56 protein-coding genes and 1 pseudogene (2 of these 57 only partly in view) are annotated in these 54,807 nt (G+C 65.1%); 26 read left to right on the forward strand and 31 right to left on the reverse strand.

Features of this window, described 5'->3' with window-relative positions:
• From ACFVWT_RS16530 to ACFVWT_RS16565, 8 genes are all read right to left on the reverse strand, one after another.
• Positions 1 to 85, reverse strand: partial view of an ABC transporter substrate-binding protein gene (locus tag ACFVWT_RS16530; protein WP_390249674.1) — the start only. It extends 1,526 nt beyond the left edge of the window; 85 of the gene's 1,611 nt are visible here — the first part of the coding sequence; the start codon lies at positions 83 to 85; the stop codon falls past the left edge of the window.
• A 95-nt stretch (positions 86 to 180) separates the two neighbouring features.
• Positions 181 to 1,143 carry a carbohydrate ABC transporter permease gene (locus ACFVWT_RS16535; RefSeq protein WP_390249676.1) on the reverse strand — a complete coding sequence of 321 codons (963 nt, stop codon included), beginning with the start codon at positions 1,141 to 1,143 and terminating at the stop codon, positions 181 to 183.
• Between the two features lie 7 nt (positions 1,144 to 1,150).
• Positions 1,151 to 2,131 (reverse strand): ABC transporter permease, encoded by a 981-nt coding sequence (locus ACFVWT_RS16540; protein WP_390249678.1) that lies wholly within the window; start codon positions 2,129 to 2,131, stop codon positions 1,151 to 1,153.
• Positions 2,128 to 3,171 (reverse strand): LacI family DNA-binding transcriptional regulator, encoded by a 1,044-nt coding sequence (locus tag ACFVWT_RS16545; RefSeq protein ID WP_390249680.1) that lies wholly within the window; start codon positions 3,169 to 3,171, stop codon positions 2,128 to 2,130. The genes ACFVWT_RS16540 and ACFVWT_RS16545 overlap by 4 nt, the downstream gene beginning before the upstream one ends.
• Before the next feature lie 121 nt (positions 3,172 to 3,292).
• Positions 3,293 to 3,925, reverse strand: coding sequence for a class I SAM-dependent methyltransferase (locus ACFVWT_RS16550; RefSeq protein WP_390249682.1), 633 nt, complete (start codon positions 3,923 to 3,925; stop codon positions 3,293 to 3,295).
• A gap of 141 nt (positions 3,926 to 4,066) precedes the next feature.
• Positions 4,067 to 4,495: a DUF1761 domain-containing protein gene (locus ACFVWT_RS16555; protein WP_390249684.1), complete on the reverse strand. Its 429-nt coding sequence runs from the start codon at positions 4,493 to 4,495 to the stop codon at positions 4,067 to 4,069.
• A 10-nt stretch (positions 4,496 to 4,505) separates the two neighbouring features.
• The gene (locus ACFVWT_RS16560) at positions 4,506 to 5,012 is read right to left on the reverse strand and encodes a MarR family winged helix-turn-helix transcriptional regulator (protein WP_390249686.1); all 507 of its coding nucleotides are present in this window, start codon (positions 5,010 to 5,012) and stop codon (positions 4,506 to 4,508) included.
• Positions 5,013 to 5,041: 29 nt separating this feature from the next.
• A complete protein-coding gene (locus tag ACFVWT_RS16565) occupies positions 5,042 to 6,781 on the reverse strand; it encodes an AMP-binding protein (RefSeq protein WP_390249688.1) in 1,740 nt (579 codons plus the stop codon).
• Between the two features lie 160 nt (positions 6,782 to 6,941).
• Here ACFVWT_RS16565 and ACFVWT_RS16570 point away from each other — a divergent pair, with 160 nt between their 5' ends.
• Entirely contained in the window at positions 6,942 to 8,075 is a 1,134-nt protein-coding gene (locus ACFVWT_RS16570; protein ID WP_390249830.1) for an acyl-CoA dehydrogenase family protein, read from the forward strand.
• A gap of 9 nt (positions 8,076 to 8,084) precedes the next feature.
• On the opposite strand, the gene ACFVWT_RS16575 is transcribed toward ACFVWT_RS16570, so the two are convergent.
• The gene (locus ACFVWT_RS16575; protein WP_390249690.1) at positions 8,085 to 8,657 is read right to left on the reverse strand and encodes a dihydrofolate reductase family protein; all 573 of its coding nucleotides are present in this window, start codon (positions 8,655 to 8,657) and stop codon (positions 8,085 to 8,087) included.
• Positions 8,658 to 8,718: 61 nt separating this feature from the next.
• Positions 8,719 to 9,261 (reverse strand): GNAT family N-acetyltransferase, encoded by a 543-nt coding sequence (locus ACFVWT_RS16580; RefSeq protein WP_390249692.1) that lies wholly within the window; start codon positions 9,259 to 9,261, stop codon positions 8,719 to 8,721.
• Positions 9,262 to 9,416: 155 nt separating this feature from the next.
• On the opposite strand from ACFVWT_RS16580, the gene ACFVWT_RS16585 reads away from it, so the two are divergent.
• The 4 genes from ACFVWT_RS16585 (at position 9,417) to ACFVWT_RS16600 (ending at position 11,935) form a co-directional block, all read left to right on the forward strand.
• Entirely contained in the window at positions 9,417 to 9,818 is a 402-nt protein-coding gene (locus tag ACFVWT_RS16585; protein WP_390249694.1) for a cytochrome c oxidase subunit 4, read from the forward strand.
• Positions 9,819 to 10,167: 349 nt separating this feature from the next.
• On the forward strand, positions 10,168 to 10,470 hold the full coding sequence (locus ACFVWT_RS16590) for a hypothetical protein (RefSeq protein WP_390249696.1): 303 nt from the start codon (positions 10,168 to 10,170) through the stop codon (positions 10,468 to 10,470).
• 155 nt (positions 10,471 to 10,625) lie between these two features.
• A complete protein-coding gene (locus tag ACFVWT_RS16595) occupies positions 10,626 to 11,345 on the forward strand; it encodes a TetR/AcrR family transcriptional regulator (protein WP_390249698.1) in 720 nt (239 codons plus the stop codon).
• Between the two features lie 323 nt (positions 11,346 to 11,668).
• Positions 11,669 to 11,935 carry a hypothetical protein gene (locus ACFVWT_RS16600; RefSeq protein ID WP_390249700.1) on the forward strand — a complete coding sequence of 89 codons (267 nt, stop codon included), beginning with the start codon at positions 11,669 to 11,671 and terminating at the stop codon, positions 11,933 to 11,935.
• Positions 11,936 to 11,963: 28 nt separating this feature from the next.
• Here the strand turns inward: ACFVWT_RS16600 and ACFVWT_RS16605 are convergent, their stop codons facing one another.
• Positions 11,964 to 13,001 (reverse strand): helix-turn-helix transcriptional regulator, encoded by a 1,038-nt coding sequence (locus ACFVWT_RS16605; protein WP_390249702.1) that lies wholly within the window; start codon positions 12,999 to 13,001, stop codon positions 11,964 to 11,966.
• Positions 13,002 to 13,122: 121 nt separating this feature from the next.
• Between ACFVWT_RS16605 and ACFVWT_RS16610 the strand changes: the two genes are divergently transcribed.
• From ACFVWT_RS16610 to ACFVWT_RS16630, 5 genes are all read left to right on the forward strand, one after another.
• Positions 13,123 to 13,521 carry a DUF1304 domain-containing protein gene (locus ACFVWT_RS16610; RefSeq protein WP_390249704.1) on the forward strand — a complete coding sequence of 133 codons (399 nt, stop codon included), beginning with the start codon at positions 13,123 to 13,125 and terminating at the stop codon, positions 13,519 to 13,521.
• Between the two features lie 205 nt (positions 13,522 to 13,726).
• Positions 13,727 to 15,493 (forward strand): alpha/beta fold hydrolase, encoded by a 1,767-nt coding sequence (locus ACFVWT_RS16615; RefSeq protein ID WP_390249706.1) that lies wholly within the window; start codon positions 13,727 to 13,729, stop codon positions 15,491 to 15,493.
• Positions 15,494 to 15,709: 216 nt separating this feature from the next.
• Entirely contained in the window at positions 15,710 to 17,902 is a 2,193-nt protein-coding gene (helR, locus tag ACFVWT_RS16620) for an RNA polymerase recycling motor ATPase HelR (protein WP_390249709.1), read from the forward strand.
• 116 nt (positions 17,903 to 18,018) lie between these two features.
• Complete coding sequence (locus ACFVWT_RS16625; protein WP_390249711.1) at positions 18,019 to 18,627, forward strand: hypothetical protein; 609 nt, start codon at positions 18,019 to 18,021, stop codon at positions 18,625 to 18,627.
• Between the two features lie 160 nt (positions 18,628 to 18,787).
• A complete protein-coding gene (locus tag ACFVWT_RS16630; RefSeq protein WP_390249713.1) occupies positions 18,788 to 19,198 on the forward strand; it encodes a cupin domain-containing protein in 411 nt (136 codons plus the stop codon).
• A gap of 90 nt (positions 19,199 to 19,288) precedes the next feature.
• On the opposite strand, the gene ACFVWT_RS16635 is transcribed toward ACFVWT_RS16630, so the two are convergent.
• The 3 genes from ACFVWT_RS16635 to ACFVWT_RS16645 all read right to left on the reverse strand — a co-directional run bounded on the left by ACFVWT_RS16635 (position 19,289) and on the right by ACFVWT_RS16645 (position 21,427).
• Positions 19,289 to 20,221, reverse strand: coding sequence for a patatin-like phospholipase family protein (locus ACFVWT_RS16635; protein ID WP_390249715.1), 933 nt, complete (start codon positions 20,219 to 20,221; stop codon positions 19,289 to 19,291).
• A 207-nt stretch (positions 20,222 to 20,428) separates the two neighbouring features.
• On the reverse strand, positions 20,429 to 20,767 hold the full coding sequence (locus ACFVWT_RS16640) for a YciI family protein (RefSeq protein WP_390249717.1): 339 nt from the start codon (positions 20,765 to 20,767) through the stop codon (positions 20,429 to 20,431).
• Positions 20,768 to 20,989: 222 nt separating this feature from the next.
• On the reverse strand, positions 20,990 to 21,427 hold the full coding sequence (locus tag ACFVWT_RS16645) for a VOC family protein (protein WP_390249719.1): 438 nt from the start codon (positions 21,425 to 21,427) through the stop codon (positions 20,990 to 20,992).
• A gap of 357 nt (positions 21,428 to 21,784) precedes the next feature.
• On the opposite strand from ACFVWT_RS16645, the gene arr reads away from it, so the two are divergent.
• The gene (arr, locus tag ACFVWT_RS16650) at positions 21,785 to 22,204 is read left to right on the forward strand and encodes an NAD(+)--rifampin ADP-ribosyltransferase (RefSeq protein WP_390249721.1); all 420 of its coding nucleotides are present in this window, start codon (positions 21,785 to 21,787) and stop codon (positions 22,202 to 22,204) included.
• 950 nt (positions 22,205 to 23,154) lie between these two features.
• Here the strand turns inward: arr and ACFVWT_RS16655 are convergent.
• Both ACFVWT_RS16655 and ACFVWT_RS16660 read right to left on the reverse strand, forming a co-directional pair.
• Positions 23,155 to 23,574 (reverse strand): SRPBCC domain-containing protein, encoded by a 420-nt coding sequence (locus ACFVWT_RS16655; RefSeq protein ID WP_390249723.1) that lies wholly within the window; start codon positions 23,572 to 23,574, stop codon positions 23,155 to 23,157.
• Positions 23,575 to 23,805: 231 nt separating this feature from the next.
• Positions 23,806 to 24,369 carry a dihydrofolate reductase family protein gene (locus ACFVWT_RS16660; RefSeq protein WP_390249832.1) on the reverse strand — a complete coding sequence of 188 codons (564 nt, stop codon included), beginning with the start codon at positions 24,367 to 24,369 and terminating at the stop codon, positions 23,806 to 23,808.
• Positions 24,370 to 24,714: 345 nt separating this feature from the next.
• Between ACFVWT_RS16660 and ACFVWT_RS16665 the strand changes: the two genes are divergently transcribed.
• Positions 24,715 to 25,005 carry a hypothetical protein gene (locus ACFVWT_RS16665; RefSeq protein WP_390249725.1) on the forward strand — a complete coding sequence of 97 codons (291 nt, stop codon included), beginning with the start codon at positions 24,715 to 24,717 and terminating at the stop codon, positions 25,003 to 25,005.
• A gap of 100 nt (positions 25,006 to 25,105) precedes the next feature.
• On the opposite strand, the gene ACFVWT_RS16670 is transcribed toward ACFVWT_RS16665, so the two are convergent.
• Together ACFVWT_RS16670 and ACFVWT_RS16675 are read right to left on the reverse strand one after the other, a co-directional pair.
• Entirely contained in the window at positions 25,106 to 25,297 is a 192-nt protein-coding gene (locus ACFVWT_RS16670; RefSeq protein ID WP_309978965.1) for a hypothetical protein, read from the reverse strand.
• Positions 25,298 to 25,481: 184 nt separating this feature from the next.
• Positions 25,482 to 25,754, reverse strand: a complete 273-nt coding sequence (locus ACFVWT_RS16675) for a DNA gyrase subunit A (RefSeq protein ID WP_390249727.1) — start codon at positions 25,752 to 25,754, stop codon at positions 25,482 to 25,484.
• A gap of 754 nt (positions 25,755 to 26,508) precedes the next feature.
• On the opposite strand from ACFVWT_RS16675, the pseudogene ACFVWT_RS16680 reads away from it, so the two are divergent.
• Positions 26,509 to 27,101: pseudogene (locus ACFVWT_RS16680) on the forward strand (recombinase family protein).
• Between the two features lie 104 nt (positions 27,102 to 27,205).
• Here ACFVWT_RS16680 and ACFVWT_RS16685 read toward each other — a convergent pair.
• The 8 genes from ACFVWT_RS16685 to ACFVWT_RS16720 form a co-directional block, all read right to left on the reverse strand.
• Complete coding sequence (locus ACFVWT_RS16685) at positions 27,206 to 27,409, reverse strand: cold-shock protein (protein WP_009357211.1); 204 nt, start codon at positions 27,407 to 27,409, stop codon at positions 27,206 to 27,208.
• 144 nt (positions 27,410 to 27,553) lie between these two features.
• Positions 27,554 to 28,432 (reverse strand): alpha/beta fold hydrolase, encoded by an 879-nt coding sequence (locus ACFVWT_RS16690; RefSeq protein ID WP_390249834.1) that lies wholly within the window; start codon positions 28,430 to 28,432, stop codon positions 27,554 to 27,556.
• Entirely contained in the window at positions 28,432 to 31,116 is a 2,685-nt protein-coding gene (locus ACFVWT_RS16695) for a PEP/pyruvate-binding domain-containing protein (protein WP_390249729.1), read from the reverse strand. Before ACFVWT_RS16695 ends, ACFVWT_RS16690 begins: the two co-directional genes overlap by 1 nt.
• Before the next feature lie 9 nt (positions 31,117 to 31,125).
• Positions 31,126 to 31,482, reverse strand: a complete 357-nt coding sequence (locus ACFVWT_RS16700; protein ID WP_390249731.1) for a hypothetical protein — start codon at positions 31,480 to 31,482, stop codon at positions 31,126 to 31,128.
• Between the two features lie 69 nt (positions 31,483 to 31,551).
• Positions 31,552 to 32,703, reverse strand: a complete 1,152-nt coding sequence (locus tag ACFVWT_RS16705; RefSeq protein ID WP_390249733.1) for a GGDEF domain-containing protein — start codon at positions 32,701 to 32,703, stop codon at positions 31,552 to 31,554.
• Positions 32,704 to 32,800: 97 nt separating this feature from the next.
• Positions 32,801 to 33,856, reverse strand: a complete 1,056-nt coding sequence (locus tag ACFVWT_RS16710; protein WP_390249735.1) for a zinc-dependent alcohol dehydrogenase family protein — start codon at positions 33,854 to 33,856, stop codon at positions 32,801 to 32,803.
• A 70-nt stretch (positions 33,857 to 33,926) separates the two neighbouring features.
• A complete protein-coding gene (locus ACFVWT_RS16715; protein ID WP_390249737.1) occupies positions 33,927 to 34,553 on the reverse strand; it encodes a response regulator in 627 nt (208 codons plus the stop codon).
• Positions 34,550 to 35,704, reverse strand: coding sequence for a sensor histidine kinase (locus ACFVWT_RS16720; RefSeq protein ID WP_390249739.1), 1,155 nt, complete (start codon positions 35,702 to 35,704; stop codon positions 34,550 to 34,552). The genes ACFVWT_RS16715 and ACFVWT_RS16720 overlap by 4 nt, the downstream gene beginning before the upstream one ends.
• 214 nt (positions 35,705 to 35,918) lie before the next feature.
• On the opposite strand from ACFVWT_RS16720, the gene ACFVWT_RS16725 reads away from it, so the two are divergent.
• Both ACFVWT_RS16725 and ACFVWT_RS16730 read left to right on the forward strand, forming a co-directional pair.
• Positions 35,919 to 36,503 (forward strand): heme-binding protein, encoded by a 585-nt coding sequence (locus ACFVWT_RS16725; RefSeq protein WP_390249741.1) that lies wholly within the window; start codon positions 35,919 to 35,921, stop codon positions 36,501 to 36,503.
• Between the two features lie 10 nt (positions 36,504 to 36,513).
• Positions 36,514 to 37,203 (forward strand): ankyrin repeat domain-containing protein, encoded by a 690-nt coding sequence (locus tag ACFVWT_RS16730; protein WP_390249743.1) that lies wholly within the window; start codon positions 36,514 to 36,516, stop codon positions 37,201 to 37,203.
• 140 nt (positions 37,204 to 37,343) lie between these two features.
• Here the strand turns inward: ACFVWT_RS16730 and ACFVWT_RS16735 are convergent, their stop codons facing one another.
• The 3 genes from ACFVWT_RS16735 to ACFVWT_RS16745 all read right to left on the reverse strand — a co-directional run bounded on the left by ACFVWT_RS16735 (position 37,344) and on the right by ACFVWT_RS16745 (position 40,021).
• A complete protein-coding gene (locus ACFVWT_RS16735) occupies positions 37,344 to 38,528 on the reverse strand; it encodes an acetyl-CoA acetyltransferase (protein WP_390249745.1) in 1,185 nt (394 codons plus the stop codon).
• Complete coding sequence (locus ACFVWT_RS16740; protein ID WP_390249747.1) at positions 38,525 to 39,229, reverse strand: CoA transferase subunit B; 705 nt, start codon at positions 39,227 to 39,229, stop codon at positions 38,525 to 38,527. Before ACFVWT_RS16740 ends, ACFVWT_RS16735 begins: the two co-directional genes overlap by 4 nt.
• Before the next feature lie 72 nt (positions 39,230 to 39,301).
• Entirely contained in the window at positions 39,302 to 40,021 is a 720-nt protein-coding gene (locus ACFVWT_RS16745) for a CoA transferase subunit A (protein ID WP_390249749.1), read from the reverse strand.
• Between the two features lie 218 nt (positions 40,022 to 40,239).
• Here ACFVWT_RS16745 and ACFVWT_RS16750 point away from each other — a divergent pair, with 218 nt between their 5' ends.
• Together ACFVWT_RS16750 and ACFVWT_RS16755 are read left to right on the forward strand one after the other, a co-directional pair.
• Entirely contained in the window at positions 40,240 to 41,025 is a 786-nt protein-coding gene (locus ACFVWT_RS16750; protein WP_390249751.1) for an IclR family transcriptional regulator, read from the forward strand.
• Positions 41,026 to 41,489: 464 nt separating this feature from the next.
• On the forward strand, positions 41,490 to 42,455 hold the full coding sequence (locus ACFVWT_RS16755; protein ID WP_390249753.1) for a plastocyanin/azurin family copper-binding protein: 966 nt from the start codon (positions 41,490 to 41,492) through the stop codon (positions 42,453 to 42,455).
• Positions 42,456 to 42,697: 242 nt separating this feature from the next.
• Here ACFVWT_RS16755 and nadE read toward each other — a convergent pair whose 3' ends face one another.
• Positions 42,698 to 43,519, reverse strand: coding sequence for an ammonia-dependent NAD(+) synthetase (gene nadE, locus ACFVWT_RS16760; protein WP_390249755.1), 822 nt, complete (start codon positions 43,517 to 43,519; stop codon positions 42,698 to 42,700).
• A 65-nt stretch (positions 43,520 to 43,584) separates the two neighbouring features.
• Entirely contained in the window at positions 43,585 to 44,649 is a 1,065-nt protein-coding gene (locus ACFVWT_RS16765) for a LacI family DNA-binding transcriptional regulator (RefSeq protein ID WP_390249757.1), read from the reverse strand.
• Between the two features lie 213 nt (positions 44,650 to 44,862).
• On the opposite strand from ACFVWT_RS16765, the gene ACFVWT_RS16770 reads away from it, so the two are divergent.
• The 9 genes in view from ACFVWT_RS16770 to manD are tightly spaced (at most 6 nt apart) and all read left to right on the forward strand, a layout consistent with a single transcriptional unit that may run on beyond the window.
• A complete protein-coding gene (locus ACFVWT_RS16770) occupies positions 44,863 to 46,224 on the forward strand; it encodes an ABC transporter substrate-binding protein (protein WP_390249759.1) in 1,362 nt (453 codons plus the stop codon).
• A gap of 6 nt (positions 46,225 to 46,230) precedes the next feature.
• Positions 46,231 to 47,244: a carbohydrate ABC transporter permease gene (locus ACFVWT_RS16775; RefSeq protein WP_390249761.1), complete on the forward strand. Its 1,014-nt coding sequence runs from the start codon at positions 46,231 to 46,233 to the stop codon at positions 47,242 to 47,244.
• The gene (locus ACFVWT_RS16780; protein ID WP_390249763.1) at positions 47,241 to 48,173 is read left to right on the forward strand and encodes a carbohydrate ABC transporter permease; all 933 of its coding nucleotides are present in this window, start codon (positions 47,241 to 47,243) and stop codon (positions 48,171 to 48,173) included. The genes ACFVWT_RS16775 and ACFVWT_RS16780 overlap by 4 nt, the downstream gene beginning before the upstream one ends.
• A 2-nt stretch (positions 48,174 to 48,175) precedes the next feature.
• The gene (locus tag ACFVWT_RS16785; protein WP_390249765.1) at positions 48,176 to 49,024 is read left to right on the forward strand and encodes a sugar phosphate isomerase/epimerase family protein; all 849 of its coding nucleotides are present in this window, start codon (positions 48,176 to 48,178) and stop codon (positions 49,022 to 49,024) included.
• Positions 49,021 to 50,187, forward strand: a complete 1,167-nt coding sequence (locus tag ACFVWT_RS16790) for a Gfo/Idh/MocA family protein (RefSeq protein WP_390249767.1) — start codon at positions 49,021 to 49,023, stop codon at positions 50,185 to 50,187. The genes ACFVWT_RS16785 and ACFVWT_RS16790 overlap by 4 nt, the downstream gene beginning before the upstream one ends.
• 4 nt (positions 50,188 to 50,191) lie before the next feature.
• Entirely contained in the window at positions 50,192 to 51,097 is a 906-nt protein-coding gene (locus ACFVWT_RS16795; RefSeq protein WP_390249769.1) for a sugar phosphate isomerase/epimerase family protein, read from the forward strand.
• A 4-nt stretch (positions 51,098 to 51,101) separates the two neighbouring features.
• Complete coding sequence (uxaC, locus tag ACFVWT_RS16800) at positions 51,102 to 52,505, forward strand: glucuronate isomerase (protein ID WP_390249771.1); 1,404 nt, start codon at positions 51,102 to 51,104, stop codon at positions 52,503 to 52,505.
• Positions 52,502 to 53,941 carry a mannitol dehydrogenase family protein gene (locus tag ACFVWT_RS16805; protein ID WP_390249772.1) on the forward strand — a complete coding sequence of 480 codons (1,440 nt, stop codon included), beginning with the start codon at positions 52,502 to 52,504 and terminating at the stop codon, positions 53,939 to 53,941. The genes uxaC and ACFVWT_RS16805 overlap by 4 nt, the downstream gene beginning before the upstream one ends.
• 5 nt (positions 53,942 to 53,946) lie before the next feature.
• On the forward strand, positions 53,947 to 54,807 hold the 5' portion of the coding sequence (gene manD / locus ACFVWT_RS16810; protein WP_209747638.1) for a D-mannonate dehydratase ManD. It continues 369 nt past the right edge of the window; the window shows 861 of its 1,230 coding nt (coding positions 1–861); it begins with the start codon at positions 53,947 to 53,949; its stop codon lies beyond the right edge, outside the window.

The raw sequence follows: 54,807 nt of genomic DNA on the forward strand, positions 1-54,807 counted from the left end.
TGTTGGAGCTGCCCGAGCAGGCGGTGAACAGCATCGTTCCTGCCATGAGGGCGCCAAGGACGGCTAGTTTGCGGCTGGTAGCCATGGGTCGTTCCTTTTCTGGGTGGAGGAGGAGGAGGAGATGTGGTGACGGCGAAAGGAAGTTCCGGCGTCGGGCATTGCGTTTGATTTCTAAGACGGTCAGCTCTTCACGGCGCCGATCATGGTGCCTTTGGTGAAGTGCTTCTGCATGAACGGAAGCGCGATCATCAGCGGCAGGCTGGAGACGACGATCATGGCGTACTTGGTCAGTTCGCCGATTCTCTGCGCTGCGGCGTAGGACTCGATGTCTCCACCTGTGGTGCCGGCGGAGGAGACGTCCGACTGGATCAGGATGTTCCGGAGCACCAGCTGCAGCGGGTATTTCGTGTCATCGTTCAGGAAGATGAGGGCGTCGAAGAACGAGTTCCAGTGCGCCACCACGTGGACCATGATCATCAGCATGATCAGCGGCTTGGACAGTGGCAGGACCATCCTGAAGAAGAAGGTAAAGTCGTTGGCGCCGTCCATCTGGGCCGCTTCCCGGAGCTCCCCCGGGATGGTGTTTTCGAAGAACGACCGGGCGATGATCAGGTTCCACACACCCACGGCACCGGGCAGCACAACTGCCCAGACAGTGTCCAGCATGCCGAGGTCCCGGACCACCAGGTACTTCGTGATGAGGCCGCCGTCGAAGAACATGGTGACAACGAACAGGAGCATCAGGATCTTCCGCCCCGGCATGTCCTTGCGGGACAGGGCGTAAGCGCCGAACAGGATGGTGGTCACGCTGATGGCCGAGCCCAGGACGGTGTAAATCACGGTGTTGCCCAGGCCGTTCCAGATCCGGCTGTCCGCGAAGATCCGCTGGTATCCCTCCAGGGTCACACCGGACGGGAACAGCCAGACTTTGCCTTCGTAGACGGCGTTGGGATCGCTGATGGAGGCGATGACGATGAAGTAGAGCGGGTAGACCACCGCGATGATGGACAGCGACAGGATGGTGACGGCGGCGATGTTGAAGGCGGAGTCTGCCCACCTGTCGCGGAACGTTTGCGTGCGCTTAGCGGGTTGGGGCCTCGTTGCAGGGGCCGGAACGGCCACGGGTTGGGTGTTCAGGGTCATAGCGGCATCACCACAGGGTTGCTTGGTTGGCCCGGCGCGCTACCCAGTTGAAGGTCAGCAGCAGCACGAGGTTGAGGACGGAATTGAACAGGCCGATGGCGGCCGAATAGCTGAACTGGGCCTGTTGCAGGCCGGCGTGGTAGACGTACGTCTGGATGATTTCCGACGTCGGCAGGTTCAGGTTTGTCTGCATGAGCAGCGCCTTTTCGAAGCCGACGTTGAGCAGGTTGCCGATGGCCAGGATGAACAGGACGGTGATAACGGGCATGATGCCCGGCAGATCGATGTGCCGGATGCGCTGCAGTTTGGAGGCGCCGTCCACCTTGGCGGCGTCGTGCAGGGCGGGGTCGATGCCGGACAGGGCCGCCAGGTAGACAATCATGGCGAAGCCGGCGTTTTGCCAGACATCGGAGATCACGTAGATGGGCCGGAACCACTCGGCGGAGCCCATGAAGAAAACGGGTTCACCTCCCGCCAACTGGATCGCATTGTTCACCAGCCCGGACCGCGGGGAAAGCAGGACGAACATGATGCCCACCACCACCACCGTGGAGATGAACGCCGGCGAGTACAGCACCGTCTGGGTGAACTTCTTGAACCGCTCGCTCTGAAGCTGGTTGACCAGGAGGGCCAGGATGATCGGGATCGGGAAGGCCACAAGCAGGCCCAGGACGGCGATCCAGAGCGTGTTTCCCACGACCTGGCTGAACTGGTAAGAGTTGATGAACCGTATGAAGTGCTGCAGCCCGACCCACGGGCTCCCGGTAAAACCGTCCACGGGGTTGTAGTTGCGGAATGCGATCTGCACCCCGTACATGGGCCAGTACTTGAAGACGGCGATGTAAATCAGCGCCGGAATTAGTAATACGTATAACTGCCAGGCCCTGCCGACCCTTTTCAGGCGCAGCGGAAGCGGCTTCCTGCTTGTGGGCCGGGGTGTTGGAGCCAGCGGCGGTGCCGGCGTGGATCGGGCCAAGGTGCGGCTCATGGCTTCTCCTTTGGATGTGTCACTGAGTTCCGTTCAATCAGGGGGCAGGTCATGAACTCGACCCGTCCGTCCGGCTCGGCGCCCTGCAGGATGAGGTCGACCGCGCGGCGCCCCATTTCCACGAAGGGCAACTCAAGGGTGGTGAGACCCGGCCGCAGGTGCGGGGCCAGGGTTTCCTGGTTGTCGAAGCCGACGATGGATAGATCGCGGGGAATCGACAGGTGCAGCTCCGTGGCGGCCTGGTAGGCGCCCCACGCGGTGCGGTCATTCGCGCAGAAGATGGCCGTCGGCGGGTTACTTCCCGCCATGAGGTCCATGGTGTGGGTAAATCCGTCCAGCTCATTGCCGCTGCCGAAGCGCACCAGCTCCGGGCGGATGGGCAGCCCGGCTTCGGTCATGGCTTTCGTGTAGCCGTTGAACCGTCCGACGGCGGCGGGAAGTTCGCTCTCGAGCGTTTCGATGTTGATCATCGCCACCCGCTCATGCCCTGCGTCGAGAAGCCGTCGGGTCGCGGTGTAGCCGCCCAGTTCCTCATCCGGCGCAACGCTGGGAAGTCTCAGCTTGCGATCCTGCGAGTTCAGCACAACCGAAGGGACTGTCGAGAGGGCCTCGGGTACGTCGAGTCGCCGGTGGTACATGCCAGCGTAGACAACGCCAGCCACCTTGTAAGACAGCATGGAGTCCAGCGAGGCTGCCTCCAGGGCTTTGTCGCCACCCGTGTTCATGGTGAGCAGGAGGAGGCCGTCCTCCCAGGCGCGCTCTTGTGCCCCCTCGATGATCTTTCCTGCGAAAGGGGCGGTGGCGACGGCGTCGCCCAGGAAGCCGATGATGCCCGAAATGCCGTCCCGGAGGGTCTTGGCGTGGGCGTTGGTGCGGTAGCCAAGCTGCTGCACGGCATCCATCACGCGCTTCCGGGTTTCGTCCGAAAAGCGGGAACCGGAAGCGGAGTTCAGTACCAAGGAAACTGTTGCCTGGGAAACGCCGGCGGCTGCCGCTACGTCGTGCATGGTGGGACCTGATGATGGTCGGGACTTAGTCACGGGCACCTCCTTGGGCCTTCGTTATACGAATCAGTTATTCGTATAACTGACGAGAAAAACTGTAACCTGCGTCATAGGACGCCGTCAAGTATTGGTTGTGGAGCCTGCGAGTCGGGCCGGTCTAGGGCCGGGGTGCCCGCCGGTGGGCGCGGAGCACTGAATCGGTGACGGTGACGGTGCCTCCGTCTGTGTCCTCCACGGACCGCCGGCGGGCTTCGCAGACGTCGATTTCCCACTCGTCCGGATCCAGGCCGGCCGCGATTTCCTCGGGGGTGAAGAGCAGGCCGGGCTCGCTGGGGCGTCGGATTCCCACTTCCAGGTCCGAGGGGTGGTGGCCTACAACCAGGAGCGTCCCGCCGGGAGCCACGGACGCTGCCAGCCGGTGGTACAGCTCGGTCCGCTCGGCCAACGGCAGGTGCATGAACTGGGCGGACACCAGGTCGAAGGTGCCCGAGGGCGGCGGTGAACTGGTCAGGTCGTGATGGACCCAGGTGATCCGCGCGGCAGCTGCCGCATCCTGCGATGCCCGCTCGGCCGCCCGTGCCAGGGCCACGGAGGAGATGTCCACCGCCGTGACGCGCCAGCCCTGGCGTGCCAGCCACAGTGAATCGGCCCCTTCGCCGCTGCCCACGTCCAGCACGGAGCCGGGACGCAATCCGGCGGCCTCGGCCAGCAGGTGCGGGTTGGGGTTGGCACTCCAGACTGAGCCGTGCTGGCGGTAGCGTTCATCCCAGAACGACTCGTCAAACTTCATCCGTGATCTCCTTGCTGGCCGGCACTCACGTCCCGGCAGCGTGCCCTCAAAGACGGCCCGCCCTGTGCCGTGACACTGCCACGATACGCCGTCGCGGCGCCCTCCATTTCCTTAGGCTTCACAACGGGACCCGGCATCTGCCTAGGCTGCGCTGATGCCGAAGAGCCCGATGATCAGGCCCATCACCACCAGGGTGACCAGTTCGTGCGTGCAGTTCAGGACGGTCAGGGCGGCGGGACGGCCGTCGAAGGCGTCGTGCGTGATGAAGCGTGCGGCGGTGAAGCCGGCCCACAGGATGACCGCTGTGATCAGGGTGTTCGCCAGGAAGTTCCCGCCGTAGAAGTGCTGGGAAATGGCGGCAGATCCGGCCAGGACCAGGGCGCTGACGAAGCTGACCACCAGCGTGATCAGGATGGGCTTCACGGCATCCTTGGCATCCCCGCTGGGCGTGACTTTCGCGAGCTTCATCCAGTAGTTGCCGAAGACCCTGGGGGTGTACCAGACCGAGCCCACCACCATGCTGGACAGGGTGGCCAGCAGGACGGCCCAGATGTTGATTTCCGGAATCAATGTGTTCTCCTCAATCGGCGAAGTCGCCGGCGTTCCGGCGGAAGTTTCCCAGGATCCTGATCAGCTGGTCTACGTCCTGGCCGGCGAAACCGGACTGGCCGAACACCTCGGTATTGAGTGCCGCCGTCGCACTTTTGGCCAGGGTGCGGCCCTCCGCGGTGAGTTCGATCAGGGTGGTGCGGCCGTCGGTCGGGTGCGGGGAGCGGACCACCAGGCCCGCGTCCTGGAGGCGGTCGACGGCGTTGGTCACCGAGGTGGGGTGGACCTGCAGGAGTGCGCTCGCCTTGTTCATGGGCAGCGCACCGCTGCGGGCGAAACTCAGCAGCGCCAGGAGCTCGTAGCGGGCGAACGTCAGGCCGAAGGGCTTGAGCACTCCCTCGATCCGGGCCAGCAGGATCTGCTGGGTGCGCATGATGGCCGTGATGGCAGCCATGGGCGCGGCAACATCGCCCCAGCCGTGCCGTTCCCAGTTGCGTTGGGCGTCGGCGATGGGATCGCGCGGGAGGGGGGTTCCCATGGCACCTCCTGACAGTGGGTTGCTCCAGCCTAGCTTTTCAAACCCGGGAAATCCGACTCCGAGTACTCCACGCCCATGCCTTCCGGGACGGGGCCCGCGCCGTGCCGTAGCTCTTCGCTGTGCCGGAGCTCGACACGCCGGATCTTGCCCGAGATGGTCTTGGGCAGTTCCGCGAATTCCAGCCGCCGGATGCGCTTAAACGGGGCCAGGTGGTCGCGGCAATAGCGCAGGATGTCCTCGGCAAGTTCGGGGCCGGGCTGGTGGCCGGCGGCAAGGACCACAAACGCTTTCGGTACGGACAGCTTCAGCGCATCGGGAGAGGGAACGACGGCGGCCTCCGCCACCGCGGGATGCTCGATCAGGACGCTTTCCAGCTCGAACGGGGACAACCGGTAATCGGAGGATTTGAAGACGTCGTCGCCGCGGCCCACGTAGGTGATGATCCCGCGTTCGTCCCGGCTGGCCATGTCGCCCGTGTGGTAGTAACCGTCGCGGAAGGCGTCCGCGGTCTTCTCCGGGTCGCCGTAGTAGGCCTTCATCAGCCCCACGGGGCGGGGGTCGAGGCGGAGGCACAGCTCGCCGTCGTCGGCTTCTTCTCCGGTTGCCGGGTCCACGAGGACGACGTCGTAACCGGGCAGGGGCCTGCCCATGGCGCCGATCTTGATCGGCTGGCCCGGGGTGTTGGCGATCTGGACAGTGGATTCGGTCTGACCGAAGCCGTCGCGAATGGTCTGGCCCCAGGCGCGGTGCACCTGGTCGATCACCTCGGCGTTGAGGGGCTCCCCGGCGGACACCACCTTGGTGGGCGGGTTCTTCAGGAGGGTGAGATCCGCCTGGATCAGCATGCGCCACACGGTGGGCGGCGCGCAGAAGCTGGTCACCTTCTCGCGGTCCATCTGTTCCATCAGGGCCTTGGCGTCGAACCGGCTGTAGTTGTAGATGAACACGCAGGCCTCGGCGATCCAGGGCGTGAAGACATTGGACCAGGCGTGCTTGGCCCAGCCGGGTGAGGCGACGTTGAGGTGCACGTCCCCGGGTCCCATCCCGATCCAGAACATGGTGGACAGGTGGCCCACGGGGTAGGACGTGTGCGTGTGCTCCACGAGCTTGGCTTTGGACGTGGTCCCGGACGTGAAGTAGAGGAGCAGGGTTTCGTCCGCTTTGGTGGGGGCGTCAGGGGCAAAGTCTGTCGGGGCATTGTGGGAATCGGCATATCGGGCCACGCCTGCTGTCGTGACGGCGGCTTCGGCGGCGCTGCCGCCGTCGGCGATTTCGATCAGTTTGTAGTTGCCCGGAACGCCGGCAAACTTGCCGATGTTGGAACTTCCGACGGCGGCCCAGCCCGCCTCGCCGCGTTCCACCCGGTCCGCCAGGTCCGCCGGGCCCATCAGGGTGGTGGTGGGAATCATCACGATGCCCAGCTTGATGCCGGCCAGCATGAGTTCCCACAGCTCCACCTGGTTGCCCAGCATGATGATCATCCGGTCGCCGCGGCGAACGCCCTGGCTCCTGAGCCAGTTGGCCACCTGGTTGGAGCGCGCGGCCAGCTCCGCGAAGCTCCTTCGGGTGGCGCTGCCGTCCTGCTCCACGATCACCAGGGCGGGATTTGCGCCTTTGGCGGGGTCGGCTGCGATCTGGTCAAACCAGTCGAGGGCGAAGTTGAATTCTTCGAAGCGTGGCCACTGGAACTCATCCCGCGCCTGGTCGTAGTCCTCGTGGAGGGCCAGAAGCCTGTCCCTCACGGCCCGGAAGTCGTCGGTGACTGTCATGGGGCCCCTTTCGCCTAGTGATCCATGTCACTGTGCAATATACTAGGACATCCAAGGGTTTGGAAGAGCGAAGGGACGCGTACCGGTGCAGCCACAACGACGTGACAGCGGGGAAACCACCACGGTTCCGGAGCAGCCGCCTTTTCCGGATGCGGACCTGATGTACATCGTGGACTTGCTGCCTGCGGGGGAACGCTCCCGGTACCTGGAAGTGCGGGAGTTCCTGCAGTCCCGCATCCGCGCGGCCTCCATTGAGTACTGGAACCGCGAGGAATTTCCGTTTGGCCTGCTGGCTGAGATGGGGAAGCACGGGCTCGGCGGCCTGCAGACCGACGGAACGTCGGCGCTCTTCAAGGGCCTGATGTATGTGGAAGTTGCCCGTGCCGACGTGTCACTGTCCGCCCTGGTGGGGATCCATAACGAACTGATCGTCGGGATGATCGACGAGCTCGGTTCGGAAGCGCAGAAGCAGCGCTGGCTTCCCGGGCTAAAAGCCTTCACGCAGCTGGGGGCCTTCGCGCTGACGGAGCCGGACCACGGTTCGGACATTGCTGGCGGCCTCGAAACGTCAGCCCGGCTGGAGCGCGGTGAATGGGTGATCAACGGCGCCAAACGCTGGATCGGCGCCGGGACCATCGCAGACTTTGCGCTGGTGTGGGCGCGGGACGAGGCGGACCGGCAGATCAAGGGCTTCATTGTGGAGACGGACCGCCCCGGCTACTCCGCCACGAAGATCTCCAACAAGATCGGCCTGCGGATCATGCAGAACGCGGACATAGTTCTCGACGGGGTCCGCATTCCGGAGTCGAACCTCCTGCCCGGCGCCACGGACTTTTCGAAGGCCAACGACCTCCTGCGGGACTCACGGGCCTGGGTGGGCTGGCAAGGTGCCGGGATCCAGCTGGCCGCGTTCGACGTCGCCCGGGCGTATGCCCTGGAACGGAAACAGTTCGGAAAGGAACTGGCGCGCTTCCAGCTGATTCAGCAGCAGCTGGCCGAAATCCTGGGCAACGCCACTGCATCCCTTGCGCTGATGGCGCAGCTGGCCCGGATCCAGCAGGACGGCAAGCTGGAAATGGTGCAGGCGGCCATGGCCAAATCCACCACCACCCGGCTGGCGCGGGCTTCCGTGGCGATGGGGAGGTCGCTAATGGGCGGAAACGGCATCAGCAGCGACTACGAGATGGGCAAGCTCTTCGGCGACGCGGAAATTCTCTACACCTACGAGGGCAGCTACGAGATCAACTCACTGATCGTGGCGCGCGCCGTGACGGGGAAGTCGGCGTTCGTCTGAGGATGCTCCTCAGTCCTGGCCGCGCTCGTAGTGGAGGAGAACCACTCCGTTGCCGAAAGTATGTGTACCTATCAGCTTCAGGTTCAGCCGGACGTCCGGTGACTCGAACAGCGGCCGGCCCTTCCCTTGGCCCAGAACCACGGGGTGCACGTAGATCCGGTATTCGTCGATCAGGCCGAGCCGCATGAACGTTGCGGCCAGATCGGCGCCGCTGACGGCAAGGTCGCCGCCGGGCTGCGTCTTCAGTTCCGCGATTTCTTCAGGCACGACGTCGTGCATCACCGTGGTGTTCCAGCCGGCGTCGGTGAGGGTCCGGGAGAAGACGAACTTTGGCATGTCGCGCCAGATCCTCGCGAACTCGACCTCGACCGCCGTGCTGTTTGGATCCTGGTCTGCCGTGGGCCAGTAGTCGGCCATCAACTCGTAGGTGAGCCTTCCGTCCAGGAACGCGCCCAGCGTCCTGCACTCATCATTGAAGTGTTGATGTAGTTCCTCGTCCACCAGATGCCAGCTGATGTCGCGGTCCAGCCCTTCGAAGTATCCGTCCACCGACACTGACGCCATCAGAATGATCTTCCGCATGTGGATTCCTCCGTGGTGTGGCGGGCACCCGGGCGCGACCGCCGTCGTATCTTCCAGTGAATCACTCGAGGAGGCGTTGGAACAGGACATGGTCCTGCCAGGAGCCGGCAATCTTGAGGTAGGAGGGTGCCAGGCCGATCTCTTCAAAGCCGGCGCTGCCCAGTACCTTCCGGGAGGGGTGGTTGCGTGTGAGCGTGGCAGCCTGAACCCGGTGCAGCCCCAGGTCGTCCCTCGCGGCAGCCAGGACACAGGCAACCGCGGCGCTGCCGATGCCGCGGCCGTTGAATTCCTTGTCCACCCAGTAACCCAGGTTGGCGCTGAGGAACGGACCGCGGACGATGCCCGTCAGAGTGATTGCCCCGACAATGCGGCCGCCGGCTAGGAGAACCCATGGAACTTCCTGCCCCGCGGCATGCATGGCGAGCTTTGAGCCGATGACGGCGCGTTGGCCTGCGGGCGTAAAGAACTCCTCGCTCCGGGCAGGCTCCCAAGGGGCCAGGTGGTCCCGGTTCCGTTGGTAGGCGGCACTGAGCTGCCCGGCATCAGAGTCCTGAAGCAGCCGCAGGTGAATAGAGCCAGGCAGTGTGGTGGCGTCCGCAGTCATCGTCTGACTCTATCCGCGGGCGGTTGGCTTGCCGTCGCGCTGACGTGCAAGGGGGTCCTTCGTCCCTTACGCCCGACCTGACTGAAGTCCACAGTTGATTCAGGGGAACCGCGTGTGGGCAGCCCCAACTTGAATGCGCCGTAGAAGGAGGAGCCATGAAGATCGAATCGTGGATTTTCGGAGGCCTGGCCATGTTCTTCGTACCCGTGGGTGTGGTCTATGGCTTCGTCACTGGCTGGACCGAGCCGGTGGGCTTCCTCGCCTTGTGGCTGGTGGGAGGCCTGGCTGGATTGATCGGGGGCTACCTTGGCTACACGGGCCGGCGGGTAGGGATGCGTCCGGAGGACCGTCATGACGCGGAGATCCACGAAGGCGCAGGCGAACAGGGGCAGTTCAGCCCCTGGAGCTGGTGGCCGATTGCCCTGGGCATCTCCGCGGCAACTGGGTTCCTGGGTCTGGCTATTGGATTTTGGATCGTCTACATCGGTGCAGGATTTGCGCTGGTTGCGCTGATTGGCTGGGTCTTTGAATACAGCCGAGGGGACCACGCCCACTAGGCCGCCAGGCCGCGTGGCGCGGTGCGGGCCGTCGCGCTGGAATATGGCTGGCAAAAAAATTCGCCCATCGACTTGAAACTAAGCCTGCTTATGATTAGGCTTGAGGTCATGAAGGGGTGCAGCGTTGTTGCGCACAGACGCCCTTTCGCAAGGTCCTAAGGGGACCGAGCAGCTCGGGAGTAGGACCTGTTCCATAGGCCCTCCCGGTGCCCACGGAGGCTGAGAGCTGTAAGCAACCAAAAAGAGATGCAGAGAAGCGCGGCCTGAAACCGGGCCGTAGCCGCCTTGGTGGTCGCCTGACCGCACCTGGGGGCGGATTCTGCCTGCATCACAATCGAGGGAGCGAAACATGTCAGTTATGAAGAAAGCCACTACCGCCGTTGCCGGATCGCTTTTCCTGGTGGGGATGGCCGCGGCGCCTTCTCTGGCCGCGGACAACAGCACCGTAAATGACGGCCTCGTGAACGTGACCGTCGGTGACGTGACGATCCTCAAGGACGTTAACGTGGGTGTTGCAGCTGACGTGACGGCACAGATTTGTGGCGTGGAAGTCGGGCCTGTCGCCGTTCTGGGCGAGGCTGTCGACGCCACGAGCACCGAGTCTGTGGTCTGCACTGACACCGACGGCCCGGTCACCATCACCCAGAACTGACGTTCTGCACTGACGTGCGGAGGCGTTCGCGCCCTGCATTGTTGACTTGAACCGAAAGGGCGGCGGGACCTCGGTCCCGCCGCCCTTTCGGCATCTTCGGGCCCGGGTGTACGTAGTACACTCGGTGACAAGAATCGGCTCGAGAAGGTGACCAGATGACGCAGCAGGCTGAAGCCACGCGCCGGATTCCGCTGAACCGGGACCGCGTCCTGACTGCCGCCGTCGTTCTGGCCGACGAGGCGGGTATCGAATCACTCAGCATGAGGAGGCTGGCGCAGGAGCTTGGCGTTGTGCCGATGGCGCTGTACAAGCACGTCGCCAACAAGGAGGAACTTCTCGACGGCATGGTGGACGTGGTTGTTGCCGAAATCGATCCTCCCGTCAGCGGTGCCGGCTGGAAGAACGCGGTACGGCTGAGGGTGCTCTCCGCGAGGAGGACCTTGCTGCGGCATCCGTGGGCCCGCCAGGTGCTTGAATCCCGCACCACCAGGACGCCGGCGGTACTCGGCTATATGGATTCGTTCATCGGGATGTTCCTGGCCGGGGGTTTCTCCGTGGATCTCACCCATCATGTGATGCATGCACTCGGCAGCCGGATGTGGGGTTTTACCCAGGAATTGTTCGACGATTCCGCCAACGCTGCACCGCCTGACCTGGCACCGGAGATGCAGGCGGCCATGCTCCAGGAGATGGCAAAGCGGTATCCGAACATTCTGCAGGTCGCCATGGCGGCAGAACACGACGACGGGTCCGTGGTGGCGCAGGGTTGCGACGACCAGTTCGAGTTCGAGTTCGCGCTGGACCTCCTCCTGGACGGGTTCGAGCGCTTTCACCAGCAGGGCTGGACATCGGAGCAGGCAAAGCTGGAGCGATAGCCCACCGGGTGTTAGCTTGTGGGGACGGCGGCACGTATTTCCCGGCGCATACTTCGGCGAAAGCGTCGACGGCGTAGTGGAGCGTTTGCTGCGTGAACAGCTCGCCGTGCCCGCCGGTGCCAGTCACAATCCGGTTCCTCGGCGGGAGTTGTTGCAGATACCCGGGGCGCGGCTACGCTGGCAACCACTACGTGCGCGTCACGTGACCTGAGAGCAGCAGGCAGGGTCGTAATGAGCTGGCGTCAGCTGATGCCGGCTCTCTCTTCAGTGGGTCGGTGCAGCTCACCGGGGGTCTCCCCGGTTTCGATCCCAGGAGAGCAACGATGAGCAATGACCAAGACATCCCGGCTACCGGCGGAGCATCCGGGAGCCGAGGCCTCCCGCCTGTCAGGGCGTCCCGGAAGAGGACCAAGCACCCGCGGTTCCGGACCGGCGAACACGTCCGCTTCGCCGATGGGCACGTGACAGGCACCGGTGTGGTGGATGACTCCACCGACGACGGATCGGTTCTCTGGGTCTGGGCTGACGGCGGCAACGGCCGGAAGATGCTCCTGCAAGGCCGCGGCACGTCTGTTGAATCACTGACGTAGGCGCCACCCGCCAGCTCTCGGTTGGGCCTCAGCCGAGCAGCCTGGCCACCAGTTCGCCGCGGCTCCCGACTCCCACCTTTTCAAAGAGTGATTTCAGGTGGTCGTGCACTGTATGCGGCGAGATGTACAGGTGGTCCGCGATTTCCGTCGTGGCCGAGCCGGCGACCACCTCGAGGCAGACGTCCCGCTCCCGGGGCGTGGCGCCGTAGGCGGCGAGCAGGAGGGCCACCATTTCGTGCGTGGCGGCGGGTTCCACCGTGACCACCATCTGTCCAGGGTCGTCTCCGGTGATGAGCCGGCTGGCCTGCAGCACCACCCAGTGGTCCCCGGCGTCGCGCATCCTCATGCGGGCCGTCCCGGAAGCAGCAGCCTTTGCGGCGCCCACCACGGAATACAGGGTCATGCCGAAACGGCCGGGAGCCCGGTCTTCCAGTTCCGCCAGCCAGGTAGCGGCGGCCGGCGTGGCGGCACGCAACCCACCGCGCGGTCCCACCAGGACAATCACGGGACCATCCGGTCCGCGCAACGCGCGCCGCTCCACGCGCACCGCCACCCGGGTGGCCGCGGCCAGTGTCGCTCCGATGGAACTCAGGAAATCCACTTCCCGGTCAGTGAAGTCCGGCCCCGCCTCACGGAAAAGGCCGCCCACGGCCCAGCACACGTCATCGGTCCGGAATACCGCACGCAGTTCGTGCTCCAGGCCCTGCGGGCGGAGTAAGTCGTTGAGCCGCACGCTCCTGACCACGTCGCGGTGCGGTACGTCGGACAGCCGGGCGGCCGGCATCGGCCGCCGGGTGAGCTGCGCGAAGGGGTTCGGCTCCGTGCCGGCGTACTCAGTCTCGGCGAAGCGCACGCCGTATTCGTCGGGCGTCGGCCAGGGCGGCCAGTTGGTAATCGAGGTCATGATCAGGGTTGCGGGGTCGACGCCGGCCCAGCAAGCCTGCTGAAAAGGTACTGTTTCATGCACGACGGCGAGCGCTGCGGTGTGCAGCTCAGCCACGCCCATGCCGGTGGCCGCCATCGCGGCGATCTCCTGCCGGGCCCGCTCTACGCCATCTGCCCACATGTTTCCAGTATCCGCCGCCGGCGGCGGACTGCAATCCCCTGATCGGGGGATTGTCCGGACCCTGGCGGAACCCCTCCGCCGGGGATGGGAAAGGCCGCGGCCCGCGACGTACGCTTCGAGCATGAACGCAGTTGCCCAGCTGTTCGCCTTGCTTGAGGCCCTGATCTATATCGCGGTGTTTCCGCTCGAGGCCTTCTTCCTGCGCCGCCCCGCAGTGCAAAAGTTCCTGAGCACCCCGGCCGAAAACGTCCGGGCCGTCATGATGTGGGCCATTCCCGTTGGCTTCCGGAACCTCCTGATAGCCCTGGGGGTCATTGCGGGACTGGTGGCCCTGAATACTGGGAGCGCGGTGGTGGGCCGGACGCTGGTCACCTACTGCTGCGCCTACATGGTCCTGGGCGGCGCCACCATGGCACTGGCGGATGCCTTGGGTCACTACCCGAAGAAGGGGGACAGCATTCCCGGAACGCTCGCGGCTACTGTGCCGGCCCTGATCGCGCTGGTCGCCTCGGCGTTCTGAACAGAATCTGCTGAGCGGGTTCGGCGCACAACGAAGGTCCGCCTATGGGGGACAGACGGACCTTCGCAACTAACACGCTACAACTTTCTTAAATAGCTATCGAGTGGACGAGCCCGGGGTCCTTGGCGGGCGCGCATCGTCCCTTGCGCTGCCCGGAACCGGCGGCGTAGGCTCCCTGCTATCAGGCCATCCGGCGGGAGGATCCATGGACGGGTATGCCGAGTTGCGGGCGTTCCGGACCACCCATCCGTACCGATCGCTGAGTGTCGGCGGCGTCGAATGGAAGTACATCTCGGGACTGGCGCCGGCGGCCGAGGATGGCAGGCCTGCACTGCTCGTCCTGGGCGGGGGCTTCTCATTTGGCGAGTCCGCGTTCCGCACGATCACGAACTTCGAACCACGCTTCCGGGTAATCGCCCCCTCCTATCCCGCGGTACGGACAATGGCAGAACTCCTCGCAGGGGTCGCGGCCGTTCTCGACGCCGAGGGCATCCCGTCCGCAAACGTTTTCGGCCACTCCCTGGGTGCCGGGGTAGCCCACGCCTTCGCCCGGCGCTTTCCGCAGCGGGTGGACAAGCTCGTCCTTTCCGGGTTCGGCCTCTACACCCCTGGCCACACGCGCCTGGTGGGCGCCTTTGTCCGGTTGTTCTCGGTGTTGCCCAAGGCCGCCCTCGCTGCTTTCTACCGTCCCAGGATCGCGCGCCTTCTCGAAGGTGCCGAAGAGGACGAGCGTGCTTTCCTCGGCGCCTACACCGAAGACCTCTTCGCAGCACACACCAAGGAATCGGCCCTCGCGCGGCTGGCAGTGCTCTTGGATCTGGCGGCGCATCCGGATACCTACGCCGCCGCATCGAGCTTCGAGCGTCCAGAGGACGTGCTGCTGATTGCTGCGTCCGACGACCGCGGGTTCACGCCGCGCGAACGCGAAGCATTGCTGGCCACCTATCCCGGCGCCAGGGCCCACGTTTTCGGACAAGGCGGCCACTGGGCGTCGGTCACCCACCCGACCGAGTACGACGCCGTCGTCGGCCGTTTCCTCGAAGAACGTCCGCCACCCCCGGCGAGGAGCGAAAGCGCTCCGGCGACGCCGCCCCGCCGTGCGTCCCACCGCCCCGGGGAAGCACGGCTTTCCGCTTCGGTTCTGGACGCCAAACTAGCCGCTTTCCGTTCCGGCCACCGGTACCGCACGCTCGACGTCGGTGGCGTGCGCTGGCGCTACCTCGCCGGCGGCTCGGGGGAGCAGGTGCTGCTTCTGCCCTCGGGCGGGACCAGGGTGCCGGACATGTACCTGCTGCTGATCGAAGCGCTGGAGCGGGACTTCCGCGTCCTTGCGCCGGCCTACCCCGCCGGCGCCGGCATCGTCGGCCTGGCGGACGGCCTGGCGGCGATCCTCGACGCGGAGGGGGTCAAACAGGCGGATCTGCTGGGCTCGTCATTCGGCGGGTTCGTGGCGCAGGTCTTCGCCCGCCGGCATCCCGGACGCGTGCGCCGCCTCGTGCTGGCGAACACCGGGGGTCCGGCCGCGGCGCCTCTCCCGGTGCTCCCGCTCCTGATCCGTTTCCTTGCCGTCCTTCCGGAAGACGCCGTGCGTTTCCTGACAGGCTGGAATTGGCGCCGCTGGTTTGTCCCGGCCGCGAACGAGGACTCGAAGTTCTGGACCGCACTGCTGCGGGACATCCTTAGCCGGCTGGGCAAGGAGGACCTGCTGTCCGCGCTGAGGGAGATGAACGACTTCGCGCATCTGCCGGCCGAAGCGGTGCAGGGGGTGCCCGCCTCCGGCACACCGCCGGCGCCGGTGCTGCTGATCGAATCCGAGCGGGACGAAGCATTCCCACCCCGGGCGCGTGCAGCCCTCCGTGCGCTCTATCCCGCGGCTGAGGTTCGGCTTTTCGCGGGTGCGGGCCACGGGGTCATGGCAACCCGGACCTCGGAGTACGTCGGGGCAGTGCGGGACTTCCTCCGCAGGCCCTGACCTTCGCTGGCAGCTACCGACAGATCTTTCCGTGGATGGGAACGGTCTCGGGTGCGGTATGTGCGCTCATCCCTCAAGCCAACACACTCTCCTCCCTACTTTCAATCTATGGCACACCGGGGGGCTTGCCGCAAGGCCCGGGAGGTGGCGCAGAATTGAGGGCCAAAGTGGGGACCTGGCTTTGCCCCCACATACCCGACCCGGAAAGGAGCTGACGTGCCCCTGGCCACCAGTGCATTCAACCTTCCCCGCCATCTGGCGCCCAAGGCGGACCCGGCGCTCATCGCCGGCGATGAACGGCACTTCGAGGCCATCGCGGAGAGCTTGGAACAGTCCATCGCCGATCTGGCCGGCCGTCTGGACGCCGCGCGGAAGGCACCCGGCCGCCTGGGCCAGGAGGCGATGGAGCGGGACGTGGAGGTCCGTCGGCTGACCTCGCGCCTGCGTGCCCTGCGCCGCTTCGGTCTGGACCTGTGCCTCGGACGCATCGTCACCGCGGACACCCGGGAGCCCGTTTACATCGGGCGGCTCGGTCTTACGGACACCGGGGGCAGCCGGCTGCTTGTCGACTGGCGTTCGCCTGCCGCTGAGCCGTTCTTTGGAGCGACGTACGCCAACCCGATGGGCCTGGCGGCCCGCCGCAGATACCGTTGGACCCGCGGCCGGATCAGCGACTACTGGGACGAAGTATTCACGCCGGACGGGCTTGAAGGACATGCCGCCCTCGAGGACCTGTCCGCCTTCATCGCCAGCCTGGGAAGCAGCCGCTCTGCCCGGATGCAGGACGTTCTCGGCACGATCCAGGCGGACCAGGACGCCATCATCCGGGCGTCGTCCCGCGGTGCCCTGGTTGTCGACGGCGGTCCGGGTACGGGTAAAACCGTCGTCGCCCTGCACCGCGCCGCCTACCTCCTTTACTCCGACCCGCGCATCGGCCACCGGGGAAGTCACCGGCAGAGCAGTGTCCTGTTTATCGGTCCGCACCGGCCCTACCTGGCCTACGTGGCCGATGTCCTTCCCAGTCTCGGCGAGGAGGGCGTGCAGACGTGCACCCTGCGGGACCTCGTCCCCGAGGGCGCGACCGCAGGGGTCGAAACCGACCCGAAGGTGGCCCTCCTGAAGTCGTCGGCGGACATGGTGAAAGTGATCGAGCGTGCCGTCAGGTTCTATGAGGAACCTCCCGCAAAGGGAATGGAGGTCGGGACGCCGTGGGCCGACGTCTGGCTCAGCGCTGACGAATGGGCCGAGGCGTTCGAGTCGGCCGCGCCGGGGACACCCCACAATGAGGCACGCGACGAGGTCTGGGAGGAGCTGCTCAGAATCCTCATAGACAAGCACGACGACGGCGACGTCCCGGAGGACGTGCTCCGCAGGGCGCTGGCGCAGAACGCGGAGCTGATCGGCGCATTCAGCAGGGCCTGGCCGCTGCTCCGCTACACCGACGTTGTCGGCGACCTCTGGACAGTGCCAGCCTACCTGCGCATGTGTGCACCCTGGCTGGGCCCGGACGATGTCACCATGTTGCAGCGCCGGGACCCCAAGGCCTGGACCGTGTCCGACGTGCCGTTCCTGGACGCGGCCCGGCAACGGCTCGGCGACCCCGGGGCGTCACGGCGCAAGCGTCGGCAGGACGCCGTCCTGGCTGCAGAGCGTGAGCTCATGGACCGGGTGGTTGACGATCTGATCGCCGCAGACGATTCCGAACTGCTGGTGATGTCGATGCTCCGCGGGCAGGATATGCAGGACAAGCTGGCCAATGTGGACGCCCTGCAGGGCACAGACCCCGACCTGCTCGCAGGCCCGTTCGCCCACATCGTCGTCGACGAAGCGCAGGAGCTGACCGACGCGGAGTGGCAGATGCTCCTGCTCCGCTGCCCGTCCCGGAGTTTCACTGTCGTCGGGGACCGCGCCCAGGCCAGGCGCGGCTTCACGGAATCGTGGCCGGAACGGCTTCGCCGCGTCGGAATGATTGACGTGGACCTGGCCACCCTCAGCATCAACTACCGAACGCCGGCGGAGGTCATGGCGGAAGCCGAACCGGTCGTCCGGGCCGTGATCCCGGACGCCAACGTGCCCGTCTCCATCCGCAGCAGCGGAATCCCGGTGGTCCACGGCTCCACGTCGGAGCTGGACTCGACCCTCGCCGGCTGGCTCGCCGCGCATGCGGACGGGGTTGCCTGCGTGATCGGCTCGAGCGACACCGGGCGCAGTACGTCCCGGGCGTCCGCACGCGTCCGGTCCCTGACCCCGGAGCTGTCGAAGGGACTGGAGTTCGACCTGGTGGTCCTCATCGACCCGGAGACGTTCGGCACCGGCATCGAAGGGGCTGTGGACCGCTATGTCGCGATGACCCGCGCCACCGGGCAACTCGTCATCCTCACTTCCCCCGACGTCGGCCCGGGATCCTGATTGTGCCGCCCGATTATGCGGCAGAGGGGTCGCGCATCCGCGGAGGTTCGGCCCTTGCCATGGACAGCTCTTTGCCCCATTCTTGGCCTAAAACGGGGAGCAGGAAGGGGAATGGAATGTCCAGCGTGGACTTGGAAGGCGTCAGGCGGCCGGCGGCGGCGGTCCTTGTCTCGGCCGGCGTCTGGCTGGCCGGTATCAGCCCGGTTCCGGGCGTGTACACAGAGCCTGACTCGGCTCGACGGCTCGAGATGCTCCGCCGGGGGAAGCGTTCATGGGTTGTCGGGCAGCACATCGCCGCGGCGGGCACCGCGGCCGTGCCTGCGGCCTTCGCTCGGGTGGCTCTTGCCCTTCCCCCGGGAAAACCGAGGGTCTTTGCCACCGCCGCCGCCGTTGCGCTCGCCGCAGGGGCTCCTTTGTTTGTATCCCAGCTCGCATTACGTGCCTCGGATCTTGAGCGGTTCGCCGAACGCCGCCTACCCGGGTGGCCGTTCCTTGCCTACTCATGGCTGCACGTGCTCGCCCTGGGGTCGCTATGCGGTGCCCTGGTTTTCCTGCCCGGCAGGGGGAAAGAAGCCGCGGCCGTAGGCCTCGCCGCGCTCGGCTCAGGCGCCATCCTGGCCAGGACCGGTGACATACCGCCCTTCGTGTTCTACGTTTCCGAACAGCTCGCTGCCGTGAGCCTCCTGCGCCGGGTTGATCAGGCGCACCCCCAGCGCCTTGCGTGAGTGTTGGGTGAACCATCGGTTGAGTCACAAGGGAGGACCTGCGAATAGGTGGTACTGACAGGGTCTCCCTCGGTTCTGAATGCGGCCGTAGCGTGGTTGGCAGGGAGCGCCCATGAGCCGGGCGGCGACCGAAATGACCACCAAAAACAAGGGACAATGCATGAACATCGAACCCACCAACCCCACCGGCAAGAACCCGCCCGAGCAGTTCGCGGGCGATGTGTGGCTGGATCCCATCGCGCTGCCCCATGAAGGCGACCAGCGGATGGTCGTCGCAACCGTCCGCTTCGCACCCGGTGCTCGAACTGCCTGGCATTCGCACGCCCGCGGACAGTACCTTCGCGTCACCCAGGGCGTCGCCCGGTTTGGTGGCCGTGACGGGACCATCATCGAAGTCCACCCCGGGCAGACCCTGTACACGCCGCCCGGCGAAGAACACTGGCACGCCGCAGCCCCCGGCTGTTTCATGGAGCATATCGCCATGCTGGAGAGCGGTGACGACCCGGCCACGACCACCACCTGGGGCGAGCACATCACTGACGAAGAGTACAACGGCACCGCCCAGGCATAGCCACTTCCCGAACCGTGACGGTGCCGAACATTGGCTCCTCGGAAGGAGCAAGGGTCGTCCATCCTTCCGAACGGACTGGTGCCGCGGGCGTCAGTGCCAGAATTCGGTGAGCTGCTTGGCAAGGGCTGTGCCTTGGTCGTAACCAGCTCGAGCAGCCGGGGGACGCAGCGACAGATCCATCGCATTGGCGCCGAACATGTGCGCGGAGTTGCTGTCCGGGAAGATTGTTTCGACTCTGCTGCCGCGGGCGCGTAGTTCGTCGACCTGCGCTGCAAGATGCATGCCCCACTCCAGCGGTGCCCGTGACATGCCGCTAAATGGGGACAGCACCAGCACGCGCGCATATCCGGCTGCCAGATCGGCGTTCTCGCTGGATCGGCGATAGCCGCCGTCGATATATCCGGTGTCTGCGATCCTGTAGGCGAAGCCACTGGCACAGCTGGCGGCCACGGCGTCCGCGAGGTCGACCCCACTGTGGCGGTCGAACACAACCGGTTCACCGGTATGGGCATTGACCGCCGTGATGAGCAACGGTTGCTCCGGCCAGTGCTGGCTGGGAAGGCGGGAGGCGACAGTCCCGCGCCACCGCGTTTGTCCGGAGACGTCCGACGCCGAGTCCAGGTCGAGTGCCGCCGCACCCATTCTGCGGCGCATGTCGGCCGCATCCTCAGCGGCGGCGATGATTCGGCTCGTTCTCTCCATATGATTCGCCGCCGGGCCAGTGGGAACGCGCCTGCCGTCGGATCCTGCCGGACCAGTCCGTTGCTGGGGCGCTGCCCCGGAAAGGATGTCGGCAAGCAGCTTGGCCGGGCTCTCGCCGGTTATCTGGGCCGCGGCCGTCGATCCGGCCGACGTCCCGATGATCAGATCGGCCTCGGTCACATCCAGCCCGGCATCAGACAGGCCGGCAATGACGCCGATCAGCCACGCGTTGCCTGTCGATCCGCCACCCCCGAGGACCAAGGCCCGCTCGGAGGCCGTGGCCGAGGTTAGGTGCAGAGGTTTAAATTGTGTTCTGTGCATGGGAGTCGCCTTCCGCGAATTGCCTCTCGGGCGCTCCCGGTGACGACTACTTCAGTCGCGCGATCGTGGACTGCAAGGGAGCGCCCACTGTGGATACTGCGTTCATGGGTCTCACCTCCTGCCGATTGATCACGATTACCGGAAAGCTATCAGGCACCCGACGCGGTGCGCAACCGGTATCAAGCCGGTTGCCGAAAGCGTGTGCAGCTAGCTTTCCGGGTCGTACATGAACTCGCGGAGCTCCTGCGAGCAACGGCAGGCCACCGCGATCTTCCTCGCCCACCCGACCGCGTCCTCGCGCGTCGGCAATTCCAGCACGGTGAACCCGCCCCTGAGTTCGGAGCCCGGATAAATCTCGTTGCTCACCGACCCGTCGGCGGTGACCAGTACGGGATCGACTTCCTCATCGATTCCACCGCCGAATACGTAGACGCCCGCGGCCTTCGCCTCCTCGATCACGGCGTGGGCTTCGGCGGAGACGATAGGGAAATCCTCGTCGGTGAGCACCATGGCTTCGCTGGGGAAGGAGATAAGGTATTTGGTCATGCCTTGATGGTGCCTCGCGGGCGGCCCGGACAGCAAGGGATGCGAATTTGGTTGTGGATAGTTGACGGCAACTATCGGCGGAGCACTGGTTACGCGGTCCCCTGAGGCTGTGCGTACGCGCCGGGGTGAAAATTGCGCCGGGACAATGGGGGGCTCTTCCTCGAGCTTCATGACGAGGCTGGCCCCAGGCGGCGATGATCGGAACGATGTCAGGTCCGGGTGTCAGTCCTTCTTCAGTTTCTCGGCAAGCATCACGAGGATTCCGCTGGGACCGCGGAGGTACGTCAGTTTGTATTCGTCGCGGTAGGTCGCCACGCCGCGCAGCGGATGGCATCCGTGCTTCGCAGCTGCCTCAAGGGCTTTGTCAATGTCGTCGACCGAGAAGGCCACGCGGTGCATGCCTATGTCGTTGGGGCGAGTTGGGTTCGATTCGATCGCTTTGGGGTGGATGTACTCGAAGAGCTCAAGCTGACCATGACCGTCTGGAGTCTGGAGCATCGCAATTTTGGCGTGGTTGCCATCAAGCCCGACGGCAGTGTCGGTCCACTCGCCGCTGACCGTATCACGGCCGACGACCGTGAGCCCGAGATCGGTGAAAAAAGCGATTGCTGCTTCGAGGTCGCGAACGGCGATACCAACGTTCTCAAGCTTGATGGCCATGCGTCGAAGGTACCAAGGCGCACCGATTAGCTCCAGTGGCGAGCCGGGACTCGACTGAACAAGGACCGGGAGTCATTGAGAGCCGGGGAACGGCACGCAAGAAATCGAGCACCCCGGCTATGCCAGATCAATGCCCGCATGCCGATCGGCTTACGGGCGCGTCGGCTTGCAGGCCAGGATTGCGAAGACGCCCGCCGTGCTGGCCTGTCCCGGGATCGGTGGGAATCCACCCACGTCTCGCAGGATCCAAGCTGTCTTCCTGGCCCGATGTTTGAAGACGAGCATCGAAGAACAAGAGATCATGAGCGGTGATCGTCTGCCGGGCCGGAGCCCGTTCGGCGATGCCGTCGGTTTAGGATGTTAGGTGTGAACCAGCCGCAGGACGAGGGTCCGTTCTTCCACGGCACGAAAGCCGACCTCCGTGCCGGTGATCTCCTTCAGGCGGGCTTCAGGTCGAACTACCGTCCCGAAGTCGTGATGAATCACATCTACTTCACAGCCCTTCCGAACGGGGCTGGACTCGCTGCGGAACTCGCGGCAGGTGAGGGCGCCCCGCGGGTTTACACCGTCCAGCCAACCGGGGCATTCGAGGACGACCCGAACGTGACTGACAAGAAGTTCCCCGGAAACCCGACCCGGTCATATCGAAGCAGTGCGCCGCTCAGGGTCGTCGGCGAAGTCACCGACTGGACACGGCTCGCGCCCGGGGAACTACAGGCGTGGAAGGAACGCCTGGCAGCGCTCCGTGCCGACGAACGGGGCGAAATCATCAACTGACGAGACTCGGCTCTTTCGCTCATTGCACGGTTCGCCGGCTGTAGCGTCCCAGGGAGTTTCGGGAGGAGCCCCCGACTACCTGCATCCCATTCTTACCGTCAGCTCACTCGTGCTGGCCGTTGCCTACTTCGTGATGTAGAAGGCTCAGACCGGTTCCAACACGGCCTAGAAGCCGGTCTCGAAGTTCGCCCAGGTCGTGCCCGTTGAGGCTAGCTGTCCTCACGCAGGCTCTTCCTCGCCGCTCTTGTCATTCACGCTCCGTCGAGCCGATTTGCGGGCCGTTCAGAGTTGCGTAATCGGGATGCGACCGCGAATATCCAGGCCATGAACGTGACCAGGCTGGCTGATTTTGAGCATGCCGACGCCCAGTGTGAGGAGAATAGGGGTCCAGAGGCCATCAGGCTGACTCCGATGCCCTGCCCAGTGCCGAACACCAGCATCAACGCACCGGTTAGGACGAAGTTGAGGATCTGGAGCCAGCCGTAAGGGCCAATCGAGAGTTCGCTGACGAACATGCGAATGCGTATCGGGGCGGCTTGTCGTGAGCGGAACGGGAGACCACAAAATGAAGCGTAGTACTTCCCGTTCAATGAACCCATACATCGGATTTGTTCAGAACGGGTATTCCGTCCAGAACTGTATCAGTGAGGCAAAGGTGGGGATGGCGGCACGGCCTAACGCTATGGCCAGATGCTGCGAAACGTAGGCCTGACAGTGCTCGTCCTTATCGGGAGCGCGGAAGCTCTCGCTTCGGCAGCCCTCGCTGGGTTCGAAGTGGGGACACAGCAAGTCAACGAGCTGAGCAGTAAATCAACCCTGACCAGGCGAATAGGTGGCTGGCCTGCGAGGGGACCGGAAGTGGCAAGAAAATGAGCAGCTCATTGGAAAGCTACCGTCACAATGCTGTCGGGGCTGTCGCCCGCTCCTGACCGCGTTAGGATTTCGTCGACCTAGGCCCGCTCTGCCAGCTGTTTGATCGTGACGATCGCCTCCGACCACATGCCGCGCATGTCGTCGGCCCACTCGTCGGGCACCTCGAGCTCGACGACGAGAGTCGTCACCCCGTCGGTCTCGCTGAACGAGTAGCTCTCGTGCAGCCCGACGGCGGGCCCTTCGCGGTTCTCGACATCGTTCTGGATATCGCCGAGATAGCGGATCAACACGAACTCGTGGGGCCGATTCTCGACGATGGTGCCGAAGAGACCACTCGCCGTGCCGTCGTCGTTCGGGCCGAGGAAGCGGATCTCGTCGCCCTCGTTCCAGCCGCCCTCGTAGGTCGATCCCTCGTGGAAGACGCCCGTCCATTCGCGGTAAGTGTCGAGGTCGAGCATGACGGTCCAGACGTGCTGCGCAGGAGCGTCGACATCCACGCTGAATCGAAGAGTCTCCATGGGCGATTGTAGAACCGAGGCACCCTGACGGCGCAAGACCGCCTGCCCCTTTCTCCCTCGTGGTCTCGGCAATTAGAAACGATTGGACAATGTCCGCCAGTTCGGGCGCAGCAGCAGCCACGGCACTGGTCCTAATCACGATCGCCTCGGAGCACAGCGCCACCGGATCCTTGGGTGGATTGACGCCCGCGCTGATTCGACATCGGGCACTCAGCGCCTGGTCTCGTACCTGCTAAGGAGAACACTGCCAGGAAATGTCAGGGTTTCCACCAGGCTCAGGTTCACCCAGTTGTCGAGGGCTGTGAAGAACGGCGTGCCGCCGCCCACCAGGACCGGATGGGTGACGATCGCGTACTCGTCGATCAGCCCTGCCCGCATGGCCGCCGCGGCGAGTGTGGCACCGCCGATGTCCATGGGGCCGCCGTCGTCAGCCTTGAGCCGGGTGATTTCGGTGACCGCGTCGCCGGTGACCAGGCGGGTATTCCAGTCGACCGTGCTGGTCGTCGAGGAGAACACCACCTTCGGCATGTCCCGCCAACGGCGGGCGAACTCGATCTGCGCCCTTGTGGCGCCAGGCTGCTGGTCCGCGGTCGGCCAGTGCGAGCTCATCGTCTCCCACAGTTTGCGCCCATATAGCGCCAGGCCCGTCGTCCCCACCCGGTCTGACCACCATTGGAACAGCTCGTCGCTCGGTACGCTCCAGCCGAGGTTGTCGCCGGGCGCTGCGATGTAGCCGTCCAGGCTCAGGTTCATGCCGAAGGTCAGTTTGCGCATGGCGTCAGTCTCCCTGAGCCGGTAGTCGTTGTACAGACCAGCACGGAGGGGCAAGTCATCGGTCAGTGCCACACCGACGGCCACCTGACCACGCGCCAAGCAGATGATCCGTACGGAAAGGATGGGCGATGGGCGGAATCCGGCCATCCGGGCTATGGGTTGGGTCTCTAGGCTGATTCGTCATCAGCCGAACCCTGAACGGGCCGAAAATGGGCTCCGCCGACGGGTGGAGACGAACCAGGCGGCTCACGACGAGCAGAGTGAAAGCGACAATGAACGGGCAGGGTGAGCCCATAGTGAGCCTTAGTTGTTCCCAAATATTGACGCGGATTCTAGCCTCAGCACATGAGCGAGGCTGAGCGGCCCAAGAGCTTGCAACCCAAGATGACCCGCGGCGGCTTTCGCGTTCAGTTTGTCCTGTGGTCGCTCTGGTCCGCGCTGCAGTTGGTGATGGTCGTCCGAAATATGGCCGTGGGGACTGTTTGGGATCTGGGGGATTACCTATCGCTCGCTGGGTTGATCCTGGGCGTGGCTTCCCTTGGGTTCCTTTCGTACGTTCGTCCTCATGGCGGCCGTTTCTGGGAAGAGGAAGAGGCCAAGAGAGCTGATTGGGACCGACGCGGGCGGGCACTCTGACCCAGGTGAAACCGTAGCGATCGGCTGACCCTCGGTTGCCGGTATCTCCGTTGAGATCTCTTCGTCCAGGAAGCCCAACCCAGACCCGGACACTGCAGGCCTATTTGAGCTTTTTGATTCGGTCCATCATTGCAAGAGCCAAAGGAACTGCGATCACTGTGGTTACGGCAGTGGTCGCAATTGGCGACCAGCCGAGCGCCTTGCCAATTAACGCTCCGGAAAGTGAAATAGCAACAAAGATGAGGACCGTTCCCACAATGAGTCTCAGACGACGCTTCCTCAAATCAGCCATACCGAGACACTAGCGGAGGGCGCAGAAGAAACGAACAGTCACGCGGTTTTCATTGTGGCAACCCTGAGCGGGACGAAAACTGGTCATTCAACGAGTGGGGCTAATTGTTGCCAGGAATTGGTCGCGCAGAGCGATAGCGACCTTTACCGGGCATCTGACCTGTCGTCGATCGCACGCGACCAGTTCAGCGCCCATCGGGCAACTTTGATCTAAGTTCTTCTGCACGGGCAGCGATGGCCTGACGCTGGTCTCGGGTGAATCTTCTAGCCTGCAGGTCGAGGACAAACCGGCTGCCCAGCTCTCCAACACCCAACAGCTTATCCACCCGACGCCTTGCTTCGTCCACGTCCTCTGAATCCTCAATCACCTCGAAGACCTCGTCCCGCCGATCCATCGCCTGCACCAGAGCCTCGACGATCATCAATTCTTGCCTCGTCTGCCGCTCATCCTCATCCATGCCGCGATTCTTGCACGACCGGCAGTCTTTGGGGCATTTCCGTCCAGTTTGGGGATCGTGAGCTGAACCCTGACACCTGGCCTTCGATAAGTCCAGCCTCACAGGTAAGTACGTCGAGTTATCGTTTCTGCCTGGACAGGGAAATTAGGAGTCCCGCTGACACGATCAGCGAGATGCCGGGCGCCCATAGCGTGTCTGGTCTTCCCATTAGCAACGCGATTAGGGCCACAACGACGCTTGCAACAAATACGACGACGAATACCGCGCGAATAGCTCGACTTTGCATGTAAGCACCCAACTACCTTTGCTCGCGCTAAGCAACCGTTCACATCGCATTTGTCCAACGGTGCTACCTATTCGGGGAATTTTCGTGGCCGTTGCCGGTGCAGCGACGGCCGGTCTTCGTCGTGGTCTCTGGGAAGTGACCAAATTCCGGCCCCGGCTGAAGCAATTTGAGAGGGCCAGACGCGGCCCCTTAGATCCTCGGACGACGGAAGCCGAAAGCTCTCCAATGCCGAGGTACCCTTCCGGGCACCCGTGCGGACCGACCACCCCACGAAACACAGCGAAACATTTCTCGCATACCCGCCCGTACAAGCCGTCCGTAAGGCGGTCCTCCTCCGGACCACCCCGCCCCTCACCAGCACAAACGCAACTTTGCCCGGGCACCCCCACCGTAAGACCCGTCCGCTGAACTGCCCGGTGATGGTGGCATATCTGGTCCACCAAAAGGACGCGTGGCACACTGTTGCGCATGACCGCTTTGCTGGTCGGCTACGCGCGGGTGTCCACGGAGCAGCAGGACCTAACGGCGCAGCGCGACGCATTGTCAGCTATGGGGATCACCGCGGACCGGATCTACGTGGACCACGGGCTGACCGGCACCGACCGGAACCGTCCGGGCCTCCGGGAAGCGATGGCGGCCTGCCGGGACGGTGACACGTTCGTGGTTACCAAGTTGGACCGCCTCGCCAGGTCCGTTCGGGATGCCCACGAAATCGTCGACGAGCTCGCCCAGCGGAACGTGAAACTCAGCATCGGCGGATCGGTGCACGACCCCACGGACCCCGTTGGAAAGCTGCTGTTCAACGTCCTGGCCATGGTGGCCGAATTCGAGGGCGACCTGATCCGGGCACGCACCCGCGAGGGCATGAGGAGCGCCAAAGCCAAGGGCCGCCTGAAAGGCAAGACACCGACGCTGTCTCCGGTGCACGATCCCATTTGGTCAAACTGCACGACGCCGGGGAGCACACCACTGGGGAACTTGCAGAACTCTTTTCCGTGGCCAGGTCCACGGTGTACCGGGCGGTGCAGCGCGCCCGCCATAAGCCGGGAGCGGCCCGCTAGCCGGAGTCTCCAACGCAACAGCCCCTCCGGACCGGAATGGTTCGGAGGGGCTGTTGTTGGTGCAGGGTGGTCCGGCTAGATGCCGTAACCGTTACCCTAAGCCTTTAGAGAGGGCGGATGTTCTCTGCCTGAGGGCCCTTCGGACCCTGGGTCACATCGAATTCGACCTTCTGGTTTTCATCCAGTGAACGGTAACCGCTGGTTGCGATCGCCGAGTAGTGGGCGAAAACGTCAGCTGATCCGTCATCGGGGGCAATGAAGCCAAAACCCTTTTCGGCGTTGAACCATTTAACTGTGCCTGTTGCCATGGCTGCATTCCTTTATGTGACTCTGATTCTCTCTGCAGACACGTCGGCCCGCAGAGCGGAGAACGTCCCCCGCTGTCCCCAACGTACGGGGCCGACGCCCTGCTTGCAAGGGTATAAGTGCCCTTGCGACACTATATGTCCCGCTCAGCTGCCATCGGCGTACATGGCAAGCAGGTCCCGGCCGAACTGATGCGGTGACGTTTCCGAGGGGCTGTGCCCGCCCCGGTACACCGAAATTCGGGCGCCAATAGACTGTGCGAACTGCCGGTGCAGGCTCAGCGGCCAGAGATCATGCTCGCCCACGGCCACGAATTTCGGCACAGTCGCGGACGCAAGCGTCTGCCGCAGGTCGGGGACATTCTTCATCAACTCGTAGATGTCGCGCACGGACTGGCGCCGCGTAAACCTGAACCGGTTCCGGACAAACCGAAGCCGGTTGGGGGAGACCTTGTTGACGTTCCGGCGGATGCCCCAGATCATCAGCGCAGCACCCACCCGGCCGTTAGCCCAGCCGGTGAACCGCCCGAACCCGCTGATTCCCCGGAAGCACTGCCCAGTCAGGGGCGGGCAGCTTAGGAGGGTAAAGCTGCGGAACAGCTCCGGGCGCTTCGAATAGGCAATCTGCGCCACGATGGCGGCAAAGGAGTACCCCACCACATGGGCAGGAACTTCGCCCGACTCGAGGACGGCGATGAAATCGTTCACGAAGAGCTCGTAGTCGTAATGCCTGCGGGGCGGGACGAGGTTCTCCGGCCCGGCACCTGCCGATTCGTACTGGCCGGCCAGGTCGTAACTCAGCACATAGAACCCGGCTTCGGAAAGCTCCGGCATCATCACGGCGAAATCCTCTTTGGAACCCGTGGCACCGGGAACCAGCACTACCCGCGGATTCTGCGGCTTGCCCAAGGCCACCATGGCAAGGCTCCCGCTCGGTGCCGCGAAACGGGTGCTCACCGAGCCTTTGGGAAGGACTGCCCAGTTCCAGTCGCGGATCTCCGCATCCCTCAGAGTCGCGTCATCCATCACCATGTGACGGTTCCGGCCGCGCCGTCCACAGTGACGGTCTGCCCGTCCTGGAGCCGCGCAGTGGCGTCGGCAACACCCACGACGGCGGGAATGCCGTACTCCCGGGCCACCACCGCGCCATGGGAAATGACGCCGCCCATCTCCATCACCAGCGCACCCGCGGTGAGGAAGAGCGGCGTCCATCCGGGGTCAGTGGAGGGGGCCACCAGAATTTCGCCGGGTTCCACGTGGGCACCCACCGGATCCATGACCACCCTGACCTTCCCGGTGGCGGTGCCGGCCGAGGCCGGAGTCCCCGAAAGGCGGTCCGCAGCAGCCGGCTGTGGTAGGGCGGCGGCCGCCGCCATCATGGCGGCCTCGACGTCGGTGCCGTCCGAGAGCAAAAGGCGCGGAACGCGCCGCCGCCGCAATTCGACGTCGTACATCCGACGGCGGACGGCGACCACTTCCTTCAGGTCCGCACCGCGGAGGGCAACACGCAGTTCTTCAAAGTCCAGGAAGAAGACGTCGCCGGCTGCCGCGATGGTGCCGGTCCGCGTCAGTTCCTCGCCGACGGCAGTGAGCTGCCGGTGCATCTCCGCCAGCACCATCACGATGTAGAACTTGGGCAGTTCCCGCAGGCCGGACAGCTGCCTTGCCCGGCGCAGGCACAGCGCCACCAGCCGCCCCCGCAGCCGGCTCCTGGCCGCCGCCCGTTCCACGAGCTCGCTGACCCGGGCTTCCGCGTGATCGGCGGCGCGGGCAAACTGGCGGTCCGGTGCCTGTTCCGGATCTTCCACCCGGAGATAGTTCGAGATCATCCCGAGCAGGTGGCCCGGTTCCTCGGCCCACCGCGGCATCCCCAGGTCTATTTCCGCCACGGCCCGGTGGCCGTACTTGGACAGGAACCTTCGCAATCCGTGCTGCGCAACGCCTGGCAGGGTGCCCGCTATGTAGAGCGCCGTCAGCTCGTCCGGCCCCAGCTCCGTGAACACCCTGCGGGCCTCCGGGTCCCGGCCAAACGACACCGCCAGCTGCCACAGTTCCAGGTCCATAATTGTGGTCACATTGTGGGGAAGCCCGCGCAGGACCGCCTCCAGCTCGCGGGGTTTCGCTATCCCGCGCAACAGCCTGCGGGCCGCGGCCAGCATCAGGTATCCCACGGAGGGGGCCGGCATCGTGGACTGGATGATCCCGTTGACCGTGCTTCCCAGGACGTTCTCCGCGTGCTGCAGCCGCCGCGCCGGAGTCGCCGGCAGGGGGAGCGCAAGCTGGGCTTCGAGGCGGTCCTGGTAGCGCCGTGCCCGGCGCAGTTCTGCGTCCGGCCACAGGAGTGTCCTCACCATGGCCGGAAGGAGCCCCGCCATCAGGCCCAGGCTCTGGGTTCCCGCAGTGCCTTTTGCCTCTGTCCCGGCGCGGCGCTGCGCGCGCTTCCGGCCCGGCTTCCTGCTGGCCGGCCGGACGATGCTGAACCGCGGGTCCTCCAGCAGCGAGGGGAAGACCGCGGCCGACCTCCCGTCAGCCAGCGGCAGCAACCTCAGCAGGGCCTTGCGGCCGGATTTGTTGCGGACGACAGGAGTCAGGTCAACGTACATCCGCAAACCCGGGTTCACGTATTTCCATGGCCCCTTGCTGTTCCTCATGAGGCCCAGCACGGAGAGGCCCATGGGAGTGAGGGGGCGGGTTAGTCCCTGGAGCAGCGTGCCGCACAGGTAGACCCGGGTGTCCCCGCCCGCTGCGCCGGCCGCACCGCCGGGCCCGCCAAGTGATTCGTCCTCCGGCAGCGGGTACAGCGTGGTGATGGGCCGCGACTGGGTCAGCCACGCCTTGCCGCCGGCGTCGATCACCCATTCCACGTCCTGGGGTGCACCAAACAGCCGCTGGGCGGCGCCACCGAGCGATGTCAGTTCGCGCACCTGGGCCGGGTCCAAACTGGTCCCGGTGCCCTGCGGCCCCTTCAGGATCCGCGCTGTGGCCGTGTCCACCACGAAGTGGTCCGGATTTACGGCGCCGGACACCACCGCCTGTCCCGGCCCGGGGCTGGAATCGATGACGCTCTCGGTCCGCGTGCCCGTCACCGGGTTGGCGGTGAACAGCACGCCTGCCGTGCCGGCGTCGACCATGTGTTGGACGACGACGGCGAGGCTCGCCCCGCGGTTGCTGATCCCGTTCGCTGTCCGGTAGGCCACCGCACGGTCAGTCCACAGCGACGCCCAGCAGCGCCGGACGGCCTGGACGACGGCGTCGGCACCGACAACGTCCATGAAAGAGTCCTGCTGCCCAGCGAAGCTGGCAAAGGGCAGGTCCTCAGCGGTGGCGGAAGACCGGACCGCCACCGGAACGTTGCCCATCGCGGCATAGGCTCCGCGGACGGCGGCCTCGACGTCGGGCGGAACCGGCGCTGCGGCCATCGCCTCGCGGGCTTGCCGCGCCAACCCGTCCCGCTGGCCGTCCGGCATCCCGGGAGCCCCGTCCAGGCAGGCGGCGATGGAGTCCAGTTCCGCGGGCGCGGCCATCCGGTAGCCCGTTGTTGTCAGGCAGAATCCCGCCGGCACCGGAAAACCGGCGGCGGCGAGTTTGCCGAGGTTCAGGGCCTTGCCGCCCACCAGCGCCAGCGATCCCGATGCCAGCTGGCCAAGATCAACCACAAGGCTGTTCCCGCCGCGGCTGACCGGCTTTGGAGCGGGGCTTACGTGGGCCATGTCCGGCTCCTAGCCGTTGTCCGAACCCTCTCCGGTGTCCTCCCACATGACGTCCAGGTTGCGGAAGACCAGCGGACCGTCGCACAGTGCCGCCATCTTCGCGGCGAATTCCGACGTTTCCGGCCGGTTGGAATTCTCCATCGCCGATTCATAGGAATCGAAGTCGACGATGGTGAAGTAGGTCCCGGGGCGGTCCCGGTCCGCCGTGGCCACAATGCGGCGGAACGTGGCCGGCGAACTTCCCTCGGATCTGGACGGCCGGCCCAGCTGCTCTATCTCCTCGATGCGGGAGGTCTGGAATTCGATGATCTGCACAAAACCGGCCATGACGGCTCCTCGACGGCGGTGGATGCTGATGCGGATCACGCTAGACCCTGCTGCGGGGGAGTGCAAAGGGGAGAAATGCCCTACTTCGCGGATTACGGCCTGGGCGGACTAGGGACTGTGGATTCCTCGGACCGTGCGGTTGCGGCCGAGCGATTTGGCCCGGTACAAGGCTGCGTCCGCCGTCGCAATCAGCTCGTCAAGGCCGGACGTTCCTTTGCCGATGGGTGCGATGCCGTAACTGACCGTGGGCATCCGGGAACCGTCAGGGCCCCGGACTTCCTGGAGCTGCTTGTTGATCTCGGCCGTGATGGCCTCTGCCCGGTCCGGGCTCACCCCGGGCAGCAGGAAGATGAACTCCTCGCCGCCGTAGCGTCCCACCAGGTCGGTTGAACGAACCGTCTCGTTGCAGGCGGAGGCGAACGACTGCAGCGCAGCGTCGCCGGCCGCGTGGCCGTAGGTATCGTTTACTGCCTTGAAGTGGTCCAGGTCGGCCAGGACCAGTGAGCCGTGCGCCCGGGTATGCCGTAGCCGCAGCAGCTCCTCGGCGGCGAGGTCCAGGAATGCCGCCCGGTTGAGCAGCCCCGTAAGGCCGTCCTGGGTGGCCACCGCCCGGAGGGCCCGGGTCTGCTGTTCGCTGCTGAGCGCCGCCATGCTGAAGGACACCACCACCAGCAGCACCATGGTCACCAGGGTGGTGACCGCAGAGCCGAAATAGGTGATGAAGACCAGGCCGTCCGGACCTTCCGCCAGGTAAACGATCAGGCGGCAGAAATAGAACGTCGAGAAGAACGCCGCCGCGATGGCCAGCGGAATCCGGACCCGGGAGTAACCGGGCTCCAATCGCCAGAGTTCGCGCGACGCCAGGCCCAGCATCAGGCTCATGAGGGCAAGGAAGACGGCACCTCCGGCCCAGATGTTCGCCCCCGGGTTTTCCAGGGCTGATGACACCGTCACCACGGCGGGACCAGCCGCCAGTTGCCAGGCACGCGGCCGGGCGGCCCGCAGGGACCGGGCGCCCGCCCAGACGCATGCTCCGCCGGCAACGAGCAGGCAGTTACCTAGTGGATTGGCCCACACCTGGTGCGGTGTTCCGTTGAAGAGGTAGGCCGCTGAACCGGCGAGGAAAAACGTCAGGGCCACGCACCACCAGGCGCTGTAAGGGGACCTGGTGCTCCGGTAGGCAGCGAAATAGAACAGGAGCGCCAACGTGAACGCCACAATGGCGAAGGCAACCCGGAGGGTCAAAGTGTCAAGTTGCATTCAGTTCCCCCAGTTCGCAACCAAAGCGAGGACCCGGACCGTTCGCGGACCGGGTCCCTACTCAGACTTAGTATTGCACCCGGAGGCGCCGGCCGGGTCAGGGCGTGAGCAGCACCTTGATGGCGCGGCGTTCATCCATGGCCTTGTAGGCTTCCGGCGCTTCCTCCAATGGCATGACGGAGTCGAACACGCGCCCGGGGTTGATGGTGCCGGCCAGCACATCCGCCAGCAGTTCGGGGATGTAGGTCCGCGCGGGTGCCATACCGCCGGCGATGGAAACGTTGGAGTCGAACAGGTACCGCAACGGGACCTCGCCCCCGCCGGTGGGGACGCCCACGAAGCCAAGCGCGCCGCCCGGGCGGACGCAGTGCAGGGCCTGCTCCATGGATTCCTTGGTGCCCACGCATTCCAGGACCGAGTCGGCCAGCACGCCGCCCAGCAGCGCGCGGACCTTGGCCACGCCGTCGTCGCCCCGTTCCTCCACGATGTCCGTGGCGCCGAATTCCCGGGCCAGCGCCTGCCGGTCCGCGTGACGGGACATGGCAATGATCCGCTCGGCGCCGAGCCGTTTGGCCGCAAGGACACCGCAAAGCCCGACGGCGCCGTCGCCCACCACCACGACGGTGCGGCCGGGCCCCACCTTCGCGGCCAGCGCTGCATGGTGGCCGGTGGCCATGACGTCGGACAGAGTCAGGAGGTTGGCGGTCAGTTCAGCGTCCGGTTTGTTGACGCCCGGAACCTTGACCAGGGTGCTCTCGGCCATCGGAACCCGGACGGCCTGCCCCTGGCCGCCGTCGATCTTGTGGCCGGTGTCGTCCCGGCCGCCCCAGCCGGCCAGGTGGTCGCAGGCAACGGTGACGCCGTTGAGGCACTGCGGGCATTCGCCGCAGCTGATCACGAACGGGGCAATGACGAAATCACCTTTGGCGAGTTCTGTCACGGACTCGCCGACGCTCTCCACGACGCCAACGAATTCGTGGCCGATCGCTGAGGGCCGGCGGGTCGGCCTGACGCCGCGGTACGGCCACAGGTCCGAGCCGCAGACGCAGGATGCCGTCACCTTGACCACCACATCCGTGGGCAGCTGGATGGTGGGGTAGTCCCGGTCTTCAACCCTGATGTCTCCAGGGCCGTGGATGATGGTGGCGCGCATGGGGGGACTCCTTCGAATGAGTGCTGGGCTAGGACTGAGTCTAAACCCGGCTCCGGGCGGCCGGAATCCGCTAGCGCATCCCCTCGCGCCGGATCGCCGTGGCGATCGCGGCGGCCCGGGTTTCCACTCCGAGCTTGGCGTAGATGTGCGCCAGGTGGGTCTTGACGGTGGCCTCGGAGATGAACAGCCGCTGGCCGAGCTCCCGGTTGCTGAGGCCTTCTGTCAGCAGGCTCAGCAGCTCCGCCTCACGCGGAGTCAGGATCTCGTCCGGGTTCCGCAGCTGCTGGAAGAGCCGCGAGGCCACCGGTGCGCTCATCACGCTCCTGCCCTGCACCGCGCCGCGTATCGCGGCGAAAATCTCCTCCGGCGCCGCGTCCTTGAGCAGGTAGCCCATGGCTCCCGCGTCGACGGCCCGGACAATGTCGGCGTCCGAATCGTAGGTGGTGAACACCAGCACGGCCTGCCTGCTGTTTTGGCGCCGCAGCCGCTTGATGGCCTCGATGCCGTCCATCCCCGCGCCCATGGCCAGGTCCATTACCACCACGTCCGGGCTGAGCTGCTCCGTCAGGGCCAGCGCGTCCTCCCCGGATGCCGCCTCCGCCACCACCTCAATGTCCGGCTGCGTTCCCAGCAGTGCCTTGAGCCCGCTGCGGACCACCAGATGGTCATCCACCAGCAGCACGGTAATGGGCCTCACTGTTCCTCCCCTGTGGGCAGTTGCGCGGCCACGATCGTCCCTTCCCCGGGCCCGCTTTCCACTGAGAATACGCCGCCCAGCTGTTCCACCCTCTGGCGCATGGCCCGGAGCCCGTAGCCTCCCGCGTCCGACGGAGGTGCCAGCGACTGCGGGTCGAAGCCGGCGCCGTTGTCGTACACATCCAGGGTGACGGCTCCCGGCAGGAAGCCCAGCGTCACCGTGGCGTTCGCCGCCCCCGCATGCAGCTGCGTGTTCGCGGCGGCGCTCTGGACCACGCGCAGCAGCGCATGCCGGACATCGGCCGGGACGGGCCGCGGTTCGCCGGTGACCAGCAGGCGCATGCCCGGAACGTACTGGGACGCTGCCTGCAACAGCGCATCCGGCAGGGGCGCGGTGTCCAGCCCGGGTGAGGCGAGTTCGTGGACCAGGCTGCGGGTGTCCGCAAGGTTGCGGCGCAGCATCCCGCTGGCGTTGAGCACGTCCTCCCGCGCGGCCTCGGCGGGCCAGGACCGGTTCGCGGCTTCCAGCAGCAGGAGGCTGCTGGCCAGTCCCTGCGTTACGGTGTCGTGGATTTCCCGGGACACCCGCTCGCGCTCCTCAATGGTGCCGGCCCGGCGCTCGCTGGCCGCCAGCCGCCCCTGTGCGAGCGACACCTCGGCGTGGAGGCGGCGCTGCTCCGCGGCGTCCTGTTCAATCCGGTCGTAAATCAGCGTCAGCATGACGCCCACCGCCAACGGCCCCAGGAGCATGGCAACATCGCTGCCGCCGCTCAGCCGGAACAGCCCGACGGCGGTGGCCGCCGCCGTCGCGCCTCCCGCCAAGTACGCCACCCAGCCGCTGAAGGCGGTGCGGCACAGGAAGAACAGCGCAAACGAGCACCAGGCAAAGCTGGGTGCAGCGATCACCAGCACAGCCCACAAAGCCACCAGGACGAACATCCACACAGCCCACGGCCGGCGCCGTTGCGACAGCACGGCGATCACGGCGTAGAGCGAACACACGGCAGCCGCCAGCGCCAAGACCCACAGGTTGTCCGCGGGGCTGTGCCGCATCACGTACCGGACAGCCGACGCCACCAGCAACACGGCAAAACCAAGATGGACGACGGCGTCAATGCGGCCGAGTGGGCGGGCTGGCGGGGAGGAGTGCATGGGAGTCCGGTTCCGATGGAGGAGTTCTCCTCACCATGCTATGGCCCCCGTCGTTGCTGGTCTCTCAGCCTTTTGGCTGATACCTCCAGCCCGATGGGGGAGGCTGCTGCAGACCAATGCCCGATGCCGGCGGGGTCCGGCACGACAAGGATGGTTTGCAGCCCCGGTAAGTGATTCCGGGAAGCCCCCAGATGTTCAAGTCCAAGGAGAACCCGTGAAGAAGTCCAACAAGATCGCCGCCGCTGCCGCCGCCGGAGCACTACTCCTGACCGGAGGGCTGACGGCTGCGGCCAACGCCGTGCCTGCACCTGTGGCTGTTCCCGCGGTCGAGGCCGCAGCCGTGCCCGCCGTCGATATCCAGCCGGCGCCGGAGACCGTGGTGGCACAGAACCGGATCAGTGCCGGTGCCTCAGCAGATGCAGTCAAGGCTGCGCTCGCCAAGTGCCAGGCGGACAAGCTGCCGTTCGTGACGGTGGCACTGGTGGACAGGTTCGGGACTGTGCAGGCGCTGCTCCGCGGCGACAATGCAGCCGAGCACACCATTGAAGCTGCGCAGCAGAAGGCCTACACCGCCGCCGCTTTCGGTACGCCCACCAGCGAGCTGGCCAAGCGCATCAACGGCAACGGCCCCAGCATCGCGGACCTCCCCGGCACCCTCTTCCTCGCCGGCGGCGTGCCGCTCAAGGTCAACGGGGTGTCCGTTGCGGGCGTCGGTGTGGGCGGCGCCCCGGACGGCGCCCTGGACGAGGCCTGCGCAACAGCCGGTGCCGAGGCCATCGCTGCCGGGACTGCGAAGTAGGCTCAGGTTCATGGTGCGGTTCAGGACGTGGCACAGGTGGAGGCTGCTTCCGGCGGCCGTCTGCGTGGCTGGTTGCCTGGCTGCCTGCCAGGCGAGCCCGGGGCAGCCGGAGCCGCTGGACTCCCCGCCGTCGACCGTTCACGTCAGTACCGCACCGGTGACGGAAACGGCCACCGCGACACGTCCGGCGTTATCCCCCGAGGCCCGGGCTGAGCTCGACAAGCGGCTGATCCTTGCCGCGAAAGCCAATGATGCCGGCGCGGTGGCGGAACTGATCAGCGCCGGCGGCGACGTCAATGCCAAGGACGCCATCCAGGACTCGGCATTCCTCTATGCCGGGGCCGAAGGGTTCAACGAGGTGCTTCAGCTGACGCTGTCTGCCGGCGCGGACGTGCGAAGCACCAACCGCTTCGGCGGCACGGCGCTCATCCCTGCCAGCGAACACGGCCACGTGGACACTGTGCGGATCCTCATCGCCGCCGGCGTGCCGGTGAACCATGTCAACAACCTGGGCTGGACCGCCCTGCAGGAAGCCATCCTGCTCAACGACGGCGGGCCAAGGCAGCAGGACGTGGTCCGGTTGCTGCTCGAAGCCGGCGCCGAACCCGGCATCCGCGATCCGCAGGGCCGCACCGCCCTGGAGAACGCGGATCGGCTGGGGTTCAGCGGGATCGCGGCCCTGATCCGGGCTAACGGCTGACGGGGCAGCTGCACTGGCCCGCTTTGGCCGTGCCGCCGTCTCGACCTTCATTCGCAGGCTTCACGAGCCGACACGCTGGCACGTTCGCGTGTCGGCTCGTGTCGGAGGACAAAAGAAGGTCAGGACGGGCGGCTTCCCGGTTAGACCGCCTCGAGCACACTGACGTAGTTGGCGATGCCCACCCCGCCCATGTTCTGGACGGCGGCGCGGCGCGGACTGGCGAGCTGCATGTCTCCGGCGGTCCCGGTGAGCTGCATGGCGGCGATGACGTGCTGCGAGACTCCCGTGGCGCCGACCGGGTGGCCCTTGGCCTTGAGCCCGCCGGAGACGTTGACGGGCAGTTTGCCGTCCTTGAAGACCCAGCCTTCCTCGATGGCGCGGGATCCCTGGCCCGGTTCGGTCAGTCCCATGGCCTCGTACATGAGCAGCTCGGCAATGGTAAAGCAGTCGTGCACTTCGGCGAAGTCCAGGTCTTCAAGCCCGACGCCGGCCATCCCCAGCGCGCGCTGCCAGGAGGCCCGCGTCGCCGCAAAAGCCGTGGGGTCGCGGCGGTCGGTGGGGAAGAAGTCGTTTGCCTGGCCGAAGCCGGCGAGCCGCACCGGTGCGGTGGCCCCGCCGGTGGGCGAGATGGACAGCACGACCGCGGCGGCGCCGTCGGACACGGGAGAGCAGTCGGTGCGGCGCAGCGGGTCGGCGACCATCGGGTTCTTGTCCGAAACGGTCCGGCAGAACTCCTCGCCGAGGTCCTTGCGGAGCTGGGCGTAGGGGTTGTCCACACCGTTGCGGTGGTTCTTGGCGGCGATGGTCCCCAGGACATCGGAGACCGGTCCGTAGCGCTTCTCGTAGTGCTTGGCCACCTCCGCGAACAGGCCGGTGAAGCCTGTGGTGGAGGCTTTGCCGGCCATGTCGTAGTCGGCGCCGAGCAGGGCCGCGCCCACGACGTCGGCGCCGGCGTGGGTCATCTTCTCGGCACCGATCACCAGGACGGTCTTCGCGGTTCCGGCCAGCAGTGACTTGGTGCCCTGCTGGAACGCGGCCGAGCCGGATGCGCAGGCGTTCTCGACCCGGGTGGACGGGACGTTGGCCAGCTGCTCCGAGACCTGCAGGGCCAGTGAGGACGGGAAGGCCAGCGGCATCATGCCGGAGTTGAACTGGCCGAGGTAGATTTCGTCGACCTGGCCCGGCTCAATGCCGGCGTTGCCGATCGCCTCCGTGGCCACCTGCACAATGAGGGACTCGAGGGTCTCGTCGGTCAGTTTGCCGAACCGGCTGTGGCCCCAGCCGGTGAGCAGGACATCCTTGTCGAACTGGTCTTTGAGGCTCATGCTGTGGCTCCTTCAAGGGTGCTGGCTTCCATGGTCGGTGTCGAGTCGACGGCGGCGGCGACGTCGAATGCGGCTTCGGTCTTCTCGCGGATCTCTTCAACGGTGACGCCGGGGGCGAGGCGGGTCAGCGTGAGCTGCCGGCCGCCGTCGTCCGTCCTTTCAAGGTCAAACACGGCGAGGTCGCTGATAATGCGGTCCACACAGCTCAAGCCCGTGAGCGGCAGGGTGCATTCCCTGACGATCTTGGCGGTGCCGTCCTTGGCGTTGTGTTCGGTGAGAACCACGACGCGCGGGGTGCCGGCCACGAGGTCCATGGCGCCGCCCATACCCTTGACCATCTTGCCGGGGATGGTCCAGTTGGCGAGGTCGCCACCGCCGGAGACCTGCATGGCGCCGAGGATGGCGACTTTCACGTGGCCGCCGCGGATCATGCCGAAGGATGTGGCGGAGTCGAAGATGCTGCCGCCGGGCAACACGGTGACGGTCTGCTTACCGGCGTTGATGAGGTCCGCGTCCTCCTCGCCCTCGTAGGGGAAGGGGCCCATGCCGAGGAGGCCGTTCTCGCTCTGCAGGACGACGCGGACGCCGTCGGGCAGGTTGTTGGCCACCAGCGTGGGAATGCCGATCCCGAGGTTCACGTAGTCGCCGTCGTGCAGTTCTTCGGCCGCGATGGCAGCCATTTCATCCCTGGTCCAGGCCATGGGGTTCTCCTTGGGTCTTGAAGTCTTGGGGGCTTAAGTGTTCGTTCGCGCTGTGGCGCCGGGCCGCGGGCGTTAGGCGGGGACAGGCTCCGTGGTCCGGGGGCGGACCGTGCGCTGCTCGATGTCCTTGACCCGGTCGGTAGCCTGCACCAGGCGCTGGACGAACACGCCGGGGGTGATGATGTGGTTCGGGTCCAGTCGGCCGGGCTCCACAATCACTTCGGCCTCGGCCACCGTGACGGCTCCGGCCGCAGCCACCACCGGGTTGAAGTTGCGGGCGGTGTAGCGGTAAATCAGGTTGCCGTCGGTGTCGGCCGTGTGCGCATGTACCAGCGCGACATCGGCCTTGATGGCGCGCTCCTGGACGTACGTCTCGCCGTCGAACTCCGCGAGCGGTTTGCCTTCGGAGACGAGGGTGCCCACTCCGGTCTTGGTGTAGAAGGCGGGGATGCCGGCGCCGCCGGCGCGGAGGCGTTCGGCCAGGGTGCCCTGCGGGGTGAACTCCACTTCCAGCTTGCCGGCGAGGTACTGCTCGGCGAAGAGTTTGTTCTCGCCCACATAGGACGCAATGACCTTGCGGACCTGGCCGGCTTCGATCAGGATGCCGAGGCCCTTGCCATCCACGCCCATGTTGTTGGACACGACGGTGAGGTTTTTGACGCCGGAATCGCGGACGGCCTCGATCAGGTCCGCCGGGATGCCGCTGAGGCCAAAGCCTCCGACGGCCAGGGTCATGCCGTCCCGCACCACGTCCTGCAGCGCGGCGGCCGCACCGGATTTCATCTTTGACATTGCATCTCCTCATTGAGCTGGCGGTACGGCGCGGACAGTGGGCTGCGACGCCGGAAATCCACTTTGTGGACTGTTGTTCTGGAAATGGAGCGTACGGGGCACTCAAAGGGACTGTCAAGGCGGTATTTTCCCGCAATACAGGGCGCTTTTACAGTGTGGACGATAGGCTTAGGCGTGTCCATAATGTGGATGATTTGCAGGGTTCAGAAGGGAAAAAGATGAATTCCGTGCCAGTCCAGGGCGCCCAGGTGGTCAGCAGGGTTGCCGCCCTGTTAAGGATCGTGGGACGGCAGCCCGAAGGCAGTCCGCTCGTTGAACTGGTCCGGGAGTCGGGCCTTACCCGGCCGACGGTTCATCGGCTGCTGAGCTCGCTCGCCTCCGAGGGTCTGCTGGACCAGGAGGCGGCCAGCGGCAACTGGGTGCTTGGCCCGGAGATCCTGCTGATGGGTTCCGTGGCGTCCGCCCGATTCCCCCTGGAGGACATCGCCCGGCCCAGCCTCCGCCGGCTGGCCGAAGAGAGCGGGGAGAGCGCCTTCTTCTCCATCCGCCGCGGATCGGAAACGGTGTGCCTGCTCCGCGAGGAAGGCAGCTTCCCGGTGCGCTCCTTTGTGCTGCACGAAGGCGTCCGGTTCCCGCTGGGGGTGGCCTCCGCCGGAACCGCGATCATGGCGTTCCTGCCTGAGGCGGAACAGGAGGAGCTTTTGGCGGACTGGCCCAAGCACGCGGGCGGTTTTGCGGCGGCGCACACCGAGGCGCTGGTCCGGGAAAACCTGGCCAGGACCCGGCAGGCCGGCTACTCAGTCAACCCCGGGCTCGTGCTGGAAGGCAGCTGGGGCATGGGTGCAGCGGTTTTTGACCAGCGCGGGCGTCCGGCCTGGGCCTTGTCGCTGACCGGGATTGAACCCCGTTTCAAGGGGGAGCGGCAGGAGATGCTGGGCCGCCTACTGCTGGAAGAGGCGCACCGGATCTCCACGCTGCTGACCCGGTCGCCGGGCGGAGCCTGAGCAGCGGCAAACCGTCGCTGGAGTATCGACAAATCTGCTGGCCCGGAGCACGATTGGACTGTATCGGCAGCGTCCAACCGGCCGGCCCCGCGGCATGATGCCGGTTGCGTCATCCGGGCCCTCAGCCCAACGGATCCATAATCGCTATCCCTCCGAGAAGCGGAGGACAATGCATGGACTATTCGTCGTGGCATCGCACCGCGCAGGGGAGCAGTGCGGCAGTTGCGAGCTAGCAATTCTTCAGCAGTTCACCGCCAGCGCGTCATGCCTCATAGCGGATGGCGCGCCGGGTCCTAATGACTTCTTTCCCGCCTTGAGCCTGGGCAGCCGCGGGGAGGAGGAACGTGGCTGGCGTATGCCGGGCGGGCACCGGGCCGATCGTCGTTGACGACAACCGGAACCGTCAGACCGGTCTCCCGGCCACCAACGAGAAGACAGCGAAACATACAGAAGGAATGAGTCTTATGGCTCTCCAAAAAGAAAGCCGCCGCATGCCGCGCCTGGTGCGCGCGCTCGTGGCGGGGTTGATCGCCATACTCATGCCAGTGGCACTTTCTGGCACCGCCGTCGCGGACGGCGGAAAATCATCAAGGACCTGGACTGTCCAGGTGGGTTCCGAGTCATCGGACCAGGCGATCCAGGGGATGTCCTTCCTCCCGGAAAACATCTATATCAACGCCGGGGACAAGATCACCTGGAAAGCGAACGCGGCGGAAATCCATACCGTGACGTTCCTGGCCGAAGGCCAGTCGCTGGAGTCCACACAGCCGTTCAACCCGGACAATCCCCAGTACGTGGCACAGCAGGGCGGAAAATCCTATGACGGAAAGTCGTACTTCAACTCCGGTGTGATGACGAACGTTTCAGACAGTGGCTTCAAGGAAGTGGGACGCTATTCGCTGAAATTCCCGGACCCGGGCGAATTCACCTACTACTGCCTGGTCCACGGCACGGCCATGAAGGGGACTGTCCACGTACGGGAAGCGGGAACTGACTACCCGTACACCCAGTCGCAGTATGACCGTCAGTCGAACAAGCAGGAGCGGAAGATCCTGCGGGACGGCTACGAGCAGTGGGACGCCGCGCGGGCCAAAGCCGATGACCACACCGTCATTGCAGGGACCGACAACGGGACGGCCATGCTGATGCGGTTCGTCCGCTCGCACATCGTGGTCCATGTTGGCGACGAGGTGACCTTCGTCAATGACGGCATGGGAGCCCCGCACACCGTCACGTTCGGTGAGGAACCGGCCGACGAGCTCGCCGCGGTGGGCGATCCCGCTGACTTCACCGGCGGCGACTTGAGTTCCGGCCTGATGCCGCCGAACAGCACCTTCACCGTGAAGTTCAACAAGGCCGGCGAGTTCGATTACATCTGCGCCCTCCATGACTTCATGGGAATGAAGGGCACGGTGGAAGTCCGGGACTGACCGGGACCTGCGGATCCTGCTGGATAGAGGATCGGGAGCCTGTCCGCGGGTATCGTGCTGATTCCTTAGGCGGCATCTCGACGTCGACCCGGAAAGCCGTCCGGGACCAACCGTCGCGGGGCACTTTGACACGGACCCGCCGGAACTGCGGGCCGCAATGGCCCAACCCGGTGCCCAGAGTGCCCCGTTTCGGGGTCATGCAGTTTCGGTTCAGAACCTGAGCCGGGGCTCCCCGGCTCAGGCTACTTCCACCAGGTGTCGAAGATGGTGACCGGGACGGTCCGCTTGTGGCGGGTGCGGAGGTATTTCTGCTCGATCGATTCGGCGACGTCGTCCGGGACGTCGCGGCCTTCGAGGTAGTCGTCGATCTGGTCGTAGCTCAGGCCCAGTTCTTCTTCGTCCGTGCGGCCGGGCTTGCCGTCAAGGAGATCGGCCGTGGGGACCTTCTCCCAGATCCGCGCCGGGGCGCCGAGCTCCGCGAGGAGTGCCCGGTTCTGGCGTTTGTTCAACCCGAACAGCGGCAGGATATCCGCGCCGCCGTCGCCGTATTTCGTGAAGAAGCCGGTGACGGATTCGGCGCCGTGGTCTGTGCCGATCACAAGGTAGTTGTGCTCGCCCGCGAGGGCGTACTGCGCGATCATCCGGGTGCGGGCCTTGGTGTTGCCCTTGTGGAAATCAGAGATTCCGTTGCCCACCGTCTTCTCGAACTCGTCCTCGAAACCGTCCACCGCGGCGGAGATGTTGAACGTCCATTCGGTCTTGGCCTGGATGAAGTCCAGGGCCGCCTGGGCGTCGTCCTCATCGTGCTGGACGCCGTAGGGAAGGCGGACAGCCACGAAGTTGGCCTCCGTGCCTTCCGCGGTCAGCTCTTCGACGGCAAGCTGGGCAAGCCGGCCTGCGAGGGAAGAGTCGAGGCCTCCGGAGATGCCCAGGACGAAGCCCTTCGTGTGCGTTGCCTTGAGGTATTCCTTCAGGAAAGTGACGCGTTTGCGCACCTCCCCGGCGGGGTCGATCCGGGGCTGGACGCCCATTTCTTCAATGATCCTGGCCTGGAGTTCGCGCATGTGATCCAGACTAGCCAGCAGTGTCAACCATGCTCAACTGTGTCCGCCTGAATCAGGCAAGGAAATTACCGGGCGCCCTGCTCCGGCGCGGGCCCGGTGGAGCCGCGGACCGTGAGATGGGTGGGCATCACGGCCAGGCGCCGGGTGGTTCCGCCGTGGAGCGGATTCAACTGTGAGAGGAGCATCGAAACGGCAACGCGGCCAGCCTGCTCGATCGGGGATGAAATGGTTGTCAGCGGAGGGTTGCAGAAATCAGCGCCGAAAATATCGTCGCATCCCACAATGCTCATGTCCTCGGGCACGCGGATGCCCCTCTCGCGCAATCGCTGCAGCATGCCTATGGCCAGCAGGTCATTGAAGACGATGCATGCCGTGGCCCCGGTGCGCACGGCGGCGTCAGCGGCTGCCGCTCCGGACGTGGTTTTCGGCGTGAAGGGTCCGATCCTGTGCGTTTCGAGTCCTCTTTGGGCGGAGTCCTCCTCGAAGATTTTCCAGCGCCGCAAGTTGGACCACGACGTCGGCGGCCCGCTCACGTAGCAGATCCGGTGGTGGCCGAGGGAGGCGAGGTGTTCCAATGCCTGGATCATGGCGGAAGGCGTATCGATCACCACGGTGGGCGCGTTCGCTGAGGCGCGATTGATGGTAACCAGCGGCTGCGAACCGGACACCTCGGCAAGCTGCGCGTCCGTCAGGCGCGATGCCGCCAGGATAAATCCGTCTGCTGACCGCCGCATTTTGTGAAGTGCCTCAAGCTCCATCTCGCTGGACTCTTCGGTGTCTACCAGGAGCTGGGTGAGGCCGGCGGCCTTGAGCTGGTGCTGCGTCCCCCGGATGATGTCGAAATAGAAGGGGTTGGTAATGTCCGGGACCAGGACCGCTACGGTGTCGGTGCGGCCCGAACTGAGTCCCCGCGCCTGCGAGCTGGGCACGTAGTTGAGCCGGGCTGCGGCCTCCTCGATCCGTTCCCGGGTGTGCCGGTTTACGCGGTCCGGCTTGGACAGTGCGCGCGAAACCGTGGAGGTGGCCACTCCGGCCAGCTCGGCCACGTCCTTGATTGTTGGCATTCTTTCGGCTGGGGGCCTGCGGTCCGCGGACCCGTTATCCCCTGCATCCACCGTCGCAGAGCTCATGGATAAGTCCTTTCATGCGGCCGCCCATCGCCCCGGGCAGTGTGCACGACGGGTCTGGGAGCAGTGCCTATGGGTATCATCTCAACATCTTTGGCAACTTTTGGCAATCGCTTGCCGCAATGTTGCCCCATCCCTAGACTGGGTTCCGAATCGCCTGCAGTGATGTGCGCCACATGACGTTGTGGCCATGTGGGTGTCCTAGAGGAGAAAACAATGAGGTTTAGATCGTCTTCCGGGCTTGCGGCAATCGTTACGGCTGCGGCTTTGGCATTGACCGGCTGCGGCGCGGGCTCAGGGACTACTGGCAGCTCAACAAACGCCGACGGAAAGGTGGATGGCACGGGTAAGACCCTCAACGTCCTGGTCGGCGTCCTGAGCCAGTACCCGGAGCAGCAGAAGAAGTGGCAAAGCGATATCGCGGCCAAGTTCAAAGCAGAGACCGGGGCCGACGTGAAGTTTGAAACCTTCGCTTCGGCCAATGACGAGCTGACGCGGATCCAGACCTCCGTGGTTTCAGGGCAGGGCCCGGACGTCTACGGGCTCGGCACCACGTTCACACCGACCGCCTTCGCTACCAAAGCCTTTGTGACCTTGTCCGACGACGACTGGAAGAAGGTCGGTGGCAAGGACCGCTTCAACCCTGCAGCCTTGGGCATCTCCGGACCGGACGAGGCGCACCAGGCCGGCATCCCCTTTGTCAGCCGCCCCTTCGTGATGGCTTACAACAAGGAGCTGTTGGCGGCTGCGGGCATTGAGAAGCCTGCCACCAGCTGGGACGAGCTTGCCGAACAGGCCAAGAAAATGACCAAGGACGGCACGTTCGGCATCGCCACCGGATACAAGGACTCCTATGACCCGTGGAAGTTCATTTGGGCCATGTCAGTCCAAGCCGGCAATCCGCTGGTGGACGGCAACAAACTCAAGATGGAGGATCCCACCGTCAAGAAGGCTTACGAGACCTATTTCGGCTGGTTGACCGATGACAAAGTCGTGGACCCGGCCTCCGTCGGGTGGAGCAACAGCAACGCCGTTGCTGCCTTCGCCAGCGGAAAAGCCGGATATCTGATGATGACGACGTCGAGCTCCATCCCGACGCTGGACAAGTCGGCCGTGGCGGGTAAGTACCAATACGCACTGATGCCCACTACCGCTCCGGGTGAATCCAGCCCCAAGACTGACGGCGGGGAAGCCGCGAGCATCCTCTCCGGGGATAACCTCGTGGTGGCGGACTACTCGAAGGAGAAGGATCTCGCCTTCGCCTACATCAAGCTGATCACCTCGAAAGAGGAGCAGTTGAATTATCAAAAGACCTTCGGCGACCTGCCGGCAAACGCCGAGGCGTTGGCCAGCCTCACTGATCCCAAGCTGAAGCCAATCGCCGATGCCGCCGCCAAGTCCAAGGCCACCCCGTTTACAGGTGCCTGGGGCGATATCCAGCTCGGCCTGCTCAACGTCACTGTTCAGTCGATTCCGGATCTTTCCAGCGGCAGGCTCGACGAGTCAGCCCTCGAGACTCGGATCAAGGACGCCCAGACCAAGGGCCAGGCGTCCCTTGACCGGGCTGCCAAGGGATAAGTTCTGATGTCTACAGACGCTTCCAATGAAGTCCGGGTTGCGGCGGACTCCGCCGCACCCCGGACCTCCCGGACCGCCTCTTCCGTGGCTGGTCCGCCGCCTGCCGGCGAGAGCAAGGGCCGCCGCAAAGGCCTGAGTGAACGCAACCGCCCGCTGTGGATGCTCATCCCGGGCGGGGCACTGATGTTCATCATCATCGTGGTGCCGCTTGTGCTGGGCATCTACATGTCCACCCTCAACCTGGACCAATACACGCTGCGCCGCTGGATCAGTTCACCGTTCATTGGGGTGGAGAACTTCGTCGAAGCGCTCACTTCGTCGCCGCTCCTCCACGCGACCTGGCTGAGCGTCAGCTACTCCCTGCTGGCCATGGTGGTCACACTTCCGCTCGGAATCGCGGCCGCCGTGGCAACCCAGAACGCTTTCAGGGGACGCGCCGTGGTCCGGTCGATCTTCCTGATCCCGTACGTGCTCCCGTCCTTTGTGGTTGCCACGATCTGGCGCACCATGTTCCAGCCGGACGGCATCGTGGACAAGGCCCTGGGAACTGTGGGCATCGAAACCGGGCTATGGCTCAACGGGCCCCAGACCTTCTGGACGCTGGTCCTGGTCCAGATCTGGGCCTCCTGGCCATTCATCTACTTGCTTGCTCTGTCCGGACTGCAATCCGTGGACCACGAGGTCCATGAGGCATCAGCATTGGACGGAGCACTGTGGTGGAACAAGCTTCGATTCGTCATCTTCCCGTACCTTAAGGGACCGCTTGCACTCGCCTTCCTGATCGGCATGCTGCACCACATCAACAACTTCACTCTTCCCTTCGTGCTGTTCGGAGTCCCGGCGCCAGCGGACGTCGAAGTGCTCCCCATCCTTACCTACGTGACCAGCTTCCAAAGCTTCCGTTTCGGCCTGAGCGCCGCCATGGCATTCGTCTCCCTGGTGCTGATCGCCATCCCGCTGTTTGTTTATCTTCGCGCCGTCAAGCTCGACGACGCCGAGTCACCTGGAGCCAAGAAATGAGCACCTCCACCGCCGGCAGGGTCCGTAACACCGGTAACACCAGTGCCGCTGTTTTCCGGCCCGGGTCGTCCCGGCAGCATGAAGTGACACGCTTGCTGCCCCGTCCGCTCCTGGCATTCATTCTGGTGTTCCTTGGTGCCCTCGTCCTGATCCCTGTGCTTTACATCTTCCTTGCCTCGGTGAACTCGGACATCGGTGTAGCCAACGGTGAGTTCTGGCCCTCCAGCTTCACCCTTGAGAACTACTCGAAGATCTGGACCAGCGTGGGCCTGGCGACGGGCCTGGCGAACAGTGTCCTCGTGGCCGGAGCAACGGCGGTTGTCTCGGCCGCCATGTCCGTGTCAACGGCATTCGTCCTGGTGCGCTACACCTTCAGGGGCCGTCTCACGATCCTGCGCGGGCTCCTTGCCCTGCAGTCGGTGCCCGGAACCCTGATGGTGCTCCCCGTGTTCGTGCTGTTCTCTTCAGCTGCAACGTACCTCGGCATCCAAGTGATCGGGACGCAGTGGGGGCTGTTTGTCACGTACCTGACGTTCGCCATGCCGTTCTCCACCTGGGTCATGGTCACCTACCTTCGCGGGCTTCCCCGCGAACTCGAGGAAGCGGCCCGGATCGACGGCGCCAGCAACCTCGGCGTCCTGTTCAGGATCATCCTGCCCCTGAGCTGGCCGGGCATCGTGGTTTCGGGCATCTTCGCGTTCCTGCTGGGGTGGAACGACGTCCTGTTTGCATCCGTGATGACCAGGCCGGAAAGCCAGACCGCAGCCGTTGCCCTGCAGATTTTCGGGGCTTCCCAAGAAGGAGGCGCTATCCCGTACTACGGCCAGATGATGGCCGCCGCTCTGGTCTGCGCGGCACCCGTGGTCATTCTGTACCTGATTTTCCAGCGTTATCTAGTTGGCGGGCTGACCGCCGGAGGAGTTAAGTAACCATGGTTGCAACCACTCAAGCCTCGTGGTCCCTGTCGGGCTTCGGGGATGAGATCGACGACGACCCCGCTGTCCAGATCGCCGTGCTGCAGGCGCTCGGCGCCAACCACATCGAGGTGCGCAGCGCTTGGGGCACGAACATCGTGGACCTGTCCGATGACCAGCTCCGTGCACTTGCTGACCTGTTGACGGCAAAGGGAATGAAGGTGTCGGCGATTGCCTCGCCGATCGGCAAGGTCGATGTCAGCCTTCCGGTGGAGCACGAGGTGGAGCGCCTGCGCCGGGCTGCCAACGCAGCCAAGGTCCTGGACGCGAAGTACATCCGCATCTTCTCCTTCTATTACGGCGAATCCGTGCCGGTGGAGAGCATCCGCGATGCCGTTCTGGAGCGGATGCGTGCGCTGGCCGACGTGGCCGAGAACGAAGGGGTGATCCTCCTGCATGAGAACGAGAAGGACATCTTCGGGGATGTTCCGGACCGTGTGCTCGACATCATCGAATCCGTGAACTCGCCGGCGTTGAAGGTGGCCTGGGATGCTGCCAACTTCGTGCAGGTAGGTGTGAAGCCCTTTGACGAGGCCTACAAGAAACTCCGCCCGCATCTGGAGTACCTGCAGGTCAAGGACGCGCTCTTTTCAAACGGGCATGTCGTTCCCGCAGGTGAGGGCGATGGCGACGTGCTGCGCACCGTGGAGGCTCTCAAGGCTGACGGATTCAACGGCTTTGCTTCCCTTGAACCGCACCTTGCCGGCGCTCACGGCCTCGGCGGATTTTCCGGCCCTACGGCGTTCGGCATTGCCGCCCGGGCGTTTGCCAAAGTCACAGCAGAAGCAGGAGTCCGGACGGTATGAGTAAGACATTGAAGGTGGCCATTACCGGGTGCGGCGTCATCGGCCGCACCCACGCGGTTGCCCTGCAGGAATTCCCCGGGACCAGCATTGTGGCGCTGGTTGACGCCATCCCCGATGCGGCCGAGTCCCTGGCGGACTTCATCGAGTCGAGCGGAAAGCCAAGGCCCTCCGTGCACACCTCCCTTGAGGGCGCCTTCGCAGCGGGCGACATTGACCTGGTGGCCCTTGCCACTCCCAGCGGACTGCACATCCAGCAAGGCCTCGAAGTCCTTGCGGCCGGCAAGCATGTGGTCATCGAAAAGCCGTTGGACGTCGATCTGAGCCGCGCCCAGGAGATCGAGGCTGCGGCCAACGAAGCAGCACGGCGGGGCGTCGTTGCTTCGGTGATCAGCCAGCACCGGTTCGACCAGGCCAGCGTGGCCGTCGCGGACGCCGTGGCCAAGGGCCGCTTTGGCCGGCTGACCTCCGCTATCGCCTCCGTGGCGTGGTGGCGGGGGCAGGGTTACTACGATTCCGGCGACTGGCGCGGCACCTGGTCCATGGACGGCGGCGGGGCCCTGATGAACCAGGGCGTCCACACGGTTGACCTGCTGCTCTGGTTCATGGGCCGGCCGGTGGAGATCCACGCCCACACGGCCCGGCTGGCGCACGAGCGAATCGAGGTGGAGGACACCGCCGTTGCCACCGTGACGTTTGAGAACGGGGGCCTGGCAGTCCTGCACGCCACCACGGCCGCATACCCCGGCCTGACAGTGCGGGTCCAGCTGATGGGTTCGGAAGGCTCAGCCGTGGTGGATAACGACCAGTTGCAGTATTTCCACGCCAGGGACGCCGGCGGCGCGTCGGCCGACATGGGGCTGCAGGGCGGCGGGAACCAGGCCTCTGAAGAACTGTCCAAGTACCCCGCAGAGGATTACGAGGCCAAAGACCCCACGGTTTACCCGGCCGGCCATGTCCGCCAGTACCGCGACATCCTGGGGGCCATCGCCGAGGGCCGCCAGCCTGGCGTGACCGTCAGCGATGCAGTCAACGCCCTGGCCACCGTGCGTGCCGTCTACGTGTCGGCCACCCTGAACCAGGCGGTCCTCTTCGAGGACGTCCTGGCGGGTAAGTACAACGACCTTGAAGTCCGTACAGGATCCACTCCGACAGAAAGCGCCTGACGCGATGAAATTCTCAGTATTCACGGCCTCCACGCCTGACTGGACTCCGGAGGAAGCCGTCACCAGCCTCTCAGCGCAGGGTTGGGACGGCATCGAATGGCGGATTACGGACCAGGCAGAGGCACCCGAGCCGGGTTTCTGGGCCGGCAACAAAGCCACCATCCCCATGACCGGCCTTGAGGGCAACCTGGAGCGGATCGCCTCCATCACCCGGGATGCCGGCCTGGAGTTCTCCGGCATCGGTGGCTATGCGCGGTGTGACAACCACGACGACGTCGAACGAATGCTGGCGGCTACCGCCGCGTTGGGTGCGGGCCAGGTTCGTGTGACAACCCTGCCGCTGGGAACTGCCGGTTGGGGGAACGAAGAGCCGAGCGGTATTCCCTACCCTGTCCTGTTTGAGGCGGCCCGCCGGGATTTCGAATGGGTAGCGGAACGTGCTGCCCACCACGGGGTGAAGGCGCTGGTTGAACTGCACCACCGCACCATTACGGCGTCAGCTTCATCGGCCCGGCGTCTGCTGGAGGGCCTGGATCCCCGGCACGTGGGAGTCATCCATGACCTGGGCAACCTGCTGATCGAGGGGCAGGAAGACTACCTGCCTGCCTTCGAACTGCTGGGGGAATACTTGGCGCATATCCACGTCAAGAACGCCGTGTGGGTCTGCCGGGATGAGCGGGATGCCTCCGGTGCCGCAGTGTTCCAGAACGAATGGGCACCCCTGCAGTCCGGACAGGGCAGCGTCCTTGAATACTTCAAGGCGTTGGCAGCACATGGCTACGACGGCTGGATCACGGTGGAAGACTTCTCCACGGAGCTTCCCCTGGCCGAACGTACTGCCGGGAACCTTGACTACCTGCGGCGCACGGCGGCTCTCGCCGGGCTTACCGCAGGGGCAGGGGCACGCTGAGACCATGGCGCACTCTATGGCAGCACACCCGGACCGGCTCCTTCCTGCGGAGCCCGGCGTCCGGGACATAGCCCGCTCGCTGTACAACCTGGTGGAGGGTCTTCCGATCATCTCCCCGCACGGCCACGTGGATGCTGCGGTGATTGAACAGAACCTGCCCTTCCCGGATCCCGCCGCCCTGCTGGTCACACCGGACCACTACGTGACCAGGTTGATTCATGCAGGGGGTGTCCCGATGGACCAGCTGGGCCTCGGCGAAACCGCTACGGGATCGCGCCAGGTCTGGCGCAACTTCTGTGCCGCGTGGCCTGACTTTGAGGGCACGGCCTCCGGGTATTGGATCCGGCAGGAATTCGAGCATGTCTTCGGCCTGCACGACGAACCGACCGCGGAGAATGCCGACAGGATCTTCGACGCTATTTCGGCCAAGCTTTCCGAACCGGGATTCCGGCCACGGCAGCTGTTCAAAGAGTTCAACATTGAGGTGCTGGCCACCACGGACGATCCGCTGGACTCCCTGGACAGCCATGCAGCTCTGGCTGCGGATCCTGCGTTCGCCGGCCGCGTCCTGCCAACCTTCCGTCCGGACCCTTACGTGAACATCGCCCATCCGGAATGGCAGGACAACGTGGAACGCCTCATCGGCGTCGGCGCTTCGGGGGCGTCCGGATACGCGGGCTACATCAGTGCACTGGAATCAAGACGGCGCCACTTCGTGGAAAACGGTGCGGTGTCCGCTGACCACGGCGTCCGCACGCCCGCAACCCTGAAACTGGACGCCGCCGACGCGGAGCGGCTGTTTGAGCGCGCCCGGGCGGGCAAAGCCAGCCTGGCGGACCGCGAGGCATTCGAGGCCCACATGATGTACCAGATGGCCAGGATGTCCGTGGAAGACGGACTGGTCATGACGATCCACCCCGGCTCGTACCGCAACCATCACGGTCCCACCTTCGAGGCCTTTGGCGCGGATACGGGTCACGACATTCCGTTCGCCGTGAACTATACCGAGGCTATCCGGCCCCTGCTGCAGGACTTCGGCACCGCCAAGGATTTCCACCTGGTGCTGTTCACCCTGGACGAGACCGTGTTCTCACGGGAACTGGCACCATTGGCGGGTTTCTATCCGTCCGTGTACATAGGCGCTCCGTGGTGGTTCCTGGACGCTCCGGATGCAATGCTGCGCTTCCGGGCGGCGGTGACGGAAACAGCCGGCTTCTCCCGGACCTCCGGGTTCATCGACGATACCCGCGCGTTCTGCTCCATCCCGGCCCGCCACGACACCTCGCGCAGAATCGAGTCCTCATTTTTAGCTCGGCTTGTGGCCGAGCACCGGATCAGCGAAGAACGCGCCCGCGAGCTGATAGTGGACATCGTGGATGCCTCTCCGCGCAGGGTGTTCAAGCTGTGAACGCCAACAAAATGCCGGTGCTGAACCGTGCGCTGAAGCCGCTGCCCAAGGCCCCGGTGCGGATCGTGCATCTGGGCCTCGGAGCATTCCACCGTTCGCACGAGGCCTGGTACACGCAACATGCCGGCGATGGCGCCGAATGGGGGATCGCGGCCTTCACCGGGCGGCGGCCCGACGCAGCCGTGGCGCTGGCAGCGCAGGACGGGCTGTTCACCCTGATCGAGCGTTCCGGCAACGGGGACAGCTTCGAAGTCATCGGAAGCATTTCCGAAGCGGTGGACGGAGCCGACGTCGGGCGCCTCCGCGAACTCGTCTCCGAGCCGGCGACCGCCATAGTTACGCTGACCATCACGGAGGCGGCGTACGGCTTGGCCTCGGACGGCAACTTCGACGCAGGCGATGCCGGCGTTGCCGGCGATCTGGCCCGGCTGGCTGATGCTGCGGGTGAAGGGGGGAAACCCGCGACGCCGCTGGGCCGGCTGGTCTCTGCCCTCGCCGCCCGCAGGGACGCCGGAGCGGGCCCGATCGCCGTCGTCAGTTGCGATAACCTCTCAGGCAACGGAGACGTTGCCCGCCGCGCCGTCACGGGAATGGCGGAGGCCTGGGATGGCGAGCTTGCACGCTGGATCGTGGAGAACGTCAGTTTTGTCAGCACGTCCGTGGACCGGATCACTCCCCGGACCACCGATGCAGACATCGCTGAGGTGGAGCAGGCGTGCGGCTACCGGGACAGCTCGCCCGTGGTCGCCGAACCATTTCGCGACTGGGTCATCAGCGGGGATTTCCCGAAGGGCAGGCCCCGCTGGGAGGACGCCGGCGCTGTTTTGGTTGACGACATTGAACCCTACGAGAACCGCAAGCTGTGGCTCCTGAACGGCGCCCATTCGCTCCTGGCATATGCCGGTCTGCTCCGGGGGCACACCACGGTGGCCCAGGCACTCGAAGATCCAGAGTGCCGGGAAGCTGTGGAGGCCTTTTGGGACGAGGCAGCGGCGCATCTTCATGGCCACGATCTTCACATCCCGGAATATCGGGATGCACTCCGCGGCAGGTTCGGCAACGGCCGCATCGCGCATCATCTGTCGCAAATTGCCGCCGACGGCACCACAAAACTCCGGATGCGGGCCCTCCCGGTCCTCGCCGCTGAGAGATCCGAGGGCCGCTCCGGTGCCGGCAGCGCCCTGATGCTGGCCGCCTGGATCGACTTCGTGGCCGTACGCAACGAGATTCAGGACCCGTTGTCCGAGGCAATCGGCGCGGCTAACGGGGCCCCTGGCCCTGAGAGGGTGGCCGCCCTCCTCGACCTCATCAGCCCGCAACTGGGCGAAGACCCGCAGGTAGTTGCCTTGGTAGCCCGTCTGAGCGGAACTTTCACCACGGACACGTCGTCCAAGACCGTCACACCTGCCCACCTGATTCCTGGAAGGAACAGCTGAAGTTCATGAAGATCGTTGCAGCAGAAGTATTCGTCACCAGCCCGTCCCGCAACTTCGTGACCCTACGGATCACCACGGAGGACGGCGTGACCGGTATCGGTGATGCCACCCTCAACGGCCGCGAGCTCGCTGTGGCCGCTTACCTCAAGGAACACGTTGCGCAGCTGCTGATCGGCAAGGATCCGCACCGGATCGAGGACACCTGGCAGTTCCTGTACCGGTCCTCGTACTGGCGCCGCGGTCCGGTGACCATGGCAGCGATCGCCGCCGTGGACATGGCGCTCTGGGACATCAAGGGCAAGATGGCCGGCATGCCGGTCTACCAGCTCCTTGGCGGAGCGTCCCGCAACGGCCTGCGGGCGTACGGCCACGCCTCCGGTGCGGACATCCCCTCGCTGTTTGACTCCGTCCGCGAGCACCTGGAACTCGGCTACAAATCGGTCCGCATCCAGACCGCCGTTCCTGGCATCAAGGCCGTCTACGGTGTGGCCGCCCAGGCACAGGCCTCCGGTGAGCGCTACGACTACGAGCCCGCCGGCCGCGGCGCGTTTCCGGTGGAAGAGGACTGGGACACCCGGGCCTACCTGCGCCACCTGCCCACCGTGTTCGAAGCAGTCCGGAACGAGTTCGGCCCGGAACTGCCGCTGCTGCACGACGGCCACCACCGCATGACCCCGATCCAGGCCGCCAAACTGGGCAAGGCGCTGGAACCCTATGACTTGTTCTGGCTCGAGGACTGCACCCCGGCCGAGAACCAGGAAGCCCTGCGCCTGGTCCGCCAGCACACCACCACCCCGCTGGCGATCGGTGAAGTTTTCAACACCGTGTACGACTACCAGACCATCATCAAGGAACAGCTGATCGAC

It is taken from the genome of Arthrobacter sp. NPDC058288, from assembly GCF_042880995.1.
In the GTDB taxonomy this organism is placed as follows: Bacteria; Actinomycetota; Actinomycetes; order Actinomycetales; family Micrococcaceae; genus Arthrobacter.

Bases quoted from the DNA above. Each gene is read 5' to 3' on its own strand.
- ACFVWT_RS16535 (WP_390249676.1), bottom strand. From the start codon at position 1,143: ATGACCCTGAACACCCAACCCGTGGCCGTTCCGGCCCCTGCAACGAGG.
- ACFVWT_RS16540 (WP_390249678.1), bottom strand. From the start codon at position 2,131: ATGAGCCGCACCTTGGCCCGATCCACGCCGGCACCGCCGCTGGCTCCA.
- ACFVWT_RS16550 (WP_390249682.1), bottom strand. From the start codon at position 3,925: ATGAAGTTTGACGAGTCGTTCTGGGATGAACGCTACCGCCAGCACGGC.
- ACFVWT_RS16560 (WP_390249686.1), bottom strand. From the start codon at position 5,012: ATGGGAACCCCCCTCCCGCGCGATCCCATCGCCGACGCCCAACGCAAC.
- ACFVWT_RS16565 (WP_390249688.1), bottom strand. From the start codon at position 6,781: ATGACAGTCACCGACGACTTCCGGGCCGTGAGGGACAGGCTTCTGGCC.
- ACFVWT_RS16570 (WP_390249830.1), top strand. From the start codon at position 6,942: ATGTACATCGTGGACTTGCTGCCTGCGGGGGAACGCTCCCGGTACCTG.
- ACFVWT_RS16575 (WP_390249690.1), bottom strand. From the start codon at position 8,657: ATGCGGAAGATCATTCTGATGGCGTCAGTGTCGGTGGACGGATACTTC.
- ACFVWT_RS16580 (WP_390249692.1), bottom strand. From the start codon at position 9,261: ATGACTGCGGACGCCACCACACTGCCTGGCTCTATTCACCTGCGGCTG.
- ACFVWT_RS16585 (WP_390249694.1), top strand. From the start codon at position 9,417: ATGAAGATCGAATCGTGGATTTTCGGAGGCCTGGCCATGTTCTTCGTA.
- ACFVWT_RS16590 (WP_390249696.1), top strand. From the start codon at position 10,168: ATGTCAGTTATGAAGAAAGCCACTACCGCCGTTGCCGGATCGCTTTTC.
- ACFVWT_RS16595 (WP_390249698.1), top strand. From the start codon at position 10,626: ATGACGCAGCAGGCTGAAGCCACGCGCCGGATTCCGCTGAACCGGGAC.
- ACFVWT_RS16600 (WP_390249700.1), top strand. From the start codon at position 11,669: ATGAGCAATGACCAAGACATCCCGGCTACCGGCGGAGCATCCGGGAGC.
- ACFVWT_RS16605 (WP_390249702.1), bottom strand. From the start codon at position 13,001: ATGTGGGCAGATGGCGTAGAGCGGGCCCGGCAGGAGATCGCCGCGATG.
- ACFVWT_RS16610 (WP_390249704.1), top strand. From the start codon at position 13,123: ATGAACGCAGTTGCCCAGCTGTTCGCCTTGCTTGAGGCCCTGATCTAT.
- ACFVWT_RS16615 (WP_390249706.1), top strand. From the start codon at position 13,727: ATGGACGGGTATGCCGAGTTGCGGGCGTTCCGGACCACCCATCCGTAC.
- ACFVWT_RS16625 (WP_390249711.1), top strand. From the start codon at position 18,019: ATGTCCAGCGTGGACTTGGAAGGCGTCAGGCGGCCGGCGGCGGCGGTC.
- ACFVWT_RS16630 (WP_390249713.1), top strand. From the start codon at position 18,788: ATGAACATCGAACCCACCAACCCCACCGGCAAGAACCCGCCCGAGCAG.
- ACFVWT_RS16635 (WP_390249715.1), bottom strand. From the start codon at position 20,221: ATGCACAGAACACAATTTAAACCTCTGCACCTAACCTCGGCCACGGCC.
- ACFVWT_RS16640 (WP_390249717.1), bottom strand. From the start codon at position 20,767: ATGACCAAATACCTTATCTCCTTCCCCAGCGAAGCCATGGTGCTCACC.
- ACFVWT_RS16645 (WP_390249719.1), bottom strand. From the start codon at position 21,427: ATGGCCATCAAGCTTGAGAACGTTGGTATCGCCGTTCGCGACCTCGAA.
- arr (WP_390249721.1), top strand. From the start codon at position 21,785: ATGTTAGGTGTGAACCAGCCGCAGGACGAGGGTCCGTTCTTCCACGGC.
- ACFVWT_RS16660 (WP_390249832.1), bottom strand. From the start codon at position 24,369: ATGCGCAAACTGACCTTCGGCATGAACCTGAGCCTGGACGGCTACATC.
- ACFVWT_RS16665 (WP_390249725.1), top strand. From the start codon at position 24,715: ATGAGCGAGGCTGAGCGGCCCAAGAGCTTGCAACCCAAGATGACCCGC.
- ACFVWT_RS16670 (WP_309978965.1), bottom strand. From the start codon at position 25,297: ATGGCTGATTTGAGGAAGCGTCGTCTGAGACTCATTGTGGGAACGGTC.
- ACFVWT_RS16675 (WP_390249727.1), bottom strand. From the start codon at position 25,754: ATGGATGAGGATGAGCGGCAGACGAGGCAAGAATTGATGATCGTCGAG.
- ACFVWT_RS16685 (WP_009357211.1), bottom strand. From the start codon at position 27,409: ATGGCAACAGGCACAGTTAAATGGTTCAACGCCGAAAAGGGTTTTGGC.
- ACFVWT_RS16690 (WP_390249834.1), bottom strand. From the start codon at position 28,432: ATGGATGACGCGACTCTGAGGGATGCGGAGATCCGCGACTGGAACTGG.
- ACFVWT_RS16695 (WP_390249729.1), bottom strand. From the start codon at position 31,116: ATGGCCCACGTAAGCCCCGCTCCAAAGCCGGTCAGCCGCGGCGGGAAC.
- ACFVWT_RS16705 (WP_390249733.1), bottom strand. From the start codon at position 32,703: ATGCAACTTGACACTTTGACCCTCCGGGTTGCCTTCGCCATTGTGGCG.
- ACFVWT_RS16710 (WP_390249735.1), bottom strand. From the start codon at position 33,856: ATGCGCGCCACCATCATCCACGGCCCTGGAGACATCAGGGTTGAAGAC.
- ACFVWT_RS16720 (WP_390249739.1), bottom strand. From the start codon at position 35,704: ATGCACTCCTCCCCGCCAGCCCGCCCACTCGGCCGCATTGACGCCGTC.
- ACFVWT_RS16730 (WP_390249743.1), top strand. From the start codon at position 36,514: ATGGTGCGGTTCAGGACGTGGCACAGGTGGAGGCTGCTTCCGGCGGCC.
- ACFVWT_RS16735 (WP_390249745.1), bottom strand. From the start codon at position 38,528: ATGAGCCTCAAAGACCAGTTCGACAAGGATGTCCTGCTCACCGGCTGG.
- ACFVWT_RS16740 (WP_390249747.1), bottom strand. From the start codon at position 39,229: ATGGCCTGGACCAGGGATGAAATGGCTGCCATCGCGGCCGAAGAACTG.
- ACFVWT_RS16745 (WP_390249749.1), bottom strand. From the start codon at position 40,021: ATGTCAAAGATGAAATCCGGTGCGGCCGCCGCGCTGCAGGACGTGGTG.
- ACFVWT_RS16750 (WP_390249751.1), top strand. From the start codon at position 40,240: ATGAATTCCGTGCCAGTCCAGGGCGCCCAGGTGGTCAGCAGGGTTGCC.
- ACFVWT_RS16755 (WP_390249753.1), top strand. From the start codon at position 41,490: ATGGCTCTCCAAAAAGAAAGCCGCCGCATGCCGCGCCTGGTGCGCGCG.
- nadE (WP_390249755.1), bottom strand. From the start codon at position 43,519: ATGCGCGAACTCCAGGCCAGGATCATTGAAGAAATGGGCGTCCAGCCC.
- ACFVWT_RS16765 (WP_390249757.1), bottom strand. From the start codon at position 44,649: ATGAGCTCTGCGACGGTGGATGCAGGGGATAACGGGTCCGCGGACCGC.
- ACFVWT_RS16770 (WP_390249759.1), top strand. From the start codon at position 44,863: ATGAGGTTTAGATCGTCTTCCGGGCTTGCGGCAATCGTTACGGCTGCG.
- ACFVWT_RS16775 (WP_390249761.1), top strand. From the start codon at position 46,231: ATGTCTACAGACGCTTCCAATGAAGTCCGGGTTGCGGCGGACTCCGCC.
- ACFVWT_RS16780 (WP_390249763.1), top strand. From the start codon at position 47,241: ATGAGCACCTCCACCGCCGGCAGGGTCCGTAACACCGGTAACACCAGT.
- ACFVWT_RS16785 (WP_390249765.1), top strand. From the start codon at position 48,176: ATGGTTGCAACCACTCAAGCCTCGTGGTCCCTGTCGGGCTTCGGGGAT.
- ACFVWT_RS16790 (WP_390249767.1), top strand. From the start codon at position 49,021: ATGAGTAAGACATTGAAGGTGGCCATTACCGGGTGCGGCGTCATCGGC.
- ACFVWT_RS16795 (WP_390249769.1), top strand. From the start codon at position 50,192: ATGAAATTCTCAGTATTCACGGCCTCCACGCCTGACTGGACTCCGGAG.
- uxaC (WP_390249771.1), top strand. From the start codon at position 51,102: ATGGCGCACTCTATGGCAGCACACCCGGACCGGCTCCTTCCTGCGGAG.